Origin of the sequence: Paenibacillus antibioticophila, from assembly GCF_000455265.1 — a bacterium.
GTDB lineage: Bacteria > Bacillota > Bacilli > Paenibacillales > Paenibacillaceae > Fontibacillus > Fontibacillus antibioticophila.
In genome coordinates this window covers 446158-503828 of the sequence record NZ_HG005141.1, presented here as the reverse complement: position 1 = coordinate 503828, position 57671 = coordinate 446158, and the positions used below count along the sequence as shown (strand labels likewise).

Annotated in this window: 51 protein-coding genes and 1 pseudogene (2 of these 52 only partly in view); 38 read left to right on the top strand and 14 right to left on the bottom strand. The window is 50.3% G+C overall.

The window, feature by feature from the left end; all coding sequences use genetic code 11:
- The 3 genes in view from hepT to TX85_RS19310 are tightly spaced (at most 52 nt apart) and all read right to left on the bottom strand, a layout consistent with a single transcriptional unit that may run on beyond the window.
- On the bottom strand, nucleotides 1-74 hold the 5' end (the start) of the coding sequence (gene hepT, locus TX85_RS19320; protein ID WP_044481380.1) for a type VII toxin-antitoxin system HepT family RNase toxin. 358 nt of this gene lie to the left of the window's left edge; 74 of the gene's 432 nt are visible here — the first part of the coding sequence; the start codon lies at nucleotides 72-74; its stop codon lies off the left edge, out of view.
- Between the two features lie 4 nt (nucleotides 75-78).
- The gene (gene mntA, locus TX85_RS19315; RefSeq protein ID WP_148444388.1) at nucleotides 79-558 is read right to left on the bottom strand and encodes a type VII toxin-antitoxin system MntA family adenylyltransferase antitoxin; all 480 of its coding nucleotides are present in this window, start codon (nucleotides 556-558) and stop codon (nucleotides 79-81) included.
- A gap of 52 nt (nucleotides 559-610) precedes the next feature.
- Nucleotides 611-1222: a GbsR/MarR family transcriptional regulator gene (locus TX85_RS19310; protein ID WP_044481378.1), complete on the bottom strand. Its 612-nt coding sequence runs from the start codon at nucleotides 1220-1222 to the stop codon at nucleotides 611-613.
- 177 nt (nucleotides 1223-1399) lie between these two features.
- Between TX85_RS19310 and TX85_RS19305 the strand changes: the two genes are divergently transcribed.
- The 8 genes from TX85_RS19305 (at nucleotide 1400) to TX85_RS19270 (ending at nucleotide 10540) form a co-directional block, all read left to right on the top strand.
- Nucleotides 1400-2281, top strand: a complete 882-nt coding sequence (locus TX85_RS19305; RefSeq protein ID WP_044481377.1) for a carbohydrate ABC transporter permease — start codon at nucleotides 1400-1402, stop codon at nucleotides 2279-2281.
- A gap of 24 nt (nucleotides 2282-2305) precedes the next feature.
- Complete coding sequence (locus TX85_RS19300; RefSeq protein WP_044481375.1) at nucleotides 2306-3148, top strand: carbohydrate ABC transporter permease; 843 nt, start codon at nucleotides 2306-2308, stop codon at nucleotides 3146-3148.
- A 62-nt stretch (nucleotides 3149-3210) separates the two neighbouring features.
- A complete protein-coding gene (locus TX85_RS19295; protein ID WP_233500800.1) occupies nucleotides 3211-4566 on the top strand; it encodes an ABC transporter substrate-binding protein in 1356 nt (451 codons plus the stop codon).
- On the top strand, nucleotides 4541-5353 hold the full coding sequence (locus TX85_RS19290; RefSeq protein ID WP_233500799.1) for an HAD family hydrolase: 813 nt from the start codon (nucleotides 4541-4543) through the stop codon (nucleotides 5351-5353). The genes TX85_RS19295 and TX85_RS19290 overlap by 26 nt, the downstream gene beginning before the upstream one ends.
- 25 nt (nucleotides 5354-5378) lie before the next feature.
- Entirely contained in the window at nucleotides 5379-5702 is a 324-nt protein-coding gene (locus TX85_RS19285) for a DMT family transporter (RefSeq protein ID WP_044481373.1), read from the top strand.
- Nucleotides 5703-5708: 6 nt separating this feature from the next.
- Nucleotides 5709-6602, top strand: a complete 894-nt coding sequence (locus TX85_RS19280; protein ID WP_044481372.1) for a metallophosphoesterase family protein — start codon at nucleotides 5709-5711, stop codon at nucleotides 6600-6602.
- 264 nt (nucleotides 6603-6866) lie between these two features.
- Nucleotides 6867-9227 carry a glycoside hydrolase family 16 protein gene (locus TX85_RS19275; protein WP_044481371.1) on the top strand — a complete coding sequence of 787 codons (2361 nt, stop codon included), beginning with the start codon at nucleotides 6867-6869 and terminating at the stop codon, nucleotides 9225-9227.
- Between the two features lie 554 nt (nucleotides 9228-9781).
- Nucleotides 9782-10540, top strand: a complete 759-nt coding sequence (locus TX85_RS19270; RefSeq protein ID WP_044481369.1) for an AAC(3) family N-acetyltransferase — start codon at nucleotides 9782-9784, stop codon at nucleotides 10538-10540.
- 13 nt (nucleotides 10541-10553) lie between these two features.
- On the opposite strand, the gene TX85_RS19265 is transcribed toward TX85_RS19270, so the two are convergent.
- Genes TX85_RS19265 through TX85_RS19255 form a run of 3 tightly spaced genes read right to left on the bottom strand, consistent with a single transcriptional unit; the run spans nucleotide 10554 to nucleotide 14505 of the window.
- A complete protein-coding gene (locus TX85_RS19265; protein WP_044481367.1) occupies nucleotides 10554-11747 on the bottom strand; it encodes a Ger(x)C family spore germination protein in 1194 nt (397 codons plus the stop codon).
- Nucleotides 11740-12843 carry a GerAB/ArcD/ProY family transporter gene (locus TX85_RS19260; RefSeq protein WP_044481366.1) on the bottom strand — a complete coding sequence of 368 codons (1104 nt, stop codon included), beginning with the start codon at nucleotides 12841-12843 and terminating at the stop codon, nucleotides 11740-11742. The genes TX85_RS19265 and TX85_RS19260 overlap by 8 nt, the downstream gene beginning before the upstream one ends.
- Nucleotides 12844-12864: 21 nt before the next feature.
- Complete coding sequence (locus tag TX85_RS19255) at nucleotides 12865-14505, bottom strand: spore germination protein (RefSeq protein ID WP_081671810.1); 1641 nt, start codon at nucleotides 14503-14505, stop codon at nucleotides 12865-12867.
- Between the two features lie 93 nt (nucleotides 14506-14598).
- Here TX85_RS19255 and TX85_RS28090 point away from each other — a divergent pair.
- Nucleotides 14599-15006 (top strand): annotated as a pseudogene (locus tag TX85_RS28090) (helix-turn-helix transcriptional regulator); the annotation flags it as partial.
- A gap of 81 nt (nucleotides 15007-15087) precedes the next feature.
- Nucleotides 15088-15897: a class I SAM-dependent methyltransferase gene (locus tag TX85_RS19250; RefSeq protein ID WP_233500813.1), complete on the top strand. Its 810-nt coding sequence runs from the start codon at nucleotides 15088-15090 to the stop codon at nucleotides 15895-15897.
- A gap of 77 nt (nucleotides 15898-15974) precedes the next feature.
- On the opposite strand, the gene TX85_RS19245 is transcribed toward TX85_RS19250, so the two are convergent.
- On the bottom strand, nucleotides 15975-17744 hold the full coding sequence (locus TX85_RS19245) for a flavocytochrome c (protein WP_044481362.1): 1770 nt from the start codon (nucleotides 17742-17744) through the stop codon (nucleotides 15975-15977).
- Between the two features lie 326 nt (nucleotides 17745-18070).
- On the opposite strand from TX85_RS19245, the gene TX85_RS19240 reads away from it, so the two are divergent.
- Nucleotides 18071-18511: an Hsp20/alpha crystallin family protein gene (locus TX85_RS19240; protein WP_044481361.1), complete on the top strand. Its 441-nt coding sequence runs from the start codon at nucleotides 18071-18073 to the stop codon at nucleotides 18509-18511.
- Between the two features lie 113 nt (nucleotides 18512-18624).
- On the opposite strand, the gene TX85_RS19235 is transcribed toward TX85_RS19240, so the two are convergent.
- Nucleotides 18625-19599 carry an aldo/keto reductase gene (locus TX85_RS19235; RefSeq protein ID WP_044481360.1) on the bottom strand — a complete coding sequence of 325 codons (975 nt, stop codon included), beginning with the start codon at nucleotides 19597-19599 and terminating at the stop codon, nucleotides 18625-18627.
- Nucleotides 19600-19793: 194 nt separating this feature from the next.
- Here TX85_RS19235 and TX85_RS19230 point away from each other — a divergent pair, with 194 nt between their 5' ends.
- The 15 genes from TX85_RS19230 to TX85_RS19160 all read left to right on the top strand — a co-directional run bounded on the left by TX85_RS19230 (nucleotide 19794) and on the right by TX85_RS19160 (nucleotide 37417).
- Nucleotides 19794-20387: an RNA polymerase sigma factor gene (locus TX85_RS19230; RefSeq protein WP_049895082.1), complete on the top strand. Its 594-nt coding sequence runs from the start codon at nucleotides 19794-19796 to the stop codon at nucleotides 20385-20387.
- Nucleotides 20326-21135, top strand: coding sequence for a hypothetical protein (locus TX85_RS19225; RefSeq protein ID WP_044481358.1), 810 nt, complete (start codon nucleotides 20326-20328; stop codon nucleotides 21133-21135). The genes TX85_RS19230 and TX85_RS19225 overlap by 62 nt, the downstream gene beginning before the upstream one ends.
- A gap of 30 nt (nucleotides 21136-21165) precedes the next feature.
- A complete protein-coding gene (locus TX85_RS19220) occupies nucleotides 21166-22068 on the top strand; it encodes an ABC transporter ATP-binding protein (RefSeq protein WP_044481357.1) in 903 nt (300 codons plus the stop codon).
- Nucleotides 22065-23324, top strand: a complete 1260-nt coding sequence (locus tag TX85_RS19215; RefSeq protein WP_044481356.1) for an ABC transporter permease subunit — start codon at nucleotides 22065-22067, stop codon at nucleotides 23322-23324. The genes TX85_RS19220 and TX85_RS19215 overlap by 4 nt, the downstream gene beginning before the upstream one ends.
- A gap of 61 nt (nucleotides 23325-23385) precedes the next feature.
- A complete protein-coding gene (locus TX85_RS19210) occupies nucleotides 23386-24261 on the top strand; it encodes a MerR family transcriptional regulator (protein WP_044481355.1) in 876 nt (291 codons plus the stop codon).
- 403 nt (nucleotides 24262-24664) lie between these two features.
- Nucleotides 24665-25849, top strand: a complete 1185-nt coding sequence (locus TX85_RS19205) for a glycerate kinase (RefSeq protein WP_081671822.1) — start codon at nucleotides 24665-24667, stop codon at nucleotides 25847-25849.
- A 42-nt stretch (nucleotides 25850-25891) separates the two neighbouring features.
- Nucleotides 25892-27259 carry a glucarate dehydratase gene (gudD, locus tag TX85_RS19200; RefSeq protein ID WP_101781191.1) on the top strand — a complete coding sequence of 456 codons (1368 nt, stop codon included), beginning with the start codon at nucleotides 25892-25894 and terminating at the stop codon, nucleotides 27257-27259.
- A 42-nt stretch (nucleotides 27260-27301) separates the two neighbouring features.
- Entirely contained in the window at nucleotides 27302-28240 is a 939-nt protein-coding gene (garR, locus tag TX85_RS19195) for a 2-hydroxy-3-oxopropionate reductase (RefSeq protein ID WP_071784223.1), read from the top strand.
- 18 nt (nucleotides 28241-28258) lie between these two features.
- Complete coding sequence (locus TX85_RS19190) at nucleotides 28259-29149, top strand: dihydrodipicolinate synthase family protein (protein ID WP_044481353.1); 891 nt, start codon at nucleotides 28259-28261, stop codon at nucleotides 29147-29149.
- A 113-nt stretch (nucleotides 29150-29262) separates the two neighbouring features.
- Nucleotides 29263-30411 (top strand): CdaR family transcriptional regulator, encoded by a 1149-nt coding sequence (locus tag TX85_RS19185; RefSeq protein ID WP_044481351.1) that lies wholly within the window; start codon nucleotides 29263-29265, stop codon nucleotides 30409-30411.
- 310 nt (nucleotides 30412-30721) lie between these two features.
- Complete coding sequence (locus TX85_RS19180; protein ID WP_044481350.1) at nucleotides 30722-32149, top strand: extracellular solute-binding protein; 1428 nt, start codon at nucleotides 30722-30724, stop codon at nucleotides 32147-32149.
- A 19-nt stretch (nucleotides 32150-32168) separates the two neighbouring features.
- Nucleotides 32169-33086: a carbohydrate ABC transporter permease gene (locus TX85_RS19175; protein WP_044481349.1), complete on the top strand. Its 918-nt coding sequence runs from the start codon at nucleotides 32169-32171 to the stop codon at nucleotides 33084-33086.
- A gap of 70 nt (nucleotides 33087-33156) precedes the next feature.
- On the top strand, nucleotides 33157-33999 hold the full coding sequence (locus tag TX85_RS19170; protein WP_044481347.1) for a carbohydrate ABC transporter permease: 843 nt from the start codon (nucleotides 33157-33159) through the stop codon (nucleotides 33997-33999).
- A gap of 36 nt (nucleotides 34000-34035) precedes the next feature.
- Nucleotides 34036-34287: a NifU family protein gene (locus TX85_RS19165; protein ID WP_044481346.1), complete on the top strand. Its 252-nt coding sequence runs from the start codon at nucleotides 34036-34038 to the stop codon at nucleotides 34285-34287.
- 16 nt (nucleotides 34288-34303) lie between these two features.
- Nucleotides 34304-37417 carry an alpha-mannosidase gene (locus TX85_RS19160; protein WP_044481345.1) on the top strand — a complete coding sequence of 1038 codons (3114 nt, stop codon included), beginning with the start codon at nucleotides 34304-34306 and terminating at the stop codon, nucleotides 37415-37417.
- Nucleotides 37418-37516: 99 nt separating this feature from the next.
- Here the strand turns inward: TX85_RS19160 and TX85_RS19155 are convergent, their stop codons facing one another.
- Genes TX85_RS19155 through TX85_RS19145 form a run of 3 tightly spaced genes read right to left on the bottom strand, consistent with a single transcriptional unit; the run spans nucleotide 37517 to nucleotide 40640 of the window.
- Nucleotides 37517-38863, bottom strand: coding sequence for a glycoside hydrolase family 5 protein (locus TX85_RS19155; RefSeq protein WP_044481343.1), 1347 nt, complete (start codon nucleotides 38861-38863; stop codon nucleotides 37517-37519).
- Nucleotides 38864-38881: 18 nt separating this feature from the next.
- Nucleotides 38882-39727, bottom strand: a complete 846-nt coding sequence (locus TX85_RS19150; protein ID WP_049895080.1) for a carbohydrate ABC transporter permease — start codon at nucleotides 39725-39727, stop codon at nucleotides 38882-38884.
- 22 nt (nucleotides 39728-39749) lie between these two features.
- Nucleotides 39750-40640, bottom strand: coding sequence for a carbohydrate ABC transporter permease (locus TX85_RS19145; RefSeq protein ID WP_044481342.1), 891 nt, complete (start codon nucleotides 40638-40640; stop codon nucleotides 39750-39752).
- On the opposite strand from TX85_RS19145, the gene TX85_RS27995 reads away from it, so the two are divergent.
- Nucleotides 40618-40740, top strand: a complete 123-nt coding sequence (locus tag TX85_RS27995) for a hypothetical protein (RefSeq protein ID WP_262362696.1) — start codon at nucleotides 40618-40620, stop codon at nucleotides 40738-40740. The two genes, TX85_RS19145 and TX85_RS27995, sit on opposite strands and share 23 nt — an antisense overlap.
- Here the strand turns inward: TX85_RS27995 and TX85_RS19140 are convergent.
- Nucleotides 40730-42022, bottom strand: a complete 1293-nt coding sequence (locus TX85_RS19140) for an ABC transporter substrate-binding protein (RefSeq protein ID WP_044481341.1) — start codon at nucleotides 42020-42022, stop codon at nucleotides 40730-40732. The genes TX85_RS27995 and TX85_RS19140 overlap by 11 nt on opposite strands.
- A gap of 316 nt (nucleotides 42023-42338) precedes the next feature.
- On the opposite strand from TX85_RS19140, the gene TX85_RS19135 reads away from it, so the two are divergent.
- Nucleotides 42339-43865, top strand: coding sequence for a sensor histidine kinase (locus tag TX85_RS19135; RefSeq protein ID WP_044481339.1), 1527 nt, complete (start codon nucleotides 42339-42341; stop codon nucleotides 43863-43865).
- A gap of 136 nt (nucleotides 43866-44001) precedes the next feature.
- A complete protein-coding gene (locus tag TX85_RS19130; protein WP_044481337.1) occupies nucleotides 44002-44712 on the top strand; it encodes a response regulator transcription factor in 711 nt (236 codons plus the stop codon).
- Nucleotides 44713-44847: 135 nt separating this feature from the next.
- Here the strand turns inward: TX85_RS19130 and TX85_RS19125 are convergent, their stop codons facing one another.
- Entirely contained in the window at nucleotides 44848-48837 is a 3990-nt protein-coding gene (locus TX85_RS19125; protein ID WP_049895077.1) for a carbohydrate-binding protein, read from the bottom strand.
- A gap of 292 nt (nucleotides 48838-49129) precedes the next feature.
- Here TX85_RS19125 and hprK point away from each other — a divergent pair, with 292 nt between their 5' ends.
- From hprK to TX85_RS19100, 6 genes are all read left to right on the top strand, one after another.
- The gene (gene hprK / locus TX85_RS19120; RefSeq protein ID WP_044481336.1) at nucleotides 49130-50044 is read left to right on the top strand and encodes an HPr(Ser) kinase/phosphatase; all 915 of its coding nucleotides are present in this window, start codon (nucleotides 49130-49132) and stop codon (nucleotides 50042-50044) included.
- A gap of 135 nt (nucleotides 50045-50179) precedes the next feature.
- Nucleotides 50180-50791 carry a hypothetical protein gene (locus TX85_RS19115; protein WP_044481335.1) on the top strand — a complete coding sequence of 204 codons (612 nt, stop codon included), beginning with the start codon at nucleotides 50180-50182 and terminating at the stop codon, nucleotides 50789-50791.
- Between the two features lie 200 nt (nucleotides 50792-50991).
- A complete protein-coding gene (locus TX85_RS19110; RefSeq protein ID WP_044481334.1) occupies nucleotides 50992-52161 on the top strand; it encodes an oxalate decarboxylase family bicupin in 1170 nt (389 codons plus the stop codon).
- A 139-nt stretch (nucleotides 52162-52300) separates the two neighbouring features.
- Nucleotides 52301-53008 carry a DNA/RNA nuclease SfsA gene (gene sfsA / locus TX85_RS19105; protein ID WP_044481333.1) on the top strand — a complete coding sequence of 236 codons (708 nt, stop codon included), beginning with the start codon at nucleotides 52301-52303 and terminating at the stop codon, nucleotides 53006-53008.
- A complete protein-coding gene (locus tag TX85_RS26875) occupies nucleotides 53002-53175 on the top strand; it encodes a hypothetical protein (protein WP_158297356.1) in 174 nt (57 codons plus the stop codon). The genes sfsA and TX85_RS26875 overlap by 7 nt, the downstream gene beginning before the upstream one ends.
- Nucleotides 53176-53771: 596 nt before the next feature.
- Nucleotides 53772-53987 carry a hypothetical protein gene (locus TX85_RS19100; protein WP_044481332.1) on the top strand — a complete coding sequence of 72 codons (216 nt, stop codon included), beginning with the start codon at nucleotides 53772-53774 and terminating at the stop codon, nucleotides 53985-53987.
- A 273-nt stretch (nucleotides 53988-54260) separates the two neighbouring features.
- Here TX85_RS19100 and TX85_RS19095 read toward each other — a convergent pair whose 3' ends face one another.
- Complete coding sequence (locus TX85_RS19095; RefSeq protein WP_044481331.1) at nucleotides 54261-55133, bottom strand: alpha/beta fold hydrolase; 873 nt, start codon at nucleotides 55131-55133, stop codon at nucleotides 54261-54263.
- Nucleotides 55134-55285: 152 nt separating this feature from the next.
- On the opposite strand from TX85_RS19095, the gene TX85_RS19090 reads away from it, so the two are divergent.
- From TX85_RS19090 to TX85_RS19080, 3 genes are all read left to right on the top strand, one after another.
- Nucleotides 55286-56011, top strand: coding sequence for a MerR family DNA-binding transcriptional regulator (locus TX85_RS19090; protein WP_044481330.1), 726 nt, complete (start codon nucleotides 55286-55288; stop codon nucleotides 56009-56011).
- Between the two features lie 500 nt (nucleotides 56012-56511).
- The gene (locus TX85_RS19085; RefSeq protein WP_044481329.1) at nucleotides 56512-57399 is read left to right on the top strand and encodes a putative RNA methyltransferase; all 888 of its coding nucleotides are present in this window, start codon (nucleotides 56512-56514) and stop codon (nucleotides 57397-57399) included.
- Between the two features lie 172 nt (nucleotides 57400-57571).
- On the top strand, nucleotides 57572-57671 hold the 5' portion of the coding sequence (locus tag TX85_RS19080; protein WP_044481328.1) for an EAL domain-containing protein. The gene runs 758 nt beyond the window's last position; 100 of the gene's 858 nt are visible here — the first part of the coding sequence; its start codon is at nucleotides 57572-57574; the stop codon falls past the right edge of the window.

Below are 57671 nucleotides of genomic sequence, written 5' to 3'. Positions count from 1 at the left end.
TCATATTCCTCTTCTATTCGTTTTATACAACGGTTAATGGTTTCTGACTTGTTTGCCAGGATATCTTGGTTCATGTTCTCACCCTCTCCGGTAGCTCTCCATAATCTCATACCGTTCTTCATTAAGCAGAGCATACTCCTTCAAAGCGTACATAAATGCAGTTTGGCGGATCAAAGGTTCTGAATCAAGTAATACCTCTCCTGTGGCAATGATCTGAGCTTTGAATACGGGGCTGGCTTGAGGAAAATAAATCAGATCTACTTCTCGATGAACAAGATCAGCCAATTCGGATGAAGCCATAAAAAGCTCGTAAGCAGAAAGAGCAGAGACTTGTGATATGAATGCAATATCTACATCGCTATCTGGACGCATTTCTTCCTTCGCAGCCGATCCAAATAAGATCACTGTATGAGCCTGGAACCGCTCAATTAAATAATCACAGAGGGCTGATTTTTGCTGTGGTTTCAGTCTAGGATTAGGCATAGCACACCATCCATTCCCTTTCGATACGGCTCTTCTCAATGACACCTTATCATGAGCGTATCCAAAAACCTTCAAAAATACAAGTTCTTATCCAACCATCAATCCCATTACCAGGCTAATTCAAGACTTACCGAGAGGCACCCTGCTTCGAATCACCCTCCCCCGAGGGCACCTCCTTCGAAGCTCCTCCCTCACTTACCTCAAAAAAATCATGCTCCTCCATCCGATGGACGAATTGCTGGAGCCATTCATAGTAGCTGGCCGCATGCTTCAGCTTATGCAGATCCTCCAGGCATAGCCGCCGCTCTTCTTCCGACGTATCCTTATCCAGAATCATCTCCGACAGCATCGGGATAGCGACATCCAGCGCACTGCACATGACATCAATCTCCCGCTGCAGCTTGGTGGCGAAGAATGCCTGGAAGGCTTTGAAGAAATCAACCTCGGCGAGATACAGATCCTTGCGGGCATCCTTCTCCTCCAGCTTCGTGACCATCCGGGAGCCGATCAGGGAACGGACGGCGTAGCTCATGTTGCTCTTGCTCATATTCATCTTCTGCTGCATTTCCTCCAGCGTCATCGGCCGATCCTCAAAGAACATAATCCCGTACAGCTGCCCGTAGGAATAGTTCACACCGTACAAATCCATGGTCTGCGCAATCGCATCGATCACCCGCGCCCGCATTTCCTCCCGGAAATTAAGAGGAGCATTCATTTTACCCGAAGTTGGATGCTTCATCCTTTTACACCTGCCTTGAAAATTTTACACAGATTTAATCGTAGTTTCACGCAGAGATAACCCTTTATATCAAACTTGAACGTACAATAAAAATTGAACAAAGAGCAGAAAGGTATAGATATTAAGTAGATTATACCAAACATTCAAATATTGTTGAATGGAATATAAGGAGGATTTATGAAGCGTCTAAAATGGGGGGAAGATCTGCGGGCTCTGCTATTTACGCTCCCTGCGATGCTCCCGTTGTCATTATTCTGGTTCTATCCACTGGGCTACATTATTTACCTCAGCTTTGTGGAGTGGGACTTTATGAGCCCGGACAAGCTGTTTGTCGGACTGAGCAACTATCGCGCTCTTTTGGATAATCCGGCATTCTATCAATCTCTTCGGGTGTCGCTTCTATTTTGTCTCGGGAGTGTCATCCCTGTGATCGTTATCGGCTTGGCTTTCGCCTTACTGCTGAACCGGAACATGAAGGGCGGAGCAATTTACCGCTTGCTCATGTTCTCGCCATGGGTCACGCCAACTGTAGCGGTGTCCATTGTCTGGTCCTGGATTTACGAGCCGGAGGTAGGTTTGGCTAACACGCTGCTGAGAACCTTTGGTCTGGAAGGAGTCCGATGGCTGGAGGATCCGGCATGGGCACTTGTCGCTATCCTGATCGTGACGGTCTGGAAGTCGGCCGGCTGGGGGATGGTCTTCTATCTGGTGGCTTTGCGGAACGTGCCCTCCGAGCTGCTGGAGGCTGCCGAGCTGGATGGTGCCGGCTCCTGGCGTAAATTCACGAGTGTCACACTGCCGTTGATATCACCGACGACGTTCTTCCTGGTTATTGTTCAGGTGATTTCAGCACTGCAGGCTTACGATCAAATCAATGTGCTGACCCAGGGAGGCCCGGCAGGCTCTACGCGAACCTTGCTGTACCTGTATTATCAAGCGGCATTTGACTCGTTTCAGATCGGGGAAGCTTCCGCTGTAGCTATTACCCTTGTGATCTCTTGCATGGCGCTATCGCTGCTCTCCTTCGGGTTAGGACGCAAGACGGTCCATTATCATTGATGCTTTTAGACAGGAGGATAAATGATGCGCAGGATGAATGGTCTGGCTGCTGTATGCCGTCATGTACTGCTCGCGGCTGCGGCGCTGACGATGGCGTTTCCCTTCTACTGGATGGTGACTAACGCCCTGAAAAGCAATGACGAGATTTGGCAAACACCGCCCACCTTATGGGCTCAGAGCCCGAATTGGGGACAGTTTGCAGAGGCCTGGATGGCAGCTCCGTTCGGACGCTACATGTTCAATAGTATCTTCGTGGCTGCGTTCATTGTGCTGCTTCAATGTATTAATTCCGGCATGATGGCCTATGCCCTTACCCATATGAAGTTTCGCTTGAAGGGGGCATTCACGGGCTTGATTCTGCTGGGATACATGGTGCCCAGTACAGCCGTCTATTTGCCGGGGTACATTGTGTTAAGCCGGTTAGGGCTGCTCGATTCCTATGCGGGACTAATCATATCCAACTGTGTTAGCGTGTTTTCTATTTTCCTCGTCAGGCAGGCCTTTCTGCAGGTGTCCCATGAGATGGTGGAGGCCGGACAGATCGACGGAGCTTCCCACTTCCGGATTCTGTGGACGATTTTGCTGCCGCTGACGCGATCCTCATTCGCGGTATTAGGATTGATCACCTTTATTGATCACTACAATAACTACTTCTGGCCGATGCTGATCACGAAGAGCCAGCACTTGCAGCTGGTCTCTGCCGGGCTGCGCAGTTTCTTTGTGGAAGGAGGGGCTTATGGCTTGAAATGGCCGCTGATCATGGCTGCCAGTGCATTTACGATTGCACCGCTGCTGATTTTATTCGGACTGACACAGAAGACCATCATGAGAAGCTTCAATATGTATGCAGGGGCAAGCAAAGGATAGGAAGCTGAAGTACACCAATGAAGCTGAAGCACACCAATATAAAGACGATGGAGGGAAATTCAATGCCTAAAGTTAAAAAGAGATTTGTTGCCATGCTGATGACTTGCATATTCCTGCTTCTGAGCGGCTGCGGCGGGGCGAATACCGCTGGAGTGAATACATCCGATTCGGCTGCGGCCGCAGGGGATGTAGGCTCAAAGAATAACACGCAGTCAACAGAGCCGGTGACGATTGAATTCTGGTATGGCCTGGGCGGGAAGCTTGGGGAGAATATGCAGGCGTTGATCGACAAGTTCAATAGCTCCCAGAGCGAGGTTATTGTGAAGCCGATTGTGCAAGCCGATTACAGTGAGACCGAGAAGAAGCTTCAGGCGGCTATCGCAGCAGGTACGGTGCCGGGTGCCGTTCTGTCCTCCAATGTGGACTGGGCCCGCAAGGGATATTACGCATCCCTGGATGAGCTGATTGCAGCCACCCCGGATTTTAATCCGGAGGATGTGGTACAAACCTTCCTGGAGCAAGGCCAGGTGGATGGCAAGCAATACTTCCTCCCGATGTACGGCACGACACAAGTCATGTATTACCGCAAGGATGCGCTTGAACAGCATGGTCTCAAGGCAGAGGATCTGAACACTTGGGAAGCATTAGCTGCTGCAGCGGAGAAAATGACGGTCAAGGAAGGCGATAAGACGGTATTCTATGGCTGGGAGCCGATGTGGGGCTCCGGCAACATGATAGATGCGGTCTATGGGAAGGGCGGCAAAATCCTGAGTGAGGACGGCAAGACGGTGCTGATCGATTCGCCGGAATGGGTGGAAACCTGGGATCTGTTCCGCAAATGGATTCATGAAGACAAGATCATGCGCATTCATTCCGGCGGGCAGGGCTGGGAGTATTGGTACAAGACGATTGATGATGTCATGAAGGGACAAGCGGCAGGGTACACGGGCTCCAGCGGAGATCAGGGAGATCTGGATTTCGGCATCGTCGGCGCGATGGAGCAGCCGGGCTGGGAGGGCTATGGCGAAGGCAAGCCGGCCGCCGAAGCGATTATGGCGGGAATTCCGGCAGCAGCAAGTCCTGAGCAACAGCAGGCTGCGATGAAATGGTATGCCTTCTTTATGAGCGCGGAAAACACTGCCTTCTGGTCGATGAATACCGGTTATATCGCCGTGCGTCAGTCCGCGTTGGAGAATCCGGAGTTTATCGCGTTCAGCGAGCAGAATCCGCAGGCTACGGTTCCGCTGAAGCAGGCCACACACGGCTCCAAGCCGTTCCAGGATCCTACGGGCGGGAAGATCAGTGATGCGTTGAAGATCGCTGCGGATAAGGTTCAGATCAGTAATGTATCTGCTGCGGAGGCATTGAAAGAAGCGAAGGAGACAGCTCAACGTGAACTCGATCGCATCCAGAAGTAATCTATCCTCATTGCCTGTCGCGAAACTATGTGTACAGGACAAAGTCTATGCTGTGCAGGCAATCTTGTTCGACAAGGACGGCACGTTGCTGGACTTTACTTACACCTGGGGAAGCTGGGGCGAGCATCTGCTCGCTTCCTTCTCCGACGAATTAGCAAAGAAGGGTCTCCCGGTGCTAAGGCCGGAGCTGCTGAGCACTTGGGGGATGATTTATAACGAGAACGGCGAGGTCTCCGGCTATGACCGGAACAGCCCGATATCGATGGGAACCATCAGCGATTTAATGAGTCTTCTTGCCCAAGAGGGTTATCAAGCCGGATTGTCTTGGGCCGAGGCCAAGGTGTTGGCGGAGCAGTGCCGTCGATCGGCGGACGAGCAATTGGAAGCCTCCCGCACGGCGCGTCTATTGCCTGGTGCTCGAGCCTTTCTGGAGCAATGCCGTCGCTGCGGAATCCGTCTGGGCATTGTTACTTCTGACGAGACCGATGCGGCGCTTAAACATCTGGAGTGGCTGGGGATTCAAGCCTATTTTGACGTATGTGTAGGGGCTGACCTTGTAAATCAGGGCAAGCCGTATCCGGATATGGTTGAGCTGGCCTGCTTGCAATTAGGGGTAATGGCTGAGAGAACAGCCGTGATCGGAGATACCAATGGAGATATGCAAATGGCCCGGGCGGCAGGGACAGCAGCGGCTATAGGAATAGATGAGGGCGGCATGACCGGCAGGAGGGGATATCCGGCGGCAGACACGGTCATTGCGGGTTATCTTGAGCTGCGGATTAGCTAGCGAATTCGCATGGAAGGTGAAATAGATGGGATGGTTACTCCTGGTACTGGCGATCGTGCTGGAGCTGTCCGGCACGGTGTCGATGAAGCTGTCGGATAGCTTTTCCCGATTGGGTCCGTCAATTTTGATGTTTGTATTTTACGCGGCAAGCTTTACGTGTTTGAATTATACTTTAGGATATATGAAGGTAAGTACGGTATACGCGATCTGGTCGGGCGTCGGCATTGTTCTGATCTCATTGGCAGGCGGATTGATCTTTCAGGAGAAGTTGACCCTGACCTCCATTCTGTGGATCGGTATTATTGTGATTGGTGTGGTCGGTCTGAATATAAGCGGCAAGGAAGGGTGAGCGGAAATGGTTCAAGAGGATTGGACAGATCAGGAGGAGCAGGGAAGGGTGCTGCAGAAGCCTTTACTTTCCTTTCAAGTGATTACAGATACGCATATCAGAGCGGATGCCTCGCATGTCTATAACCTGAATCTGGTGCGGGCTTTGGAGGATATTGCTGCGAATGGCCGAGGAAGTGCCGGCATTATGCATATCGGCGACATTACGGATCATGGCCTTCCTGAGGAATATTCGGAGTGGAAGCGAATCTGGAACTCTGCTTCGGGTACGTTGCCGCCGCTGTATCTGACCATGGGGAACCATGATGTCGGCTTTGGCGAATGGGAAGCGAATCTGGGGCGCTATTTCGAGGAGACCGGGACAGCATCGACCTATCATGACCATTGGATCGATGGCTATCATTTTATCTTTATGGGTACCGAGGAAGGCATGGAAATCTTCTGCTCGCTGTCGGATGAACAGCTGAACTGGCTGGATGTCAAGCTGGGGGAAGATGCTTCTCCTGACCGTCCTGTCTTTCTATTCCTGCATCAACCCTTAAAGGACACAGTTGCCGGTTCGTTGGAGGAGCAAAGATGGTATGGTGTAGTCCAGGATACGGAGCTGAAGGCAATATTAGCACGACATCCGCAGGCCGTCCTGTTCACCGGTCATACCCATTGGGAGATGGAAGCGCCGCGCAATTATTTTGACGGCGAGAAGCGGCTTCCAGCCATGTTCAATGCGGCTTCTATTGCCTATCTGTGGACTGATGAGGATGAGGCAAAGGCGGGGAGTCAGGGCTATTATGTAGAGGTCTATCCGGACTATGTGCAGGTGCGAGGAAGAGACTTCACAAGCGGAAAATGGATTGACGCGGCCCGGTACAAGGTTTCGTATTCGAAGGAATCACAGGTATAAATAGAATTTTTGAGCGAGAAGGCTGCCCCTCCGAGGCAGTCTTTTATCATATTTCAGCTTAATCTTCTGCAAAACCCAAAAAAATGGGCTGTTATAAAAAACATTGTCCCTTTATCTGCATCTGGGGGTTGGTTAGAATGAAGGTGACTACAATTTAGGAATAAATTGGAGTAATAGAGAAAAAGAGGAGGTGAAATTTGTAAGCGTTATCAAGGGCGAGCGCGTTGCGATATTTCATTTGAGATTAACTAAGGGAGGGTAATTATGAGACGTTATCAACAAAGGATGCTGAGTTTGATTCTGGCAGTTGTCATGGTAGCCGGGATAGGCCTGCTGCCGGGTGGAAAAGCACAAGCAGCAGACGCGGGGACCATCACGTCAATGGCTTACTTTTCGGCGGCAGACGGCCCTGTGATCTCCAAGTCAGGCGTTGGACAAGCCAGTTACGGATTTGTCATGCCGGTGTTCAACGGCGGAGCGGCAACCTGGAATCAGGTGTCCGGCGATCTGGGCGTGAAGGTGAAGGTTGCGGGCAACTGGGTGGATATCGATAGTGCTGCAGGCTATGTGTATAACCAAAACTGGGGACACTGGAGCGACGGCGGTTTCAACGGCTTCTGGTTTACCCTTTCCGCTACGACCGAGATTCAGTTGTATTCCAAAGCAAATGGAGTAACGCTTGATTATACACTGGTGTTCCAGAACATGAATACCACGACGATCACTTCCATGACACCGACCCAAGGGCCTGGAATTACCGCAGGCTTCACCGGCGGCGCAGGATTCACTTATCCGATTTTCAATAACGATCCCGCTATCACTTACGAGGCTGTGGCTGACGATTTGAAGGTGTATGTGAAGCCGGTCAACAGCAATACATGGATTGATATCGACAATAATGCTGCCAGCGGCTGGATTTATGACAGTAATTTTGGTCAATTCACCGAAGGCGGAGGTGGCTACTGGTTTACGGTAACCGAATCGATTCATGTCAAGCTGGAGTCCAAGACATCTTCTGCAGATCTCATCTATACAATTACATTTAACGAGCCGGTCAGAAATTCTTATACCCTTACCCCATATGAAGGAACCACCTTCACGGCCAACGAAAGCGGATCCATCGGGTTGCCGCTGCCCAAGATAGACGGCAGTGCGCCGATTGCCTCTGAGCTGGGGAAATTCGTCTATGAAATCAATATCAATGGTCAATGGGTGGAGCTGAGCAATTCTGCCCTAAGCGGATTCATCTACTCAGGCAACGGCTACAACAACATGTCGGATGCCAACCAGTGGGGATATTGGGCGGATTATGTATACGGGCTGTGGTTCCAGCCGATTCAAGTGGATATGCAAATTCGGATCGGCTATCCTCAAAATGGACAAGCCGGAGGAAGTGTCGGCAATAACTTTGTCTACTATACATTCATCGGCAATCCTAACGCGCCTCGTCCGGATGTGACGGATCAGGAGGACATTGAAATTGGTACGCCAAGCAACCCGGCTATTGACGGCATGACGCTCGTCTGGCAGGATGAGTTCACTGGAACTCAGCTTGATACGAGCAAATGGAGCTATGAAACCGGCTATTATATCAGTGATGATCCGAATAGCTGGGGCTGGGGGAATGCGGAGCTGGAGCACTACACGAACAGCGAGCAGAACGTATTTGTCCAGAACGGGGTATTAAACATCCGCGCACTCAATGATCCGAAGTCCTTTCCGCAGGACCCAAGCCGGTATGCACAATACTCTTCGGGTAAAATCAACACGAAGGATCACTTTACCTTCCAATACGGCCGGGTAGACTTCCGGGCCAAGCTGCCCACGGGCAACGGCATTTGGCCGGCACTGTGGATGCTGCCGGAGAATTCGGTCTATGGCGCATGGGCGGCTTCCGGCGAGATCGACGTCATGGAAGCGAAGGGAAGACTGCCGGGAACGACTAGCGGCGCCGTTCATTTTGGCGGCCAATGGCCGGTGAACCGTTATCTGGCGGGAGAATACTACTTCCCGGAGGGACAGACGTTTGCGAATGATTACCATGTATACACGCTGATTTGGGAAGAGGATAATTTCAAATGGTACGTGGACGGCAAGTTCTTCTTCAAGGTGACTCGGGATCAATGGTATTCGGTAGCGGCTCCGAACAATCCGAATGCGCCGTTTGATCAGCCTTTCTATATCATTATGAATCTGGCGATCGGAGGGCACTTTGACGGCGGACTGGCGCCAAGCCCATCGGATATTCCAGCTACTATGCAGGTGGATTATGTTCGTGTATATAATGCGGGCAGCACGGGAGGCGGCGGAGAAAACCCCGGTCCGGGCCAAGGTTCGGTGATTATCGGCGATGCGGTGCGCGGTCTGAAGAAGACGGATGACGACCTGTTGTTCTATGTAAATGGGGCGACCTTCGCTGATTTGCATTACAAGATCAATAACGGCGGCCAGATGAATGTGGCCATGATTTCAGATGGCAACGGAAATTATACGTATCCGGTCAACAACCTGCAAGCCGGGGATACGGTGGAGTATTTCTTCACCTACAATCCGGGTCAAGGGGCGTTGGACACGCCTTGGCAGACCTATATTCACGGGGTTACCCAAGGGGTTCCTGCGGAATAAAGGGCCGAGGGTGGCATTCCTTCCGGCAATAGTCTAAGATCAATATAGGCGAGGGAGAAGGTGACGGACTTCTCTCCGCCTATTTACTATATGAATGTACTTAAAATGCGAGGTCAGAAAGTCAACTTTTCAGCACCGGGAAGGTTGTGAGAAGCCCAAGAAGGAGGAACAGAATGCAGGCGATTTTACGGACATTACGTCTTCTTAGAACTAATCTTTGAGGAGGATGGAAATGTAACGGACATTTCGTACACTTAGCTAGTAGATTTGAAGGGGAAAGAGTGGATTGAGCGTTCTAAGTGGCGAAAATGTCCGTTAGCGATCAAAATAGTCTGAAATGGCTTGCTAACAATCCAAAATGTCCGTTAGAGTACCGAAAGGCGATGTAAGCCGCTGAGACCTGCCAGCAACCGGTTCAACCTCCTAACCCCCTAACTTTGGACACTTTCGTCCGTTTCACGAGGGAGGTCCTTCGACGCGCTGAGGGTGTTAAGCAGGCGTTTCGTGATCAAAAGGTGACTTTTTGAACAACCTCTTAAAAAGGAGAGAAGGAATTGCACACCCAAGAAAGCTTGATGAAGCAATTAGAGCAGTCAGGTATCCAGTCCAATGGAACGTTGCTGGTTCATTCTTCTATGAAGAGTATCGGTGAGGTAGCTGGCGGCGCAGATACCGTACTAGATGCCCTTGCTTCCCATATGGCGGACGGCCTGCTTGTGCTGCCGACCCACACATGGTCTACGATTAATGCAGACAACCCGCGGTTTTATGTGGATCGTTCGCCATGCTGTGTCGGGATCTTGCCGGAGCTGTTCCGGCAGCGCCCGGGCGTAATTCGCTCATGGCATCCGACGCATTCTGTGGCAGCTTTAGGACGGGATGCCGAGGAATTCACCAGCGGAGACCACCGGTTCGATACCCCTTGTGCCCGGGGATCTGCATGGGGCAAGCTGTTGGACCGCAAGGCTGCCATTATGCTTGTCGGGGTTGATCTTAGGCGTAACACCTTTATTCATGGCGTGGAGGAATGGGTCGACATTCCCGGCAGAATGACGGATGATCATGAAATGCTGATCACGGTCTTGCCTGACGGAACAGAAATCTCGGTGCCTTCCCGCAGACATTCCGGACTGCCCTGGTCCGAGCATTTCTGGAAGGTGGAGGATGTTCTGCTGGAGCGCGGGGCCATGAAGATAGGACAGCTTGGTGATGCAGTCACGCGAATCTGCGATGCTGAAGCAGTGACCAAGGTAATTACCGAGATGCTTCTGGATAACCCGGATTTATTCTCCGACAACGAGCCATTAGCTTAAAGAATAACACAGGTTACTTTTTCTCGGAAAAAGACCCAAAGTCTGTAATGCTCAGTTTGTAGGATATCGAAATTTTGGACTGGCTGAATCTTTCATCCCAGTCGTCCTTTACCTTTTTCCAGACCGAGGGGTACTTGATGGCTAGCTGATCTCCAAAGCCCGCAACATCCGCAGCGTAAGTATCCTGCAGCTTGTGGATCAGCTGTGTCATCATTCGAATAAGCTCTTCCTCAAAAATTTTGCTTGCCTCGTCTGCGTACTCCTGGGTGGTTGAGGTATCCCCTTTGCTCCACGTCTCAATGATTCTTCCTGTCGTTGTAATTTTTACATCAAAGGATATTTCTTCCCCTTCTACATGGGGTGTAATTTTGCTCTTTAATGATTTCATTTCAAAGACCAGCGGCTCGCCCTTTGAGTCGTTCACTTTAATGACTCCTCTATCCCCTTCGCCTCGGAGCCAAGTCAGGCACATGGTATCATCTTCTCCCAATGACCCAATGGATTGTCCTATGGAGCCTTTAATGATTTCCGCACCGGAGAAGAGTGTCTCCTTGCCAGCTGTGATCAGCCTTTGCAGAACAAAGCTCTTTCTCGAATGAATCATCGCATCCAGCCTGGCCAGCGTAACAGGGCGCATGACTTTACTCGTTCGGGAACGGTTGCGCGACATGCCGATAAGAGAGACTGCAGGAATCTCTTTGTTTGGAGTGCCGACCAATACATCCATGGCCTCTCCTTCACTGACAAGTACAATGCAGCTGGGACGAATATCGTTGTCCCGAAGAAGGAAATCGGTCAATTGCTCGGCACTTTGCTTCTTCAAAAGATCCGCCGATATAACGATTACTTTGAGGTGATGCCCAATAATAGGGCGGTCCAGACGAATTGAGAACTGGCGGAATATTTGCAGAATCGAATCCCCGCTCCCGGAGATGTTGAAGAAGGGGGAACTCTTCTCCAGAGACTTGTCCTCATTAGAAGCTACGCCCACAGCAGGAACAACTTGAATCGTTACCAAGAGTTTATCCTGCTTGGGGTACCTGGCTCCTTTACGTTCCAAATCTTTTTCCTTAGGCGCCGGCTTACCCGCATCCAGTGATAATCCAAGATAAAGAGCCAGGTCCTCAATCTCCGTGCTGCTCCAGCAGCCTGACAGCAACAAGAGCACACAGAGAATACCTGTAAGCTTGCGGAGACTTTTAAGCATGACCTTTCGTTCCTTTCTTGCGTATCATCCAGATTAAAGTGAGCAGCAGCGGCAACAGGAAGAACATTCCCAGTCCGATATAGCCGATGCTATCTCCAAGTGTAAATACATCCTGCAAGCTTCTCGGGAGCATAGTAGCAATAAAGATAGCAGGGGCCAGTAAGAAAATGACAGGTTTCAACCGAACATTAAAAATCTGGGATATTCCGAGCGAGGCTTGAAAGAAAAAACTGCTAAAATTACAGAACATCTGCATCAGCCAGATAACCATGAAAGGGAATTCCAGCCGCTCGATGAAAAAACCGGTGATCTCAAAGCTGCGGACAAGATCAATGGTGGGCCAAGTGCTGGTTACCACGCTATCCACGCTGAGGCAGCCGATGACAAACACCACAGTCAGCAGATACAGGAAGATGGGAATAGCGATGCCCCCCAGCATAGCCTTGACCGCCTGCTTAGGCTCCTGAAGAAAAGCTGTCAGTGTCAAAATGACTTCACATCCGGCATAGATGAGAATGGCCGTCTTCATTCCGCGCAGAATAGGCAGAAATCCCGAACCGAGAACCGGGCGAAGATGGTTAATGTCAAACAGACGGAGACTCACACCAAATGACACGAGCAAGACAAGGATTGAGATCGGAAGAACAATCTGGAACACTCTTGCAATGGAATTGATCCCTCCCAATACGAGGTAAACCCCAGCCCAAATAAAGGGAAGCACAATGGCCTCAGAGGGGGTTCCCTCAAGGAGGAAGAACGTCGTCACCTCTGCCAGCGTCCGGATCTCAAACCCGGCAACGACGATGAAATACAGAATCAGGAGCATCCCCACCAGCTTGCCGGGAATCTTGCCAATGATTTTGCCAGCATATTGAAAGACCGTCTGCCCGGGGAAATGCAGGCATAGCTTCACCATAAGAAGAACAATGCCCAGCATTGCAGCTCCCCCCAGCAGAATGGTTAGCCAGGCATCCGGGGTTTCCATCGCCTGGGTGACATTTCGGGGAAGGGACAGAATCCCTGCCCCCAGGAGCGTATTGGTCAGGAATACAGCAGCTTGGGAAGACGTTATTTTATCGTCTGTGCGATTGAACACGTTAATGGCCTCCTGACACAATTAAGTTTGGCGACGCTCCTGCCGCGTTTTCATCATAGCGGGTCGTTTCTTCATTAAAGAGATCGGAGCACGAATAAACAGATCCTTCCAATCCTGCAGCCGGTAAGGAGAGACCGGGGTCAGATAGGAGACACCGAAGCTCTTGAGCCGAGAGAGATGACTGCACAACAGCAGAAAGAACAGGATGGTTCCGAACATGCCCAGGATGGCGGCGAAGACCATCCCGAAAAAGCGTAATAGCCGCAAGGTAATCCCGGCGCTGTAAGACGGCATCGAGAAGGAGGAGATTGCGGTCACTGCCACCACGATGACAAGGATCGGACTGACAATGCCAGCTTGGACGGCTGCGTCTCCAACAATAATACCTCCTACGATCCCCATCGCCGGTCCGATCGGCTTCGGCAGTCGAATCCCTGCTTCGCGCAGGATTTCGATAGACAGTTCCAGGACCAGCACTTCAATTAATGACGGAAAAGGCACTCCCTGCCTTGTCTCGATAATGGATAGCACCAGTTCTGTCGGAATTAGTCCGGGGTGGAAGGAGATAAATGAAATATAGATGGAAGGTGCCAATAGGGATAAAAAAGCAGCGAAAAAGCGGAGTATCCGCAGAAACGAACTTGGAATCCAACGCTCATAATAGTCCTCCGGGGATTGAAGCAGCATGCTGAAGGTGGCCGGAGCAATCAGCGCAAAGGGGCTTCCGTCCTGCAGAATCGCTACCCTTCCCTCCAAAAGCCCATTGATAACACGGTCAGGCCGTTCGGTATTTTGGAGCTGTTGAAAAGGGCTTAAGTAGTTATCCTCAATAAGCTGCTCAATGTATCCTGAATCTGCGAGAAAATCGATATTGATATTGCTTATACGTGCTTCGACCTCCTTCAGAAGATCAGCGTTTACAATGTCTTTAAAGTAGGCGATAACCACCTCCTTGGGCAACGTATTGCCGATGATGTAGCTCTTCATCTCCAGCTGATCGCTAAAGCCTTGGCGGCGAAGCATCGAAGTGTTTTCGCTGAGCACCTCCGTAAAACCAATACGCGGGCCGCGCAGCAGGGCCTCGGACAAAGGCTCGACGATAGCGCGATTACTCGTGTTGGGGCTCTGAATCAATAAGCCGCAGGGGACCCCTTCAATGATGAGTCCGGCATATCCGAACAGGACGAGCCGGCTGAACTCTCTTACATCCGCTGATTCTTTAAGGTTGTAGAAAGGGAGAAGTCCCTTGACATTGGGCGGACTGGCGAGCATTTCGCGCGTGGCTTCAAACATGAAGAACTCAAGGGTGCGCATATTGAGCTCCCTTTCCCGCTGCATCCCGTTTACATAGAACAGGGTGCCCTTGGCGTCAAACCTGGACAACGGAAATTCCCTGACAGTTAAGTCGCTATTCTTGCCTATGACATCCATAACGGAACGTACATCTGCGGCATAATCTCCGTCAAAAGGTGTTGCTGCAGCAGAAGACGAGTCAGGGGATAGAACGGAAGTGCGGGCCGAAGCAGACTTAAAAGTACCGCCGCTTTTAACATAGGCATGTACACGGGCAAATATTTTACTAAGAAGAAATGGGACCAGGAAGGCCACAACCGCAAGAACCCAGATATGCCAGCTGGGTATAAACGACTTCAGTGATGACATCAAGGAATATTCACCCCATAATGGAATTAAAAGTCTTGCAGTTAAGATTTCCTAAGCGGTCTGATTTTAGTCACCGTCAAAGTAGATGGGCGAATGAAGAAGGGGATATTGAGCTTCATTTTGCATTTAAATGCACCGAATGCAAAGCTTGTCCTCGGACGAGCAGATATAATTACAGCGAAGGTAACCGTAGGAGGTGACGTTATGGATTGGCAGAAGTGCATGAACCAGGCCGTTGAATATATAGAGAACAACCTGTCCTCCGAGATTGATTATTCTACTGCCGCACAATTTATGAACTGCTCTGACTGGGAGTTTCGGCGAGTTTTTTCTTTCATAGCCCAGATCCCTTTATCCGAATATATTCGTCGCAGGAGATTAACCATGGCAGCGGCAGATGTTCGAAGCGGCGACAAAATCATGGATATTGCTCTGCGTTACGGTTATGAATCGCAAGCTGCTTTTTCCAGGGCCTTTAGACAATTACACGGAATCTCGCCATCCTTGGCTCGTGACAAGAAGCTGATTCTTAAGTCGTTTCCGCGTCTAACCTTCAAGCTTATATTAATGGAGGGCTTAGGCATGGATAAAAAAACGGGGAATCGCACAAGCATTATCGGCGGCGGGGAGGTCGGCTTCGCCATTTCGGTGGATTTGGACCAGAAAGAAATTCATAAAGTCAACAGCTTCTTTTGGGACACAAAAGGGAATGAGGTTATAGGAACAACAGCACTACCGCTATATGGAGCTTATATTTCGGAAGAAAAATGTCAGCTATTCGGTGATATATCAGGAAAGCGGGTGCTGGAGATCGGCTGCGGGACAGGCCATTCCTTGCAGTATCTCGGTGATCGGAAGGCGGCGGAGCTGTGGGGGGTTGACATCTCGGAACAGCAACTACAAAAAGCTAGGCAGCATCTGGAGGCATCAGGTCACTCAGCGGCATTGTTCTGTGCGGCTATGGAAGAAGAATGCGGCATACCGACCGATTATTTCGATGTGGTGTATTCCGTATACGGCATAGGCTGGACCACCGACCTGGAGGGAACTTTTCGACGGATCGCTTCCTACCTTAAGGAGGGAGGAGCTTTCATCTTCAGCTGGTCTCATCCCATACACAAATGCGTTACTGCGGAGGACGACATCCTTGTCTTTAAAAAATGTTATTTCGATGAATCCTGGTATTCGGTATCGCTGGATGGAGGCTCACTGTCATTATCAGACCGAAAACTATCAACCTATGTAAATGCGTTGGCGAAAGCAGGCTTTGCTATTGAGGAAATGATCGAGGAATCGGATGAGGAAATCATACAGGCGCAAGGCGAGAACGAGTTCTCAAAAAAGGCGAAGATGCTTCCCGTCACATTTGTGATTAAGGCTAGAAAGTTATAAATGGAGGAGCGGAGAGGCCCGCCTCACAAAATGGAAGCAACCATTTTGTGAAGCGGGCCTCTGTTATATCCTCTGTGCTATTTCAATTCTGCCGCTGCAGTTTGACCTGCGATACGTCCGAAGACGATGATGTCGGCTACGGCATTACCACCGATGCGGTTGCCGCCATGGACGCCGCCAGCGATTTCACCGGCTGCATACAGTCCGGCGATCGTTTGTCCATCCGGTTTTAGGACGTGAGTTTTCGTATCGATCTTCACGCCACCCATCGTATGGTGAATGCCTGGGGTGACAGGGATGGCGTAGTAAGGGCCTGCTTCAAGAGATTGAGTCAAGTGGACACGCTCGAATTCGGTATCCTTCCCGTCTTTAACATATTGGGTGTAGGTCTTCAATGTGGCTTCCAGGGCAGCTGCATCGATTCCCAACTCGCTTGCCAGCAGGGAAAGGTCATCTCCCTTGGTTGCGTAGCCTTCTTTGATATATTTGGCCAAGGAAGCATTTTCGTCAACCATCTCCTGGTTTGTGATCAAGTAGGCCATTTTATCTGTCTGCTTCAGAATATTTTGCGATACAACGTCACGTGTGAGCAGTTCATTTGTAAATCGCTTGCCTTCTTTATTCACGAGGATAGCGCCATCGCCGCGAAGCCCTTCTGTGAACATATAGCCTGATTCAGGATCAGTGGTCGGGTGAATTTGAATTTGCTCGATTTGCATCAAATCTGCGCCAACCTCTTGAGCCATGACGATCCCTGAGCCGGTTGCTCCGGCATGGTTCGTTGTAGAGAAGCCTTCCAACTCAGGACGATATTGCACTACCATTTCACTGTTGGCTCCAAAGCCGCCCGTAGCGAGAATAACCGCTTTGGCATTTACCTTGAACGGATTTTCATTTTTATCGATAGCCTCAACGCCTACGACAGCGCCGTCTTGTTCAATAAGCTTCACAGCTTTCGAGTTGAGCAGAATATCAACCTCAAGCTCTTTTAATTTCTGTGACAGAACATTAACCACGACCGGACCAATCGCAGATCCGTCAGCCGGAGTATGAATTCTTGGATTCGTTGCCCCGCCTGATAAAGAAACTCTGGAAATGCCTGCGCCCATATCATTCAGCCAATAAATTGCATCAGGCGCATGATCGACCAGGGTGCGAAGCAATTCCGGATCATTAATGTCATGCCCGCCTTTCAATGTGTCTTCATAGAATGTCTGCTTAGAATCCTTAATGCCGTTCTCTTCCTGGATCGTTGTTTCGGCTGCGTTAAGACCGCCGGTAGCACGGTTGGTATTGCCTCCGGTGATCGGCATTTGTTCAAGGATAACGACCGATTTGCCCGCTTCCTTGGCTTCAATGGCAGCGGAGAGACCTGCTCCTCCCGAGCCAACAATGACGATATCGACATTAAGATCCTCTTGCTTCGTTTGCTCAACGATCAGCTTATTAGCCGGATCCTTCAGGTCGGCAATATTTGCGCCGGCTTTTTCCAAGGCAAGGGAGACTGCCTCAATAATACCGGCACTGGATTCGCTGGCTCCCGATACTGCATCGACGGCCAAGCTTTGGGTGTTGATAATGTCAGCCGTCAGCTGTGCAACGGCTCCGTCTCCGATGCTGCCGGTTTCGCCATCGGCTGTAATTTCAATGGATTCGATCTTGTCTGCGGATACGGTTACCGTAGCTTTAATCTCCCCGCCATGTCCCTTTGAGACGCCCTCGTAAGTACCAGGTGTAAATTTGCCGGCTGCTGCAGCCCCTTCTGTGTCCGGCTTCTCCTGGTTGCAACCGACGACGAGCAGCATGATAAGTCCAACCATTAGGATTGCGAATAATCTCTTTTTCACTAAATAACGCCCCCATTTGTGTTTTATTTCACAATGTTGTGCTGACTTATGTTAGCATGATTTATTGAATAGGCATTATAAGAATTGTCACAATGTCTATTAGAAAGGTCATAATATGGGGCGCTCACCTATTGAATATTCTCGCGTTCCCGATAAAAGGTCAGAAAAGGTCAAACAAACAGAAAAACCGTTCCCGATGAAGGAAAACCACCAAAGACGGCAGATAATGGCTTTATGCGGTCCTAGATGCTTTTTGTCAAGATTAATGGCAGAGTCCTATAATAAAAGCGTAAGGTCAAATAAGATCAAAGAAAGGGGAATGTGTGATGTTTGATTTGGTTCCATTCGGAAGACGCAGAGAGGATGCATGGGGTCCGTTGGCGAAGGCATTTAACGATGTCTTTAACGATGATTTCTTCACCTCGATGAGACCTCAGATGCTGTCCTTCAAGACGGATGTGCACGAGACGGATCAGGCCTATCTGCTGGAGGCCGAGCTGCCCGGTTTTCGGAAAGAGGATATCGATATCGACTATGCAGCTCCTTACTTGACAATTCGAGCGGTTCACCAGGAAGATGGCAGCGTAGAGGATAACCATCAACAATTGGTCCATAAGGAACGGCGCTATGGCGAGTATGTACGCAGATTCTACGTGCAGGACATCGATGAAGATAGCATTCGGGCGTCCCTGAAAGATGGATTGCTGAAGCTGGAGGTACCGAAGCGGCAGCCGACACAGTCGAAGCGTATTGAGATTCAGGATTAAAAATAAATATTTCATCAAGGGACTGTCCAGAAAGTCAGCGAAAAACAGACTTCTGGCAGTCCCTTCTTGTTAAATGCGAAAAATGTGGGCGGGATGAACGTTTTCGGTTGCCCTTAATTTAATCGAAAATAACCGAACGGCTCTCCATTGCGGAAGGCGCGGCTGGCTTCATCCAGCTGCTCCATTGTTGTACTATCCAGCTCAAGCTCCACGCTCTTGAGATTATCCTCCACCTGCTCCACGCGGGTAGCGCCCACGATTACACTGGACACAACGGGCTGCTCCATCAGCCATGCCAAGGATAAGGAGCTGGCTGAGCAACCGGCTTCGGCGGCAACCCGCCCGACTTCTCTGCCTAAGGTCAAGCTGTCCTCGCTGATGCGCTGGGCGAAGGAGGGGTTCTTCTCCAATCTGGAACCGGCCGGTCCCTCTGTTGCTGAGGTATATTTTCCCGTTAGAATCCCGCCAGCCAGTGGGAAGTAAGGAATGATCCCGAGGCCCTGATCGATACACAACGGGATCACCTCGCGCTCCGGCGTCCGATCCGCCAAGGAGTAGCTGGTCTGCATCGAGACAAAGCGGTTCAGCCCCAGGTGATCACTGATCCCGAGCGCCTTCATCAGCTCCCAGGCTGCATAATTCGATGCCCCGATATATCTTACTTTTCCCGAACGAATCATATCATCCAGCACACGCAGCGTTTCTTCCAATGGTGTATTTGGATCAAAGGTGTGGATCTGGTACAGGTCCACATAGTCTGTTCTGAGACGCTTCAAGCTCTTCTCCAGCTCAAGCATCAAGTGGCGGCGGGACGAGCCCAGCTCGTTAGGCCCTTTTCCTGTGGGCAGGCCGGCTTTGGTAGCCAGAATAACTTGATCGCGCCGGTTCTGGATGGCTTGTCCGATAATGCTCTCGCTGGCCGTGTCGGAGTAAATGTTGGCCGTGTCCAGAAAATTAATACCTCGATCCAGTGCCGCATGGATAATTTGCTCCGAAGTTTTAGCATCCGCACGCGAGCCGAAGGAATTTGTCCCGAGCCCCAGTGCCGATACCTCGAGTCCGCTGCGTCCCAATCGTTTATAGTTCATGATGAATCCTCCTATCCTATTGAGAATGTTACTTTTAGTATAGCTAATCCGGATCAACAAAAGCCATAGTGGTCACATAACAGGTATGTTCTTCAAAGCAGCACTCACCTGCTTATTTTTTCACAAATTCGCCACATTAGGTCTGCAAAATATCAGCATTTACCCTGTTAATCCATATGAAAGGAGAGGGAGCCGTGGACGACGCTGAACTGTTTGAACGAATCGCTCGCGGGGATGCAGAAGCATTGAACCGATTGATCGAGCGCCATTATGACTTCATCAAGCGCTACTGTTATTGGAAGACCGGACAAGCCGAATTGGCCGAGGATCTCACTCAAGATACGTTTTACCGCTTCTGCCGTTCACTTTCCAGTTATAAGGACAAGGGAAAATGCAGGGCCTACTTATATACAATTGCCCGCAGATTGTGTGCTGATGCCTTTCGTGAAAGGCCTCCCGAACCGATTGAACAGGTTCCGGAGGCCAAGCTTGGCTCCGCTCTCTCGGCAGAGGATGAAGCCGGGGCACATCTCCAATCGAAGGAACTGCTTGAGGTGCTCCAAGAGCTGCCGTCAGAGCTGCAGGAGGCAATCATTCTCCGCTACAGCTACGGGTTCCGATATCGGGAGATTGCCGCGATCACTTCCGTTCCTCTGTACAAGGCCCGCATCCGGGTTGAACGGGGACTTGCCGTCATGAAGAAGAGAATGAGAGAGGAGGACCTAAATGAAAAGGAAACTGGACGAGCTCATAACCATGCTGGAGCTTCCCCCTGTTCCGATGTCTGACGGGCAGAAGCAGCAGCAGACCTTCGAACACGCACTTCTTATTCTCGAAAGAACACGGAAGGAGGAGATGGTCAAACGCTCCCCGATGCTTAATTTCTTCTTTCGGCAGATGATGTACATCGGCTGGAAGGTATGGCTCTGCCATGCAGGACTTCTTCTTACGGCACTAATGTTTGCCCTGCAAATTCCGACGGATTCGTTCTTGGGGAATGGGCAGGTGCTTGCGGTCATTTCCACGGTCTCCCCGCTGCTTGTGCTAATCGGTATGCGGCTGCTTGCCCGTTCTTATGCTTATCGAATGGTTGAGCTGGAAATGAGTACTTATTATTCCCTGGAGCATCTTTTGCTTTCCCGGCTGTGCCTTTTCGCGATCACGGATTTTATGGGCCTTGCAGGCTTGGCAGGATGTCTGAGTCTGGCATGGGGAGAACAACTGGGCTACGTGCTGCTTTATCTCTTCACCCCGTTTACCGTCTCGGCAGCAGGCTGCTTATGGCTGTTTAACCAGCCCCGTGTTCGTGACAAATCGTCTGCCTGCTCCATCTTTACCCTGCTTCTGCTTGCAGTTCAAATGGCAGGTGTGTTCCGTACTCCGACAGGAGGGAGCCACCTTTATGAAATTCAGGATGAAGGGACGGCGTTTGCGGTACTGATGCTCATACTTGCATTGTCCCTGATCGCTGCCGTAGTCCAATTGCGACGCCTGCTCCGTACTTTCCGCCATCTGGGGAGTAGTGAGACTTTGTAACATGAAATACAGGAAGGAAGTGTCCTTACGATGGAACTGACTATCGAATCGATTAGTAAGCGTTATGGGAGATCGGTTGCCGTGGACAATGTAAACGTACGTCTTCAGCCGGGCGTTTATGGTCTGCTTGGCGCCAATGGAGCTGGCAAAACGACGTTGATGCGCATGATCTGCGGCATTCTTTCGCCCAGCTCCGGACATATTGCATTGGATGCGCAACCCATAGTGTCCATGGGGGAAGCATACCGGAATCTGCTCGGCTATTTGCCGCAGGATTTTGGCTATTATCCGGATTTCACAGCCCGTCAATTTATGCACTATACCGCTGCGTTAAAAGGCCTGAGTACAAGCGCCGCAAATCAACGTTCAGAAGAGTTGCTGGAGCTTGTCTCGCTTAAAGAAGCTGCGCGAAAAAAAATACGCACTTTTTCCGGCGGCATGAAGCAGCGGCTTGGTATTGCCCAGGCACTGCTGAATGATCCCGCTATTCTTGTCCTCGACGAGCCTACTGCCGGACTGGACCCGAAGGAACGAGTCCGGTTCCGCAATATGATTGCGGCGCTTGCCAAGAATAAAATCGTCTTGCTGTCCACTCATATTGTGCCTGATGTGGAGCATATCGCCCATCAAATCCTCATCATGAAGAAAGGTCAAATCATTATGAGCGGAACCGCTCAGGACCTTACCCGGGATATGGAGGGGCGGGTCTGGATGTGCCGAATTGCTGAACGGGAGGTGGAGGCCTTCAGTCAACTGTTCCTAATCAGCAATCTGAAGCACGGCTCGGATCAAGTGGAGCTGCGCGTCATCTCGGCTTCCCCGCCGTTACCTGGTGCCGTACAGGCGGCGCCGACTCTGGAGGATCTGTATCTGTATCACTTCCATGATGAATCCGATCCCAAGGCCTCAGACAGAAAGGAGAGAGTACTTTGAACACGTTAACCGGTTTCGAGCTGCGCAAGCTCATTAGCCGCAAATCCACTCTCATCGGGTTGATCGGCTTTCTCGTTGTATCGCTGCTAAGTACGGTAGTACCTGCATTTCAGGAGGACTCTTATGAAGCAAGCGGAACCGTAAAAGGGTTCGCAGCGATTGCCCTCGAGAAGAGCTATGCCCGCAGCTTTCAGGGCGAACTGACACCGGCTGTCTTTTCTCAAACCGCGTCAACATATCAGAAGATATTGAATGAATTGGTTAATCCGAACGAAGAGACTGGGATGGGAGCCGGCTCCGGGATTTCGAATGAAGACTTCTATAAGGTCTATTCCCTCTCTCCGGTCCTGAACTACCTCCGCAAAGGCTTTTCACCTGCGGGAGAATATAATTATGATGTAGTTGATACGCTTACTCCCGAGAAAGCGGCCACTTTCTATGATCAGCGAACGGGGACTATTCAACAGGTTCTGAATCATCCCCCTGACGGCGTTTCGTATTCGGAGGACGCAAAGGCAACCTTCCTGCGGATGAACGATCAAATTACCATTCCTATGAAATTCGATTATTCAAGAGGTTGGAGCTTGCTTCTCCAAAATTCAGGATTCTTTTTTCTCACGGTCTGCTTTATTCTCAGTGTCTGCACAGCCCCGGTCTTCTCCGGTGAATACCAGAGTGGAGCGGACGCCATCATCCTGGCGACCCGATATGGAAGAAGCAAGCTGATCCGGGCAAAAATCAAAGCATCACTCCTGTTCACAAGCGGCATGTTCCTGCTGGCCTGGCTTATGGCCCTCGCTTTGTCTATGATCGTCTATGGAGCTTCGGGGTGGAATTCGCCTCTTCAAACGATAGACACGCGATATTTATTCTCGCCTTATCCTGTTACGGTGCTCGGAGCCTTCCTTCTGACCACGTTGATCGGCTGGCTTGCATGTCTTGCTATTGTAAGTTTTACTTTGCTGCTCTCCTCCCGAATGCGTACTCCATTTTCGGTTATGATATGGAGCATCGTGCTTCTCTTTGTCCCTCTTTTCATTCCGGAGAGCAGAGAGAATCGTCTGTTCAATCATCTGCTGGCTCTCCTGCCTGGCCGACAGACTGAAGTTTACAGCAGGTTCCGCGGATATGATTTAATCGAGGTTGCCGGCTTGAACGTACCGCTGCCCTATGCAATTGGGTGGACTGCTTTTCTTATCGCCATCGTGCTTCTTCCCTTTGCATGGCGGGGCTTCCGGAAGCATGAGGTAGCCTAAGCGATGAATGATTTGACTATCCCCTTGGGTCCTGGCTTATGATGGTCATGAGGTGATCTTCATGTTGATCCATGAGGTATGCGAGAGATGCTTCATTACTAAAAAGGCGGTTGAGTACTATATAAGGCAAGGTCTGGTCCATCCGGAGATTGACGCTAACGGGTATAGGAACTTTAGCGGGCAGGATCTATCCCGTTTAAAGGAGATAGCGGTGCTAAGAGGCCTGGGCTTGGGCATTCCGGAGATCAGAAATGTACTTGCAAGCAAGAATAAGTCCGCCGCGGTATCCAAATACAGCTATTTGGCTCATCTCAAGCATCAGCAACAGCTCGAACGAGAGAAGCGTCTTGAACGATTGGCGGAAGACTATGATATTGATCGGGAACTGCAAGAGATGCATGATCATCGGAACCGGATATTTTCCCTTCGGGAGAGATTAGTCCTGTCTTTTCCCGGCGCCTTCGGGATGTATTTGTCGATTCATTTCAGTCCCTTTTTAGATATAGCTGTAGACAGCGATGAAAAAGAGCAAGCCTGCATGAACATCATCCATTTTCTAGACCGCCTAGAGATCCCGGAAGAGATGGATGCATTACTGGAACAGCATTTTCCACTCATGCGAATGGAAGACATGGCCGAAGTCAGCGGTTCGCTGCAACAGATCATCCTTCATGACCCGGAGGCTTACATAGAGGAGCATCGGGAGAAGATTCAGGCCTATAACGAGTATCGCAACTCGGAGCATTACAAGACGACATCCGCCTATAAGCTGCAGCAAGCTCTGTTGGAATTTCAGCGGGATAGCGGCTACGCCGACATCTTCATCCCTAATATGAAAATCCTAAGTTCTGCTTACCGGGATTATGCTGACAAGCTGCAAGCGGCGAATCGAATCTTTGTGGAGAAATTCCCGATTTCCGTGAAAAGAAAGGAATAAATCACGATTTGAGAAAGGGGCGCATACGCGCTCTTTTCTCTTTTTTTGCGTGCCAAGAGTTTGACCGGCGCCTGGAACTGGACGTTGTGCCACCGTCCAATTTTTGAACGTAAAATGCTCCCAACATTGTGGATGGGTAACAATGTCCGGCAGCAGCCGGAAGTGTATAGTTAAGCCATAGAGGTTATTCAAATCGTCATCTTTTGATTACGAAGCTTGTGCAGGAGTGAGAATTCGACGTTCTTCTTGTCGGGTTCCGGCGGCGGTTACCATTAGCTTCAGTGCCTAACAAGAAGAGGCCGTTATGTCTGCACTATATATGAAAGCGCAATCAGAAAATTTCACGTCAAGAAAATAGTGCAGGCTGTTTTTCAGGTAAAGAGGATCGGTGGGAGTGATAGAATTGAAGATTTTAGTCGTGCCCGACTCTTATAAAGGGAGTCTCAGCTCCAAAGAAGTGGCTGAGTGCATGGAGCAAGGCATATTGGAGGTGCTGCCCGAAGCACAGGTGTGCAAAATTCCAATCGCCGATGGTGGGGAAGGAACTGTCGATGCCATCCTTAGCGTAACTCGCGGGGAGGCAAGACAATTAGAGGTGGTTGGTCCGCAAGGCGGGACCGTGACCGCTGTATACGGCATTTTTGATGAAGGACGCTCCGCTGTGATCGAAATGGCCTCGGCCTCGGGCCTAATGCTGGTGCCGCCGGATCAGCTGAATCCGATGACAGCCACGACCTATGGAACGGGACAGGTGATTAAGGAGGTGCTGGAGTCAGGCGTTCGAAAGCTTGTGGTCGGTATAGGTGGAAGTGCTACGAACGATGGCGGTGTGGGCATGGCTCAAGCATTGGGCGTACGGTTCCTCGATGCTTTGGGAGAAGAGATCGGCTATGGCGGCAGAGAACTCCATCGGATTTGCACGATTGACACAAGCAGGCTTCATCCTGCCATTGCAGAATGTGAAATCACGATTGCCAGTGATGTCACAAATCCACTGTGCGGGCCTGACGGGGCTTCCCATATTTTTGGCCCGCAAAAAGGGGCGACACCCGAGATGATCCTTAAGCTGGATGAGGGACTCAAGCATCTTGCAGCGGTGATTCAGGAGCAGCTTGGCATCGACATTGCAAATGCGGCAGGCGCCGGGGCTGCCGGGGGGCTCGGGGCAGGCTTGATGGCTTTCTTGAATGCCAAGATGGCCCGAGGGATCGATATTGTGCTGGAAGCAGCCCGCTTTGATGAAGAGGTTCGCGATGCGGACCTGGTCTTTACGGGAGAAGGCCGGACAGATGCCCAGACCGTATTCGGCAAGACACCGGCCGGAGTGGCGAAGATTTCGAAGAAATACAACAAGCCGGTCGTCTGTATCTCCGGGGGGGTTACCGCAGATGCTTTCGAGATTTACAGCATTGGCATTGATGTCATTGTCGGTGCGACACAGGTGCCGATGTCACTGGAGGAAGCGATCGGGAAGGCACCGGCCAACATCCGTCACGCCGCCTCGTCCGTATTGCGGTCCATTCTGATTCCTGAGAAGTATGGATTCGGAAGCCATTCGAAGCTGCACAATGTCGAAGCGAACGGCTAAGGTCCATTTATTTTACGAACATAAATTACGGAGGCTCTAACCATGATGAATCAGACAACATTACAGGACCCGTCGGCATACACCGGGACACCTGTTATTACGAATATGAAGGTGATCCCGGTAGCCGGTCGGGATAGCATGCTTCTGAATCTCAGCGGTGCGCATGGTCCTTATTTCACACGCAATATCGTGATTCTGGAGGACAGCTCAGGCAGAACCGGCGTTGGCGAGGTGCCGGGCGGAGAGAATATCCGCAAGACGCTTGAGGATGCCCGCACCTTGGTGATCGGACAATCCATCGGGATGTACAACGGCATTCTGAACCGGATGCGCATTGCCTTTGCGGATCGTGATTCGGGTGGACGCGGACTGCAAACCTTTGATCTGCGTATTGCCATTCATGCTGTCACCGCGGTGGAAGCAGCGTTGCTGGATCTGCTCGGACAATATCTGGGCGTTCCTGTAGCTGCATTGCTGGGCGAAGGCCAGCAACGTAAAAAAGTAGAAATGCTAGGCTATCTGTTCTATATCGGGGATCGCAACAAGACGGATCTCCCGTACACCCCTGCGCCGGATTCGGACGATGCCTGGTACCGCATCCGCCGTGAGGAAGCGATGACCCCGGAAGCTATTGTGCGTCTGGCGGAAGCGGCTTATGAGAAATACGGCTTCAATGACTTCAAGCTTAAAGGCGGCGTGCTTCGCGGAGAAGAGGAGATCGAGGCCGTAACCGCGCTTGCCGAGCGCTTCCCGCAAGCACGAATCACGCTGGATCCTAACGGGGGATGGCTCTTGAAGGATGCAGTACGTCTGTGCCGGGACAAGCATCATGTTCTGGCCTATGCCGAAGACCCTTGCGGAGCGGAGGACGGATTTTCCGGGCGCGAGATTATGGCGGAGTTCAAGAAACAAACAGGCTTGCCGACCGCTACGAACATGATCGCTACCGATTGGCGGCAAATGGGGCATACAATCGCGTTGCAATCGGTGGATATTCCGCTGGCAGACCCGCACTTCTGGACGATGCAAGGCTCTGTTCGTGTAGCGCAGCTCTGTCATGAGTGGGGATTAACCTGGGGGTCGCATTCCAATAACCATTTTGATATTTCGTTGGCGATGTTTACACATGTTGCTGCTGCGGCGCCCGGTAATATTACAGCGATCGATACTCACTGGATCTGGCAGGAAGGTGAAGACCGGCTAACGAAAGAACCGCTGCAAATTGTCGAAGGCATGGTAGAGGTTCCTGAAAAGCCGGGCTTGGGGATTGAGCTGGATATGGAACAGGTGATGAAAGCCCACCAACTGTATCTGAACATGGGACTGGGTTCCCGTGACGATGCGGTGGGAATGCAATATCTGATTCCGGGCTGGGCATTCGATAACAAGCGCCCTTGCATGGTGCGTTAAGAGCTGAAGAAAGCCGGCTTTTTGGACACGCACGTTAAGAGAATGTCTTCGTACTCTAAGCTGCTTCAAACCAAAATAGAGGAGGAAATATACATGAAAAAGGTTGGATTTATTGGTCTGGGAATTATGGGAAAGCCGATGAGCTTGAACTTGATCAAAGCGGGCTACAGCTTGGTGGTGATGGATCAGAATCCGGTGGTTCTGGAGGAGCTTCAAAAAGCGGGAGCTGCTGTCGCTAACACACCTGCAGAGGTGGCAAGACAGGCAGAGGTTATTATTACGATGCTGCCGAACTCCCCTCATGTGCAAGAGGTTGTGCTCGGTGAGAACGGGGTAGCGGAAGGCGCAAAAGCCGGAACGGTAGTTATTGATATGAGCTCGATCGCTCCGCTAGTGAGCCGGGAGATCGCTGTTGCGCTGGAACAACGCGGGATTGCTTTCCTTGACGCTCCGGTCAGCGGCGGAGAACCAAAGGCGATTGACGGCACTATGTCCGTCATGGTCGGTGGAGACAAGCAGCTGTTCGACGAGCATTATCATCTTCTGAAAGCTATGGCGGGCTCGGTTGTTCATACCGGAGACGTTGGCGCAGGGAATATTACCAAGTTGGCGAATCAGGTCGTCGTAGCCTTGAATATTGCGGCCTTGTCCGAAGCTCTGGTGTTGGCTAACAAAGCTGGTGTACAGCCTGAACTGGTATTTGAAGCCATCCGCGGCGGCCTGGCGGGTAGTACGGTAATGGAAGCTAAAGCACCTATGATGCTGGACCGTAAGATTGATCCGGGCTTCCGTATTGACTTGCATATCAAGGATTTGACCAATGCGCTGGATACTTCACACGGCATTGGCGTACCGCTTCCGCTTACTGCGGCTGTCCTGGAAATGATGCATGCCCTAAAAGTGGATGGCTTGGGAACCGCGGACCACAGCGCGCTTATTCGCTATTATGAGAAGCTGGCACAGACAGAAGTCCAGCGTTAATCGGTAAGGAGAGACCTGATGGATACTACATTTATTCGAGGCGTCGTTCCCCCGATTGTAACCCCGGTTGATGAGAACGAACGGCTGGACGAACAAAGCTCCCGTCGCATTGTGGATCATGTCATTGATGGCGGGGTTCATGGCATCCTGGCGTTGGGCAGTAACGGAGAATTCTTCGGACTGGATCCGGAGGATCTCGGGCGGGTCGTTGCCGTCGCGGTAGAGCAAAGTGCGGGGAGAGTGCCGGTCTATGCAGGCATCGCCTCGATTACGACCAGAGAAGGGATCAAGCAAGCCCGTCTTTATGAGGAACTGGGGGCACAAGCCATTTCTATCCTGCCGCCGATGTTTCTGACACCTACTGAGAATGAGCTGTATCACCATTTCAAGAAAATTGCGGAATCAACCCGTCTGCCGGTTCTGCTCTATAACAATCCCGACAAGGTCGGCAATAACATCTCGGCAGGGCTGCTTGAGCGACTGACTGAAATCCCGAATATCGTCGGTATGAAGGATAGCAGCGGCGATCAGACCTTAACGGCTGAATTCATCCGGCGTACGAGACACCAGGATTTCAAGGTGCTTGCGGGTAGAGATATTATGATCCTGAGCACACTGGTCTACGGTGGCGCAGGCTGTGTAGCTTCTACGGCCAATGTCGTGCCGCGGCTGGTTGTAGAAATTTACGATAAATTCATGGCCGGAGATATTCCGGGCGCGTTGGAGGCACAGTACAAGCTGGCCCCGCTGCGAACGGCATGGAATTTGGGAAGCTTCCCGGTAGCGACGAAGGATGCTGTGAACCTCATTGGTCTGCAGGCTGGAAAGCCCATTCTTCCCAATACCTGTTGCTCTGAAGAAAACCTGGAAAAGCTCAAGAAAATACTTCAGGATATGGGAGAAATTTAAGCTGAATTGTAAACTGAAAATCTGGTATCCTTGTATAAAATTCTGCGCTATGATAAGCGAAGGCGACCGGCTATGTGATCTGTAGCCGGTTATTTTGTCAGGGGGATTGCTCGATGAAAATTACTGCCGAGCTGGCATTGCCGATTGCAAGTCAACTGATGTCTGTTATGGATTTCAACATTAACATCATGGATGAGCAGGGAATCATTGTTGCCAGTGGTCAAGCAGGACGGATAGGACAACAGCATGAAGGCGCACTGCAGGTGCTTGCATCGCGGACGCAGCAGATTATTCGTGAAGAGGACAGCCACAACTTGCCGGGCTCCAAGCCTGGGGTCAACCTGCCCATTGAATTTCAGGACAATATCGTGGGTGTAGTAGGGATCACAGGGGATCCGGCGGAGGTTTACAAATTCGGCACCATCATCAAAATGAACGTAGAAATTTTGCTGGAGCAAATTCATATGAACAAGCAGCTTCATTTTCGCAAAATGGCGTTGGAAGGCTTCATTATGGAGCTGATCGCTCCGCATGAGCTGAGGGAGAAGAAGCTGAAGATGACGGCGCGTTCGCTTCAAATTGATCTTAGCGTAGAACGGATCATCATGGTCGTGGAGATCGAGGAGATGAAGTGGTCGGAGGAGCTGTCAGGAGGAGATTCACTGCAGCGAATCAATGATCGGAAAGAACAATTTTCAAATGGGTTGAAAACGCTTATAAGCTTTCATTCCTTCTATGCCTATATTGAGGACGGTTCATTTTTCATCGCATTACCTGTGGAGGAGCAGCTGCATAAGCCAGTCTATGCCAAGGTAGAGCAATACCTGAAGAAGTATGGCTACCATTACTACATCGGCGTTGGACAAGCACGCTCAGGGCTTGCTGGGTATAAGGCCTCCTACAATGAAGCGCGCAACTGTATCCGCTTGAGCAAACGGTTCGAACGGGAGCCTCGGGCTAGCAGTATTGAGGAGTGGGGAATCGTCCCTTATCTGGATACAATCCCGCAGCATATGCAGAAGGAATTTATGCAGCAGTACAAATGGTCGGGCCAACTGAACGAGGACTACAAGCAGACACTGCGAACCTTCATGGATTGCGATCTCGACGTGAAGGAGACAGCAGCGATCCTTCATGTGCATCGAAACACGCTATTTTACAGGCTGGACAAGATTTCTCAGCTGCTGCAAATGGATTACCGGAAATTTAATGATCTGATCAAAATCAAACTGCTGCTGACCTTCGAGCAATTACAGAAATAGAAACAATAATCAGGCTTGTGCTGCAGTACAATTTTCCCGCTAAAAATGCCCTTGATTTTGGATGGGCAAACGATGTGGGGGCAAGAGCCCGGTGATATATTTGAACTATCGGGGGGCACGCTTATCAACCGAGGCACTCGATGGCACTCTCACCAAGGCACATGAAGGCGTTAAGGAGAATGCGCACCAGGACACAGCCAACTTGAGCCTCCTTTTTGCCAGTGCTTATAGATAAGCTTGAAAGTGCTTTCACTCCGGCGGGGGTTATGCTAGCGTCCCATATTATTACAACGAAAACGGAGGGACTACTTTGAAAAAGACATTCTCATACGCACTTGCAGCAGTGATGACACTAACCTTGCTGCTGAGCGGATGCGGGTCCAGCAACAAGGACAACGCGGCTCAAAACAATACGCCGGCCAACACTTCGGGCAGCGGAGCGAATGCAAGCAACGAAGACATTATCAAGAAGCATCCTGGCGGACAAATGATCATCAGCCCGCAATTGATCGGTTATCAGGAGGCCGAAATCGAAATTACCTGGCAGCCGAACCCGAGCCAATCCTTGGAAGCGACTTCACCGGCACGGGTAGACTACTTGACGAAGAAAATGAAGGCTTGGATCGAAGAGCATCCAAACGTAAAAATCAAGCCGATCAGCACAAGCAATAATTCGACAGATAACATGGCGAAGCTGCAGCTCAAGCTTGCAGAAGGGACCGCTCCGGATGTGGCTGCAGTCGACTCCTTCATGATGCCGTCCGTTGCCGAATATGCACAGCCTTTGAACGATGCGATGGCTGCTAAAGGCATCTCGATCGACGACTACTTCCCGTTCATGCTCAGCACCATGCAGCCTGACGGAGAAGGCGGAGACATCCTAAGTGACTGGTACACAACTGATGTCCGGGCTCTTTATTACAGAAAAGACCTGATTTCTGCGCCTCCAGCAACGGTGGACGAATTGATCAGCACTGCGAAGAAACTGCAAGAAGATAATCCTGGCATGACCGGACTTATTTATGTCGCTGGGCGCAACGAGGGCGCTGTCAACAATCACCTCGGCATTTACTGGAGCCAAGGCTTCCCGTTGTTGAATGATGATAACAGCATTGCATTCCAGGATGGAGAAGCCAAGACAGCCATGCTCAACTTCCTCTCCTTCTTCGAGAACACCGTGAAGGAAGGCGTAACACCGCAACGCGTAGTAGAGTTCGACAAGGAATCCAATATGTTCGGTGACTTGACTACCGACAAGTATGGCATGTTTATTGCTTCCAGCTCCGCAGTTCCTCAAATCAAGGAGATTGTCGGTGCGGATACCTTCGAACAGAAGTGGGGCATTGCTGAATTGCCAGTCATTCATGCCGGAGATGCCGCCAGCTCTTCCGCAGGCGGATGGACAAACGTCGTGTTCGCAACGGACAAGCAAAAGGCTGAACTGGCTGCAGACTTCGTACTTAGTCTGTATTCCGATGATGCGGCTGCAGGCGAATGGTGTGAGATCGGAGGCTTCCTCCCGACCAGACGTTCTGTTTATGACAACACTCCTGCGTTTGCAGAAGATGCCTATGCCAAGCAATTTGCATCCTACCTGGATCAGGCGCAAAGCCGTCCGCCAGTATCTGAATATACTGCGCTCTCCAGTGAGCTGCAAGTCGCTATCGGAGAAATTGTTACGGGTGCTTCAACTGCCGAGAAAGCTTTAGAGAATATTATAAAAAAAGTAGGCAAGTAATTTTCAGGGAGTGAAACGCATGCTTCAAACCGCACCGAATCCTAAAAAGGGAGTTGTAAGCCGTCTGGCGCAGGGGCCGGTCTACTGGATTGCTCCACTGATCCTTGTCCTGTTGGTCACCTTCGTGTATCCGACCTTTGAAGTCATACGCTACAGCTTCACCGATGCATCGCTGACAGGAAAGGATTATTCCTATACGTTCAGCTCATTTATCAATATTCTCAGTGACAGCCAAGTCTATCAAACGTTGTGGACAACCTTTGTCTTCGTCTTCTTCAGCGTCGTCGGTCAGACGGTTTTGGGGCTTGCGATTGCACTTGCTATCGTGAAGGGGGAGGAGCTCAAGCTTCGCGGAACTGTCTTCGTACGGGTAGTTACGCTGCTTGCTTGGGCCATCCCGGGCGTTATTATCGGGGTCATCTGGAAGATCTTCTTGAATGAATCCGAATCAGGTATTCTGACCTCGATGCTGCATGCCGTTGGCATCACCAATGTTACTTTCTTGACCTCTGCTGGTTCGGCGCTGGTCTGCACGATCATCGCCAACATCTGGAGAGGTACTGCCCAGAGTATGATTTTGTCTTACTCCGGTTTAAAGACGATCTCCAGAGATGTTCTGGAAGCAGCGGATATCGATGGGGCCTCTTCCTGGCAGCGTCTGATTCATGTTACGCTCCCATCGATCAGTTCGGTCCTTTCCATCAATGTCATTCTCAACATCATCAACACCTTCAATACCTTTGATATGGTGATGTCGCTGACTTCCGGCGGTCCCGGCAACTCTACAGAGGTTCTGGCGCTCACTGCCTACAACCAAATATTCGTTCATATGAATTTGGGCTCGGGCTCGGCATACGCTACGATTCTTCTGTTGATCAACGGATTGATGGCGGCTCTCTACTTCTGGTTCCTGAGACGCAGCGGCGAGGACGCATAATAATTATCCGTGACGCATGTATCCGGGAGGTCCTCCCGGATACATGCGGTCTATGTTAGGAGACTGCATAATGATAAGCAAAAGCGCAAAAATAAGAGCCTCCATTGGCTTATACCTGGTGTATATTTTGATTTCTTTGTTCTTTCTACTGCCCTTTTTGTGGCTGGTATCCCTGTCCTTCAAGACGGTGCCGGAGCTATTCCAGTCTCCGCCGAAGCTGTTGCCGAATCAATTCAATTTCGACAACTACAGATATGTTCTATGGAAGACAGATATTTTCGGTTACTTGAAAAACTCGCTAATTATTGTTCTGGTAACGGTCATCGGCAGCTTGATCTTCTGTCTGCCTGCAGCCTATGCCTTCTCCAGATTTAACTTTAAAGGCAAAAAAATGACGATGCTGGCCATCTTGTTCTTCCAGATGATCTCACCTCTGATCGTCGTAATTCCGCTCTACAAATACTTGAGTCGTCTCGGTATGCTGAACAATTACGGCAGCTTGATCTTCGTCTACATTGCTGTTGTGCTTCCTTTTGCGGTATGGTCCATCAAAGGATATATCGACACGGTACCTAAAGAACTGGATGAAGCCGCGGCAATCGATGGCTGTAACAAGTTCCAGACGATGTGTATGGCCGTTCTTCCTCTGGTCGTTCCAGGGATCGTCTCGGTCGTCATTCTGGTGGTAGTCAAGAGCTGGGCCCAATTTATCGTGCCGTTCATCTTGTTGAACGACTCTGCATTGTACCCGATTTCGGTAGGTCTGGTTAACCTTCAATCCACAGCGGATTCCATTACTACGCACTACTTGGCGGCCGCTGCTGTCATCGGTATTTTCCCGACCTTGCTTATTTTCGTCATTCTGCAAAGATTCATCGTGTCCGCTATGACAGCAGGTGCGGTCAAGGGTTAACGAATACAGGTTTCAACATCATGAGGAGGGTTGGATATGGAGCTTGCTAGACAGATAGAAGACATTATTATGAATGAAATCCGTCCTATGACCCGTGTGGACGGCGGAGATATTGTATTTGAAGGATTCGAAGATAACACGATTATTCTGGGTGCTCACGGGGATTGCGCAGCATGCCAATGCTGTGATCCTGAGTTGAACCATTGGATCAAGGAACGGGTATCCAAGCGTTTTGGCACAGAATTCAAAGTAAAGATCAACAAACATATTCCTTACTACGCAAGATAGAACGGAGGATACGAGAGTGGCACACATCGCGGTAGAACGCAGAAGCGTCAGCATGCAAAAATGGTCCAAGCTTGTATTTGAGCAGATCGACCAACGTATTTTTAAAGAAATGTACCCTTTGGATAACTGGCTGGTGCGCAACGGTCGTTATGAACCGGATGCTTATGTATGGGAGGATGACTTCCATCCGATTCAGGAAGGGGATAAGTGGGGCGGACCGGATATCACTTGTATGTTCAAGTGTGATTTCACGATTCCCAAGGAGCTGGAAGGTAAGAAGGTCTACCTTTATATGTACACAGCAACAGAGGTGATTATCTCTGATAACGGCCGCTATGTAGATGGATTGGACCCGAACCGCAGCTGGTGTGCCTTTATAGACAATGCCAAGGCCGGGGAGCAGCATCAGATGATTCTGGAATGCTACACCCGCTCCAAACCGGATGATGACCGAGGTACCGCCCGCAACCTGAAGGGCTGTGTTCAGACGTTCAAGCGTCCCTGCCTGGTTGTCATTGACGATGTCATGCTTGGCTTGAAATATGACCTGGATATGCTGTATCAAAGTGCTTATGCGGATTATATGGAAGAGGGCGCGAAAGCGTACTATACGAGCCATGTAGAAAAGATCCTCAAGCTGTTCCCGTTCTTCGAAAGCGACGATGATGAGGAGTTCAGACAAGCAGCTCCGGCGATTCGGGAATACATTCAGCAAAATGTATTTGAACCGAGCGGCCGCTTCGGCAAGAACGGCAAGCTGGCTTGTGTGGCCCATTCCCACCTGGATCTGGCTTACCATTGGACGATGGGACAGACGATTCAGAAGAACGCCCGGACGGTTCTGATTCAGCTTCGCCTGATGGACCGTTATCCGGAGTTCAAATACTCCCATACTCAGGCCTGGGCCTATGAGATGCTGCAAAAGTATTATCCGCCGCTATTTGAAGAGGTGAAACGCCGTGTAGCGGAAGGACGCTGGGAGATCGTCGGCGCCATGTATGTGGAGCCGGATTGCAACTTGGTCAACGCGGAGAGCCTGGCACGGCAAATCATGTATGGCAAGCAGTACTTCTTGAAGGAGTTCGGCGTGGATGTCGATATCGCCTGGCTTCCGGATGTATTCGGCAACAGCCCCATTATGCCGCAAATTTTGAAGCAGGGCGGCGTTGATTACTTTGTCTCCAACAAAATGTCTACCTGGAACGATACGAATACCTTCCCGCATAACAACTTCCTCTGGAAGGGGCTGGACGGTTCCATCGTCAATGCTTGCGTACCTCCCGTGCATTTCAATAGCTGGATGGACCCCAATCAGTTGATCGGCAGTTGGGAAGCGTTCCAGGACAAGTCGTACTGCGATGAGTCCTTGCAAATGTTCGGCTACGGTGACGGCGGCAGCGGGATCACCAATGAAATGATGGAATACTACTATCGTGAGCAGCAAATGGGCGGTATTCCGCAAATGCGTCTGACCACCGGCAAGGAATATCTGCATGGTGTGTTCGCGGATACCTCCGAGTTCCCGGAATGGGACGGAGATTTATATCTGGAGATGCACCGCGGAACCTTTACGACCAAGGGGGAACTGAAACGCTTCAACCGCAAGGGTGAGTTCCTGGCCCAGCAGACAGAGGCGACCGCGGCGATTGCGGCGCTGTTGGCTAACCGCATCATCGTGACCCAAGAAGAAATCTCGGTACCTTGGAAGAAGCTGTTGTTCAACCAGTTCCACGACATTCTTCCAGGCAGCCATACCCATCCGGTAGGCATCGATGCCGTTCGTACTTATGAAGAGATGAATGCCGAGTTCCATAATCTGAATGTCAAAGCAATGGATACCTTTACGGTAGCCCAGGAAGGCAGCTTCGTCGCGGTAAATGCCTTCTCCGGCAAGCAAACCTTGTCTGTCTTCAACGAGCCGGTAACCGCACCGTCCATCGTGGACAAGAACAACCGGATCTATCCGGTTCAGAAGCAAGTGACGCCTGAAGGCGATGAAAGATATTGCACCGAGCTGGAGCTGGATGGATTCAGTCTGGGCGAGTTCAGAGCCTCCAATGTTGTTATGGAGAAGCCGGCAGGCCTTCGAGTGTCAACCTCGAGCCTGGAGAATGCATTCGTATCCGTTCATCTGGATGCGGAAGGCAACATCGTGCAGATGATCGATAAGGTTCGCAGACAGCAGGTCAATGCTCCTGGAGAGCTGCTTAACCAGTGGCAATTGTTCGAGGATTGCCCGGGGATTTACAACGCTTGGGACATCGTAAAAACCTACAAAAATCATCAGCTTAACTTTGACGGATGGACCAATATTACTGTCGTGGAGGATGGCCCGATTTCCGTAGCGATTCGCATGGAGAAATCCTTCAGCAACAGCCGTGCGGTTCAGGTTGTCCGCCTGCATGCCAACAGCCCTCGCGTCGATTTCGAGACCTGGGTCGACTGGCATGAGAAGGAGAGACTGCTGAAGGTAGCCTTCCCGGTTAATGTCAAAGCCAGAACGTACACCACCGATACTTCGGCAGGGGTCATGGAGCGCATGAATAATAAGAACACCACCTGGGAGCAGGCGCGCTTTGAAGTGCCTTGTCATAAGTGGGTCGATCTGTCCGAGGGCATGTTCGGGGTGTCCATCCTGAATGATTGCAAATACGGCTGCGACGTTGAAGAGAACGTGATTCGGCTCAGTTTGCTAAAAGCTCCGATTCGTCCTGACCGGACAAGCGATCAGGGAACGCACTACTTCACGTACTCCATCTATCCGCACGGACCAAGCGGTATCGCGGAAGGCTTGGTAGAAAGTGCATACCAACAGAACCAGCCTGCACCGGTATATGTCGGACGGAAGTTGGCTGTGGAGGAACGGGCGGTGCTGAAGAACTCCTCCTCCGCCCTGAAGGTACAAGCCTTCAAGCTCGCAGAGGATGGCAGCAATGATGTGGTTCTTCGCTTGACCGAAGTTTACGGCTCACACGGAACCGCCAAGATTCAACTGCCGTTTGCAATTAAATCGGCCACGGCGTGTGATTTGATGGAGAGCCCGGGAGAAGCGGTGCCTTTCGCACTGGATACCCTTGAGCTGGCCTATGCGCCGAATCAGATTATCAGTGTGCGGATAAAGCGGAAGTAGTAAAAGTAAAAGCTTGTATTAACTGAATAGGATCATCAGCTTGGAACAAATAGAAGAAGCACCAAGGAGACCCTGGTATCAGCAAGGTCTCCTTGGTGTTTATGCCTTCGTATACTTCTCAATCAATTCCTCAAGCTTGCTCCAATGCTCGCAGTTCTCCCAACGGAAGGATTCAGGCAGCTTGGACATTTCCTCCCAGGAGCGTTTTTGCAGATAGGGCTTCAGGTTCTGTTCGACACAGATCGCCTGCATAATCGTTCTCATGCGGAATTGCAGCGGATACCGTTCTTCCTTGGAGATCGGCTGGAAGTAGGTCTCGGCCATGTAGTCGACCAAGGCTTCGCCCTTCTCCTGCTCCTTGTGCTGGTTCCAGACCTGTTTGATTTCTTCCGTCAACTGGCGCCAAGGGGTCTCGATCTTAGGGTAGACGATGCCCATCACGTTAGCGTCTTTATAGAGCCACAGTGCCCAAGACACATTGTTTTGCTCGCACAGATCGAGCATATCCTCAATGATCTCCATTTGGAAATGAATATCTTCCTTCTCGAACACCAAGCCGAGCTCGCCGCACCAGAGCGGACGCTTATATTTCTCGCGGATCTTCAGAAGTTGATGGAATTCCTCCGCAAAAATCTCCTTCCTGCGTTCGCGGCTCATGTCATGCGTAAGCACGGCAGGATCTTTGACGAACGGATAGAAGTGAAATTCGTAAGCCACCTGCGGGTCATCCACAGGGTCCAGCATGGAAAAGTCCGTCGTAAACGCGTTCCCTTCAATGAAAATAATATGCTCCCGGTCATATTTGCGGATTTCCGCAAGCACTTTGCGGTAGAAATCATTGAATACTTCCGCATTTGTCACCAGGGAGGGCTCGTTCACGATATCGTAAGCGGCGATCCAAGGCTGGTCCTTGTAATGCTGCGCGATGTGGCCCCAGAGACCGATAACCGTATCCCGCAGCGCACCGTACTCCCAGAATAACGGCAGGCCGGAGTAGGTATCGCAGTGCCAGTCGGGGTTTTGTCCGCCGGGAACGGAGTGAAGCTCCAAAATGGCGTAGATCTCATATTTTGCACAAAGGGCAACAATATGATCCAGGTATTTAAAGCCGTCGTTCTTATATACGCCCGGATTTTGATCGTCGATAAAGTATTTATAGTTAAACGGAAGCCGCAGATGATTAACGCCGATTTTTTTCAAAAACTCAAAGTCCTTTTCGCCCATATACTCCATCAAGAAACGGTCGAAGAAATCAGCGGTGCGCTCCTTGCCGTATACTTCCTCAAACGTCTTTTTAATCAAAGTATCGGTGCCGGGAAGGCCGATCAAAAAATGCTCCAGATTCATCCATGTGCCTAAGTTGAAACCGCGGAGCAGGATTTTTTCGCCGTTTACGGTGAAATTTTCACCAGTAACCTGAACAAAATGCCGATTTGAAGCTGTCATATTCAACACCTCTATTTATTAGTTTTTCATTCCTGTGGTAGCCACGCTTTGCATAAAGAAGCGTTCGCCCATGAGGAACACGGCGACCATCGGAATGGTCGCGATCACGGTGCCGGCCATCAGCAGGCCGTAATCCATCGTATGCTCGGTTTGGAAGGCCTTCATGCCCAACTGCAATGTCTTCAACGCATCGTCGTTCAAATAAATGAGCGGGGCAAGGTAATCATTCCACATGAACGTAAATGTGAAAATCGTTAAGGTCGACAGGCTTGCCGCCGACAGCGGCATCATGATTCTCCAGAATATGTTCCACTCATTGTAACCATCCATCCTTGCAGCCTCATTCAGCTCGTTCGGTAAGCTCATGAAGAATTGGCGCATCAGGAAGATGCCGAAGCCGCTAAACAATTGGATCAGAATGTATCCGGTGTGGCTGTTATATAACCCCAAGCTGCTGACGACCGAGAACTGCGGCACCATGATGGAATGCCATGGCATCATCAGGTTGGTCATGAACAGAATGAAAACGAGGTTCTTGAACGGCACCTTCAGCTTGGCAAAAGCGTAGGCCGCCATAGAGCAAATCACGACTTGCAATACGGTAATGATCACGGATAGCTTGACGGTATTCAAAAAATATTGCGCAAAAGGAATGGCGGTCCAGACTTCTTTATAATTGTTCAAATATAAGGACTGAGGAATCCAGTTCATCGGATTTTTGAACAGATCGACATCTGTCCGCAAAGAGGCCGATACCATCCATAGGAACGGGAAAAGGGTGGCAAGCGAAAAGATGACCAAAACCGCGAGCAGCAGCCAGTAGAGGGGCTTGGTACTTTTCAGTTTAGCAATCGCATCCTGCATAGGGTTCTCGCTCTCCTTTCCTTTAGTAGGTGACCCATTTTTTCTCGAGCCGGAATTGAATCAGGGAGATGACCATGATGATCAGGAACAGGATAGTCGACATGGCTGCTGCGTATCCCATCCGGTAGTTGATAAAGGCCTCCTGATAAATCCGGAACACAAGCACGTTGGTGGAGCGGCCCGGACCGCCGTCGGTCATGACGGATACCAGATCGAACACCTGGAACGAGTTAATGATCGTAAGAATCAGTACCATAAACAGCGTTGGCGACAGGCTTGGCAAAGTCACGTACAAAAACTGCTTGAACTTGCTGGCGCCGTCAAGCTCGGCGGCCTCGTACAGATGCTCGGGAATGCCTTGAATACCAGCCAGCAGAATAATCATGTAGTAGCCGAAGCTCTTCCATACGGCGACCAGAATGATCGCGAGCAGCGCCCACTGGGAGGACATCAGCCATTCCGGCGGATTCGCAATCCCGATAGCCTTCAGCATGTAATTGATCGGACCGGAAACGGGATTGAACAAGAGCCCCCAGGCAATGGCAATGGATACCATGGAAGTGATGTACGGGAAGTAAAAGGCCATCCGCAAATATTTGCGGAGATTGAGCACATGGTTCAGGGCGATTGCCGAAAACAAGGCGAGAACCATCGTTAGCGGTACAAAGAGGGCCGTATAGACCAAATTATTTTTTAGCGAAACAAGGAAATAATCGTCCTTAAACAAATGGGTATAGTTATTGAAGCCGATGAAATTGGGTGTAACGTTAAAGCCGCCGTAATCGGTAAAGCTCATGACGAAGCCGTAAATTAACGGGACAAAAATGAATACCGCAAACAAGACGAAGGCCGGAAGAATGAATAACGTCCCCGGAAGGTATGACTTGTAGTTGGCCAGACGTTTACTTGTCATCAATGCAACCTCCTTTGTGAATTACTACCGGAAGATCAGCTCGGCCTCCGCCAACAACGATGCGGAGGCCGATTTGCTTGGCTTAAAAATTACTTATTAAGCACGGATTGGCGATTTTTGATAAAGTTTTGAATGGCTGTGGCCGAATCCTGCTCCTGGAACAGGAAGAGATCCCGTTGTTCGTTAAATACGCGGTTCACTTCATCGATATTTGGGACCGGCTGGTTTTCCACGACGGTGTTCGCTTCAAAGAAGAAGCCGCTGCCTTGCAGACCCGTTGCCGTCAGGAAAGATTCCTGGGTCTTCTCGCTGGCGTACGCCGGCAACACGCTTGATTCGGCAATGATCGATTCGCCTTGTTCACCGGTTACAAATTGCACGAATTTAAAGGCGGCGTCGGCATTTTTACTTTGCGGGTTGATGCCGATAAAGGTACTTACGCCTCCGACTGTGATCGGATCGTTCATTCCCTCCGGCAATGGCATTGGAGCCATGTCGAATTCTATATCGGTCTTGCCGGCGGCGATATCCGCCTTCAGCATATTGATCGTCCATTCGCCGTTAATCATCATGGCGACATTGCCGCTTTCAAATTGCTTGATCCAGTCGATGCTTTCTGCCTTCATTTGCTTGTAGCTCATATGGGAGCCGTCCTTATAGTACAAGCGGTCCAGATAGTCCAGCCAATTGGCTAACGGGTCCAAGCTGTCGTCAAGAACCGTGGAGCCTTCTTGCAAAGCGCCCAGCGGAGCGATAATCCAGTCGGCGTAGTAACCGCCCCATTGCTTGTCCGCGCCTTCGCCTTTGGTCAAGCTCTTGGCGAGATCGGCATATTCGTTCCAGGTCATTTGCGCCGGATATTCGATGCCCGCTTCTTCAAACAGCGTTTTGTTATAGAACAATGCATATTGTGAGGTGCGGTAAGGGAGCGCGTAATATTTGCCTTCCGTCAGCACGCTCGTAATATCCTGAAAGCTGGGGCCATAAGCGCTGACATCCATGTTGGCCTCCTTGATGCGGTCGGTCAGTTCTACGAGCTGGCCTTTTGATGAATACAAGCCAAGGCTGGATGTTCCGTTTATGCTGTACACGTCCATCGTGGAGCCGCCGGACAGATTATTCATGATTTTTGTGTTGTATTCGTCGGCATTGTTGCTGATGGTGTTCATATGGACTTCAATGTCGCTGTTCTGTGAGTTGAACACCTCTACGACCTTGGTCATATAATCCTCTTCATCCGTCCAAGTGTAGTATTCCAAGACGGTTTTTCCGCCGGCGCCCTCATTTCCTGAACTATTGTTATTGGCCTGGCCGCAGCCAACCAAAGCTAAGATAAAGGCCAGCGATAAAGATAAAGCGGCTAAGCTTTTCTTTTTAGTCATGAAGAACCCCTCCTGTATCTGGTTTATATTTTTAGTCTAAATGTATCGACGATCTCTGATAAGGTGGAACTTTTATCATCGATTTCTGCGGATAAATTGGCCGGAAAGCGGGAATATTGGCGCATGAATAAGGAGGATGCTTTGCCTGCATGTCTATCGCATCATGATGGTTGTAGAAAATTTCAACCTCCAGCGGTGGTATAACTATAGTAAATTTTATTTATAGGCGAGTTCTGAGAGCTGGCTTTTCAGCATCAGGAAGGCCGCGAGGTTGAACGCAAGGTTCGATGTAGAATCAACAGGAGGGATGGCTGATATGTTTATATTCTTAGTGCTGATCTTGTTCATAGCCATATCCATATTTCTTTTTTTTCAGCGAAAATATACCAAAGCCACTCTTTTTATGCTGCTGATGGGCTTTTCCTATTTAGTTGTGGTGTCCTGCATTATTATCTACATGTCAAAGGATGCGTACTATTACTACAGTCTTGAAGCTTACTTCGGAATCAGGAAGGACTTACAGAACCGGCTTATGTTTCTGCCCATCACCCGTGAGAGTCTGATTCGGCTTTTGAATTTGTTCTCGATGACCTTCTTGTACGCGGGGCTGTGCTCGGGGATTTATTTCGCTTTTAATATGCAATTCAAGCGCAGGTTTATATTGCTCGCCTTGCTTGGGGTTCCTTGCCTCCTGCAGATGATTATGTATGATCCGGACTTTTACACGTACCTGTACTACAATCTGTATCCCGACTATATAAGCTCGCAAGCCTTTGCCTCTGCATATGAGACTTTGCACAGGATTACTTTGACGGTGAATACTTTGTATATTGCGGCAGGAACCGTCTTACTGGTTTACGCCCTGGTAAATGCGCCGAAGGTTCGACAGATCCGCAGTAATATTCTGATGATTCTGATTTCTTATATTTCGGTGCAAATCACCTATTATTACATGAATTATTGGGCGCCCGACGTACTGATTAAAGTATCGAAGGCGGCTCATTTCACCAGGTATTTGCCGATTAATTTGGTTGGGAACCCTTCAATTTATGTCTTGCTGCCTTATATCTCGGGATTATGCCTGTTAGTCAGTCTATATAGTATTTATAAATACACGCGAATTCAGAACAGCATCAAGAATCAGGAGTCGGTTATTTCTGAAAATATCGATTCAGCACTGTTCACCTCTCGCGTTTTTAGCCATTATATTAAGAACGAGCTGTTGGGCATCATGGCGCAAACCGAGTTTCTCGAGCATATGTGCGAGCGTTCGCCGGAGGTCGTGGAGGAGATCCGCGTGATTGAGCAGCGCTGCCGTAAGGTATATGATCGCTTGGACGCGGTGCACCAGAAGACCTTAAAGTCCAAGATCGAGCTAAAACCGGTTATGTTGAACGGACTACTGGACAATCTGATGAAAGATATGCATTCTGAATACAAGCAGCTTCAAATCGAATATACGCCGTCGGGGCGGCAGGCCGTCATTATGGCCGATCCTTACTACTTCCCGCAAGCTATTGAGAATATTGTGTCTAACGCGGTGGAAGCCCTTGAATCCATACCTGAGAAATCAAGAAGGATCGAGATTGAGACTACGGTGAGAAATAAATGGGTTGAGCTGGTGGTTACGGACAATGGTCCGGGGATCGCGGAGGAAGAGCTTAAACATATTTTTCAGCCCTTCTATTCTTCCAAACCAACAGCTACGAATTGGGGGATGGGCCTGTCCATATGCCATACTATTATTACAGCCCATGGCGGTAAAATTAATGTAGAGAGCACACTGGGCGAGGGCAGCGCGTTTCATATCGTTATGCCTTTGCTGTCTATTGCCAATACTTAAAAGCCAGGAGTTTAGGAGGTTCACTGGCCAGACGGACTGCGGCTTAATGTTCGTGTTCGAAAATGTTGGCATTTCAGAAACCCTTCGTGATCAAAAGATGACTTTTTGAGCAACTGCTTAAAGGAGATGGAGCAGCATGTCAAACGCATCAAGTACGCCGACGATCAAAGTACTTATTGTGGAAGACGACCCGCTAATTAGTAAGCGTTATCAAATGATCTTGTCAAAGGATGAGCAGATCGAATGCGTCGGCAGAGCCTCCAGCGGCTACGAGGGGACGATGCTTGCTGCGCTTCATAAACCGGATATCGTCTTGATGGATATCGAGCTTGAAGATAAGCAGGCGGGCCTCCGGGCGACCGAAGAAATTCTGAACTATCTGCCGGGGGTCAAGGTGGTGATCCTGACAGTCTGCGAAACGGACGATACCGTGTTCCGGGCCTTTGAGCTGGGAGCTACCAATTATTTGCTGAAAAATATGCCCGCTGACGCCATTCTGCAAGCCATCAAGGATGCTTATTATGACCTTCCCGCATTGCATTCGAATATTGCAGGTAAAATTACCCGCGAATTCAAAAGAATCAAGACCACCGAAGACAGCCTGATGCATAACTTCTATATCTTGACGACGCTTACCCCGACGGAGCTTGAGGTATTGGAACTGCTCATGCAGGATTATTCCCGTCAGGAAATCTGCAAGCTGCGGCATGTGGAGCCTTCGACCCTGAAATCGCAAATCAACAGCATTCTGAAGAAGTTCAACAAAAGCAGCGTTCAGGAGACTCTGCCCGTGCTCCGGGAATTGCACATTCCGGAGATCTTGGCGCAGCGGAAAGGGAAGCTGTAGGAAAGGGAAAAGGTGGCGCTATCCTTCTGGCTGCTTACCTACAAAGCGCAACGAATAAAAAGCTGGGCGAAGACTTTATTCGCCCAGCTTCCTTTATAGGAGCTTTTTTGAGAACTTATAGCGCAGTTCCAGCCGTCACCAGTTATTGCCCGATCCTCGAATTACGGTGAAGCCGGGGCTTTTGTTCTCCCCGTAGATGGCGGCTACGCCAGGATTATGAATGATTACATTCGAAAAGCTTGCCGATCCGACAACCGGACCTTGTCCGTCCTCTGCTTTGGCAACCAGCTTGATGCCGTAACGGGAAGGATTATTGATCGTGATATTCTCCAGGCGAATGTTCTGCATCTGTACATTTTCCGGAGATTTGGATTGGAACATAATTCCGAAGTAAACCGGCTGATTAATATCTACGTTTTTGATCAGGATATTTTTGAAATCCCGGTCTCCACCATGCAGCCAGATGGCGCCGAAGTTTTGATATTCATTGATCTTGTCATCGGCTCCGACACTGGTCCAGAAGTCTCCTCCGGTTCTATCCAGAGTTACGCCGTCGATAACCGTATCCTGATCGCCGAAGCCCAGCGTGTTATAGCCGAAGCTCAAGCTGCTGACCGTCAAGCCCGGATAGGTGAGGGTATCGGCGCCATATAGATTCTGAAACAGATTGTCCTTCCCGCCATAGATGGCGAAGGCGGCAGCCCGACGGACATTGGTAGCGGTCAGGTTGGTGTATTTGTTACCCACATTGTAGGATCCGCCTGCATCAATTGCGCTGAACAGGGCAAAGGCATCATCGCCTGTCCCGCGGGCATAGTTGTTATCGATAATATTATAGGAAGAACCGTTAGTCATATTGATTCCGTCGGCAAATACGTTCTTGATCCGGTTATTCTTGAATGTATTGTGGGAGGAGTTCACACCCCAATACAGACAGATGAAGTGCTCCGCCCAAATATTCTCAATGGTGACGTTTTGCATTCCGTTGCCATCTATGAATTTTCCGGGGCCATCCTGGCGATATACGTAATTGCCCCAGGCGGACAAGTCTTTAATCGTGGAGCCATTAGCCTGAGAGCTGATATTGAAGCCGATATCCGTGTTGGTCTGATTCTGGGGAGCGACCAGCTTGGTATGCCATGGGCCAGCTCCAATGATCTCGGTTGCCCGCCCGTACAGATAGATTTTGGACGTCAAAGTCCACTCTCCGGCAGGAATGAAGATCCCCTTCTTGGAAGGATCCTGCCGGAACTCATTAAGAGCCTGTTCAATCGATTTGGTACTGGAAACCTCAACATACTTGCTCGGATCAGGATTAGAGGCGGGAGGAGCCACGTTCTCCGTCTCAATCATGTCCACATAGATCCAAGGCACATCTCCGGCATCCTTTTGAATCTTGATTTTGGTGCCGGCGGGATAGACCTGATCCAGCATCAGCTGAGCATCTTCATAGAGCCAGTATGCCTTGGAGCCGGAATTGTCGTATCCCAGACGCCCTAAGGTCGAAGGTGTTGCATACACATAAGAGAATTTAGAGGTCACGGTAAAATTGCCCTTATCCACGCCATCGGCATAAATACTGATCGTTCCTGTCGTATTTTCATCGACCGCATTCCGCAGGACGAAGGCATTCGCCGGCGAGGTTAACGTGAATTCCACATATTCTCCGGTTGCATCCAGGTAGACAGCAGAACGGCCGGAGGCTTCACCGGCAAAATCGCCCGGCGTAAAGTTCGGAGCCAGCTTTGTCCCATAGGTGCTGTTCCCCGGGGCTTCGGCTTCCAGGATCGTAAACGGCATATTTGCTCCCCGGCCGGAATACAGGCTGGATGTGCTGACATTGTTGGCTTGCTTGGCAGGCACCTCATTCGCGTCTGTTGCGACGGTGACCATCACCGTGTAGCTGCCGTTGACAGCCGTCCATGTTCCTAGCGTTAAGTTCGCCGATGCTCCTGCAGCGAGTGAACCGCTGTAGGAATCGTTGAGGGTCTGGACGGTGGAGCCTGCAGCGTTTTTCAACACGACTGTAACCCCATGAGCGCCGCCTGCCGAGGCAATCGTTCCCTGGTTCTTGAGATTGACGGTGAAGGTTACCGTGTTGCCCGCGCTAGGGTTGCTTGGCGTCCAGGATACCGTGCCGATGAGGTCGGAGCTTTGCACCTGACCTACTACCAATTGGGCAGGATGCGTGTAGTTGTTGTTTGCATTATTCGTTTCAATGACCGTATTGCTCTCGTCCACCTTGGCGGTGACGCTGTAAGAGCCAGCCTCCTTGACCCCGATATTTGCGGAGACATTGGCTGAAGCACCCGGCGCAAGCGCACCGACAGGAGCTGTTCCGGCTAACGTGCTGCCGAGGTAGAAGTTTACGCTCGTTGCGGGAGAAGCTACCTCTCCGATATTTTGTACGGTTGCGTCAAGAGTAATATTCTGACTCTCGTTCGGAGATCCGGGCGACCAGGTCATGCCTGTTACCGTCAGGTCCGGATTCGGGGCGGGCGTACCGAGGATTTGGAACTCGGCGATTTGCCCACCCGGCGCTCCAGAGTTCGCCGTAATGCGCAGCTGCAAGCTGCTTGCGGTTGCATCAACGGGAATCGTTACCGTATTTTGCGAAGCCGGGTTAAACGTATATGAAGCTGCGGTGACCAGGTTGGTGAAGGTTGCGGAATTCTGATCGTGTCCCAGCACTTGAATCGTCTGCGTACGCGTTGCCCATGCGCTGGCAGGGTTCAGCTTGAGTACGACCGATGTGACGTTGGCGTTAGCGCCAAGGTCTACAGTGAGCGTACTCGGATGGGTGCCGCCCTCCCAATACGTATTCACATCGTTATCGTTGGCATTGGCGGCTGCAAAGGTGAAGGTCGAAGAGGAGGCCGAGATCGCCTTGCCGATGGCCAGGTTTGTCTCATTGCCGCCGCTCGAGCCGTTCCGTGTCACGGAATTGCTTGGGGCGGATGTGTTGCCCGCGGCATCCTTGGCGATGACGTGATATGTCACGGTCAAGCTTGCGGGCTGGCTGTCTGTATAGGTCAGAGTCGATCCGTTGACACTGCCCCGAAGCTGGTTGTTGGCGTAAATGTCGTATCCGATCACGCCAACATTGTCGGTGGAGGCATTCCAGGTGAGCCTGATCGTACCTGAACTAGGTTGCGTAAGGGCCAAATTGGCCGGCGCTGTAGGGGCTTGGGTATCGGATGCGTTGCCCGGTGCAAATTGGAGCCAGTTCAAATTGAAATCATATCCGCTGGCGAAGACGCGCAGCGTCTGCGATCCTGCGTTGAGCGTTACGGTTGCAGATACGGTCTGCCAATTCTGCCATCCGCCGGTGTTCGGTACCGCTGTGGTAGCCAATGTGGTTCCGCCGGACTGAAGCTGGATTTCACCGGTGGCAGAGTTGCTGGCTACCCGGTATTCTAAGGTATAGGTACCAGCGCTTTGCACGTTCACGCTATAGTCCAGCCAGTCGCCTGCGTGAATCCACCCTACGTTCAGACCGCCTCCGGTGTCCGATGTAGGTTCAGTTTGAATCCCGTTCATCCCGCTGTAGCTCTCCGCTTCAATTTTCCCCGGAATCGGAGAAGGCTCGGGTTGAGCGGCAGCGCCGTAGATTTCCACTTCGGACAACTGAGCTGCCGGCCAGCCGGTATTGGCGGTGACATGGATTCGCACATAACGTGCGGCGGTTGCCGGGAAGTCAACCGTCACTGTGTTTCCAAGGCTTGGATCAAAGGTATAGTTGGCTGAAGCCTTGAGATCAGAGAAGCCGGTTCCCGTTGTGCTTCCCTGCACGGATAGGGTTTGTGTACGGCTCTCCCATCCTTCAGGCAGCTTCAGGACAACCTGATCGACAGAAGCTGTGTTGCCGAGGTCAACCTGTACCCATTGCGGGAAGACGTTGTTGGTGCTCTCCCAATACGTGCCTGCATTTCCGTCCGCTGCATTCGTTGCGACATACACATCGGCATGCCCGGATGCGGATACGGCTTTGCCTGCGGCCAGATTGGGTCCTCCCGCCGCACGGGCGGGGTCCGGCCAGCCAATAGAGGTCAGGAATGTTCCGGCGAATAAGGCTACAATGCACACCCAAGCGACAAATCGTTTTTGGCTGTTCACGAATTCGATTCTCCCTTCAGAGTTTAATTCCTTCGAGACTCTGCCATCCTGTGCATTTAATTAAAATGTAAGCGGTACCAAAAGAGAAGTGAACGCCTCCTTCCACCATTTATATAATAAGGAGATTACAAGAAGATCATAAATTAGGATCGATTTACAAATAAAGGAGTGATTCTATCGAAGTTATGCGCAGGACTATGAAATGAAGGAAAATCCCTCTCGTTCGTGGAATATATCGAAAACTGCCGATTTGCATATCGGAGCGTATTTAAAGTACGCTTAGTTTCAGGAGGGGAGCCCAATGAAGTCGATTACGGTTCAAAAACTTAAGGATACTTTTCAATTGGAAGTGCTAGCGGGAGCGGACCGCATGGACCGCATGATTACCCGTCCTCGGACGCATAGACCGGGCTTGGAGTTCGTCGGGTATTTTGATTTCTTCCCGATGGAACGCATCCAGATTCTCGGTCGCAAGGAAATTAACTACTTACTGACATTAAGCGTGGAAGAACGCAAGCTGCATATCGGTAACATCGTTAAGTACCATCCGCCGTGCTTCATCGTGACGTCAGGCCAACAGGAGATTCCGTACTTGACCCTGTTCTGCGATCAAGAGGGAATCCCGCTGCTTAGAACGCAGGAGACGACCAACGAATTCATCGCCAAGCTGGATCGCTTCTTGCTAAAGACGCTGGCTCCGGAAATTTCAATTCACGGCGTATGCGTGAATGTATCGGGCATCGGCGTCCTGCTTCGGGGCAAGTCAGGCATCGGCAAGAGCGAGACGGCCCATACGCTGATCCGGCGGGGGCACCGGTTCGTGGCCGATGATATCGTAGTCCTGAAGAAGCTGGGTCCGGCGACGCTGCTTGGAACCCATAACGAGACCACGCGCGAATTTCTGGCGCTGCGCAGCATCGGGCTGATCAATGTGGTCCGCCAATACGGGCGCAAGGCCTTTCAGGACGAGACGCGCATCGTGCTCGACATTGAACTGGCTCCTTGGCAGGAGAACTCCCTGAACAATGAACTGGAAGTCGTTCCACAGTTCACGGAATATCTCGGCGTGAAGATCCCGCACATTGAAGTCCAGCTTCAGCCGGGGCGAGATGTGGCGGGACTGATCGAGGCCGCCGCCAATAACTGGTACCTCAAGCAATTGGGCTATAGCGCTGCGGAAGAGTTCATGCAGCGTATCGAGAACGAAATGCAGTGATGAAATCCCTAATGCCCTGCTGGGGCAGATCCCTTATCGTAGACATCGAAGATGGATGAGACGATAGGGGATTTCTTACATAGGGCGATGTGACGATTGCATATTTGGAGCGAATGCTCGGGAGGTTGAGTAAGTATGATTAAATCTAAAGCGCTGGTTTTCTTCATGATTTCGCTTCTAAGTGTACTGCTTATTTCGAGCGGTTGTAGTTCTAATAAGCAGCCTGCTCAAGAAAGTTCCTCCTTTGAAGGAGACCTGGGCCAACTTTTAGAAAAGACGAGTAAGGATGGGGCATTCATTTTCGAAGGACTGCCTTGGTTAGTAGCCAAGCAGGAAATCATCGGCCAACAGAAAGAGGATGCTATTCAGTCTGAGGAGACGGATAGAATTCTTGTTGAAGGCGGCCTCTCCTTGGATACCAAGGTAAAGCAAACGGTCATTTATAATTTTCAAGACGATCAATTAGTGTCAGGCGAGTATCTGTTTATTACCTCCGACGATCAATATTTTGCTGAAATGGGCAAAGAACTAAAGGCTCTTTTTACTGACGGGTTTTCTGAGCCTCTAACAATGAACTTAGCGGTATTGGATCAAGCTGATGCTTCCTCACGGCAGGAAGAACATATTATCTGGGAAGGTTCGGACCGCAGCAGCCTGCGTTTGAACCTGTTAACGACTGAACAAGGCGATTATTTGCTGCAAATTCATGTAACATCGCCTCAGCCTGAGCGGGAAGGATTACAGTAAAAGGACGCCGCTAGGAACGTATAACAAGACCGCGCGCGAATTTCTGGCACTGCGCAGCATCGGGCTGATCAATCTGGTCCGCCAACCGGATACTACTCTCAAGAGGGACAAAATTCCAAATCCTGAGTCTGTTCATAACTTATATTAGGCATTTACCTAGTGACGAGTATAAAGTGGATAGAACGAGGGGTGTATATAATTTGGAAAATGAAACCCGGAATGGAGATATACCACAACCGATCAGAAATGATGGTGCCGGTTGGTGGGATTTGGGACCGCGGGATGTCATGCGAGACCTTGAGAACCCTGATATGCTGGTTCCGCCTGTCACCGACGCAGGATCACTACCTAACCTGAAGTTTTCTTTCTCCGATACCCATATGCAGTTGAATCACGGTGGCTGGTCGCGGGAAGTGACAGTTAGACAGCTTCCGATCGCGACCACGATTGCCGGGGTGAATATGGCTCTGACTCCAGGCGGTGTGCGAGAGTTACATTGGCATCAGCAAGCGGAATGGGCGATTATGCTTGTGGGGCGAGCACGCATTACATCAGTTGATCAGAACGGGAGGAACTTCATTGCTGACGTAGGCGTGGGCGACCTTTGGTACTTTCCTCCGGGAATTCCACATTCCATTCAAGGGTTGGAGGGAGGCTGCGAGTTTTTGCTTGTCTTTCCTGACGGCAGCTTCTCTGACCTCAATACTTTAGCTATCTCTGATTGGTTCGCACATACGCCAAAGGACGTACTGGCGGTGAACTTTGGTGTCCCAACAAGCGCCTTTGCCCATATCCCGAACCACCAGTTATATATTTTTCAATCCCATGTTCCCGGTCCGCTTGAAAGTCAGCAGGTGCCTGATCCATACGGTTTCGTACCGAAAACCTTCACACATCGACTGCTCGCCCAAGAGCCGATTGTAACTCCGGGAGGGAGTACGGTGCGTATAGTGGATTCTGCCAACTTTCCTATTTCCACTCAAATTGCCGCATCGTTGTTGGAAATTAAACCAGGCGCAATGAGAGAGATGCATTGGCATCCTAACCAAGACGAATGGCAATATTATATCTCCGGTACAGCGCGCATGACGGTTATGGCACCTAATGGTACGGCTCGTACCTTCGATTATCGTGCTGGGGATGTAGGATATGTGCCGCGGGCCTTCGGACACTACATCCAAAACACCGGTAATCAAAGCGTGTGGGCTTTGGAGATGTTTGCGAGTGACCGTTTTGAGGACATTTCACTGAATCAGTGGATGGCGCTCACACCTCACCAACTAGTACAACAGAACCTAAATGCAGGACCAGAACTAATGAACGCATTGCGAAAGGAAAAGCAATTTATAGTACAGGGTTCGATAGGTTAACCATGCAAAATGCTGTCACTACCTAAGGGGCAGCATTTCTTATTTGCTCTTGTTAGTAACAATAGGAAACCGATCACTATACGGAAAGTGCGGGACACCGACCGTCTCGGCTGTATCGGAGAAATTGGGAGGGAATCCGTTGAAGTACAGGAATTTGGTGCACGGCCTTTTGGAGCGAAAAGTGAACCGCTTCATCGCAGAGGTCTTTGTCCATGGGGTCAAGGAACAGGTGCATATTAAAAATACCGGCAGACTGACCGAGCTGCTGCAGCCAGGTGCGGAGGTTCTGTTGGAGCCCGGTGATCAGCCGGGAAGGAAGACCCGCTTCTCGCTTGTAGCGGCAGCCAAGAGAGGGGAATGGGTGAATATCGACTCCCAGGCACCGAATAAGCTTGTTTATGAGGCAATTGCCGCAGGACGGCTGAAAGAATTCGGGGCGGTCTCTGCCCTGAAGCGAGAGGTTACCTTTGGCGGCTCGCGGTTTGATCTCTATGTGGAGGCTGATGGACAAGCGGGGTTCATCGAAGTGAAGGGGGTCACGTTGGAGAAGGATGGGGTGGCCCTATTCCCGGACGCGCCAACCGCGCGGGGAACGAAGCATGTACTGGAGATGATTCAGGCTGTGCAGGCGGGATATCTTGGCGCAATTCTGTTTGTGGTACAGATGACGGGCTGCCGCGGATTTGCCCCGTATCGGGAAATGGATCCAGCCTTTTCCGAGGCGCTGGAGCGGGCAGCGCTTAAAGGAGTGCAAATTCTAGCTTATGACTCGTATATGGAAGGCGAGCATTTCATACTCGGCCATCCGGTCCCGGTGCAGCTGTATCCCTTGTCATCGGATTGCTGAACTGCTTAATGTTTGGGCTGCAGCACCTTGGCAATGCCGCCAATCAGCAGCCCCCATACCGCATTGGTGGTGAAGACGCTGACCAAGGCGAGCGGATTCGTCAGGGGACCTTGCAGTTTTCCGTCGAGCAGAGGAGATACGATATCGCTAAGCAGTATGGCGAATAAGGCATAGCATAGACCGGCGCTGACCAGAACGGTGACCGGCGAGGATACTTTTTACTTATGATGATCTCTTGAAGAAGCGATGAAATCGATTTTCAGCAGTTGTCCAACTGTATATAGACATGAGAGGATCGCATGAGGAGCTTTTGCAGCAGAACGGAGTTTACGCTGGAATGTATCAGAATCAGTTCGTACAGGGCAATCCTGCATGATCTGTAACAAGAAAAAGGCGCTTCTACAGTCTTTACGCTGTAGAAGTGCCTTTTTTTCATGGCTATGTATTGCCTTCATCACTAGGCTAAAATAGCTCTGACGTAGGTTACTACCGTCCTATAAAAGTCTGAATCCGGATCAACTTGACCTATTACACTAGCGTTTCGTGCGTTTAGATCCAATGATTTCGCATGATCGGTTAAAGCTACACCCTCTAACACGGTATAACTATAGTTTACTTTTGATCCATCAATATCAATTCCAACTGGGACAGGCACCTCGAATGCATATCCTTTTACCTGACTGGTGATCGGAACAATAAAGGCCAAGTCTGATATTAATGGATAGAAAGGAGACGGACCGTAAATTTGTTTAGGAGGTTTTTTATGAAGAACACAAAATACATGATTGCGGCGGTAGTTATCATTTTATTAGGCATCTCATTATTCTTCGTTTATGAAGGTTCAAAGAAAACCACATTTAATAAAGCTGTTCTCAAGAATCTAAATGTAGAAGAAATAAGCTCACTACAAATAACTAGATCAAATAATGAAAATGAATATGAAATATCCAGTACACAGATTCATACTGGATCACGATAAGGGATGATAGCCAAGGACGGCGATTTGGAATCACTCTCTACGATAATAGCTATATAAGTATTTTTAAATATGCTGACAACCAATCAAACTCAACATCTTCATATAAGATAACTAATGAGAATGAAATTGATTTAATGGCAATTCAAGCATTGATAAAATAACAGATAACTTTTAAGTTAGCTGTACACATATGCATGGATCTACAACGCGAACAAGGCACTTCCGCAGCCAAAACACGCTGTGGAGGCGCCTTGTTTTATACGGCCAAATGGGTCAACCCGAAAGCTTGGCCGTCAGCCAAGGCTTAATTAAAGGCAGCACAACATCCGGTTGCATGGCTCGGGTGTGATCCATAACCTCACCTTGCACGAGCTGCACGTCCCAACCGAGCTGCCGTAAAGTTTCCTCGTGTTTGCCCAACCGCCCGGAGATATCGACGGTGACCCCGCCGAAGTTCTCGCCGTACACAATCGTATCCTTCTCCCCGGCAAAGGCCAGCTTGGGAAAGCAGAGCTTACCCTGAATCGCTGTATCCTCAAAGTCTGTCAAGTGGTTATATAGGGTGAGAAATTGCTTGGTTCGATCCGGATCGATCGTGACCTCAAGATGATCCCAATCTACCTCGTCCACAGGAACCGGATCTTTAGAAGCAACTTTTGGTTTCTCGGTATTTTGGATAGCCTGCTCATGCGTTTTGGCAGTGACGGTTCTCATTTCAGCATAAGGCCCATCATAAGGAGGAAATCCGCCCATGAGGAGCGCCTCCAAGCGATCGGTTCTTATAGCGAGCTGTAAGCCGGCGAGTGCCAGCCAGGAGTATCCATAATAGCAGAAGGTGTTGACACCCATCTCATCGGCGATCTGTAGGAAATCTCTGGCGATAGCTTCCGGCGTAAGCGAATCCGGGCGTGGATGCTGAAACAAATGACCTTCATAGTCAAAATGGATAACCCCGAACTCATCGGCAAGCCCGTTCACCAGCTTCTTTCCCAGCTCGGGGTCTACGCCCCATAGCTTTAGTGCTTCCGCCTCTTTTCCCGTCACACTTTCTTTTGTCCCCGGGAGCATAATAAACCTGCCGTTACGGTTACCCTCAAGTCTCACCTCCAGCGCAGAGCCATCGTTCAAAGTGATCGTTCTCTTCATGTTCATCCCTCCAAACCTGATATACTACAAACATACAACATAGATGCAATCTTCAGGTTTGTGTACATAAAGCATAGATAGATCGGCAATCTCCTCGATCAATACTTAACGCAGCACTTTAAGGTATTACTTTAATATAGGAGTGGGCAAAAATGGGACGCTTTTATACACCGGCGGAGTTAGCCTTGGAATTCAACGTGAGTACAACGACCCTGAGGAGGTATGAAGAGCAGGGGCTGCTTCCTCATGTAGCTAGATCGACAGGGGGACACCGCCAGTATACTTTCATACACCGTCTGGCCTTTGCCGCGATCCGATCTATGCTGGCCGGCTTTGATATTCCTGTCGTCTATGAGGTCATGCGCAGCATAAAGGATGGAGCAGTGACGGAGGCGCTTTGGCAGATTAACCAGCAGCTCCACCGGACCCAGGAGGAAAAAATCCGAGTCGGAAATGTGCTCGGAATGATCCAGCAGGCACAGCTCGGTTCTAATCAGAAGATGAAGACACCCGGCGGGCCGCTGCCGATTGGCAAGGCCGCAGAATTAGCAGGCGTGAATACGTCTGCTATCAGGCATTGGGAGAAGGAGGGACTGATCGCTTCAATCCGGGATAAGGAGAATGGATATCGGCTGTACGATTTGACCGAGTTGCGTAAAATATTGGTCATCAGCAGTCTGCGGCGGACAGTGTATTATGTAGATCATTTGAGGGAGCTTCTAAGAGAACTGGAGGCCCATCAATTTGAACGGATTGATAGGTCATTCCAGCTTGCTCTTGCGAAGTTAAGTGAACGGCTGCAGGCCCAACTCGAAGGCGTCAGGCATCTGATGGTCTACATCGAGGCTTACAGGGAGCACATATACAAAGAACATTAACGTTTTACGTAGTTACCAAAAATAAATCTTACAAGGGGTCCCATCACGATCATCTGCAAAGGCAGACTCGGCATATTATAGCGGCCTGCCGTTGGGACACATAAGTGGACATTGTGTGAACAATATAAGAAAAAATAGAGGAGCTACGTCTGCTTTACATCCCCCGACGCATGTTTTATACTGGACACAATTGTTGAGACAGGAGGATAGACGATGATCCACTATATCAGATTGCGCTCCCTGACTTTGAACCCGTAATTAAATACGTTCAAAGGCTCTGCTTGCATTAGGCAGGGTACACGGGATCAGTCTGCCCTTTTGGGGTCATCTCATCTTCATATAGAGGTTGTTTAAATCGTGAAGAGAGGCGGATTTGTCGCGCCTTTCTTTTTTGTTGTTTTCCCGGCCATTGCCTTTTGGTCGTGAATCGTGGAATCCCGTTACCTTGCCGTGCAGGCCGAATGCCTGTGATTTTCTATGGCAAAGGAAGGGATATTTTTATGAGCAGAAAAATGCATAGCGCAAATCTGATAGATACATGGTCATCCTGCTTCAAATGTCCGCTCTGCGGAAGTCCGGTGAGGGTTGATGGGCACGCCAGCCTGGTCTGCTCGAAGCATCACGCGTTTGACTTTTCCAAGCACGGTTATCTGAACCTGTTAACCCGGCCTGTGGTCGGCAAATACGGCAAATCCTTATTTGAAGCAAGGCACCATCTGATTACGGAAAGCTCTCTGTATAGGCCCTTGCACAAGGCTCTTCGAGATGTCATCCTCAAGGATGCTCCCGAACCGGCAAGCCCATGGATGATGGCCGACCTGGGCTGTGGTGAAGGCTCCCACCTGCAGAGCGTGCTGAAGGCATGCGATTTGCCCCAGGTGACCGGGCTTGGCCTCGATATCTCAAAGGAAGGCATCACCCTGGCCGCGAAAAGATACGAGGGCTCCATTTGGCTGGTGGGCGACCTGGCCGGCTTGCCGCTTGCGGATCAGTCTTGCCGGGTGCTGCTCAACATACTATCACCGGCTAACTATAAGGAATTCACGCGGATCTTGAAGCAGGACGGCAGCATCGTGAAGGTCGTACCTGGTCCTGGCTACCTGAAGGAATTGAGACAAGCACTCTATGGGGATAACGAAAAAAGAAGCTATAGCAACAAGCATACATTAGACCTATTTTGCCGACATTTTGATCGATTGGACACGATTCAGCTGAACTACAGACAACGTCTGAGCGGTGCGGAGCTGCAGCTTCTGGCGAGCATGACACCGCTGGCCTGGTCTTCGGATCCTGAGCGTGTGCAGGACTATGTTCGGCAGGAGTCGGCATGGGTGACCGTGGAGTTGGATATTTTAGTGGGGAAAAGCCGGAGGACCGGCAGGAAATAGCAGGACTTGCAGGAATTTTCGACAGAATTCGGCGCTCGGATGGGTGCATTTTACCTCTCGTTAACACTAAGTTGATGCTCTCTGGGGATCGGAGGCGTACAATAGCACTATAGAGACGGGCATTTCATTTTTCCAGTCTCGATTTTATAGGCACAAAGGATGAGATGGGAAAATGAAAACACCGCTCGCTCCCTCTGGAGATAGAAGCGGTCTGTTAAACCACATGACCTACTTCTATCAAGCAACCCGAACGTACTATCAATCCTGCAGAA

What these genes read in the sequence shown, in the direction of transcription:
- TX85_RS19220 (WP_044481357.1), top strand. Translation starts at nt 21,166, where the DNA reads ATGGAACTGACTATCGAATCGATTAGTAAGCGTTATGGGAGATCGGTT.
- TX85_RS19100 (WP_044481332.1), top strand. Translation starts at nt 53,772, where the DNA reads ATGAAGAACACAAAATACATGATTGCGGCGGTAGTTATCATTTTATTA.
- TX85_RS19240 (WP_044481361.1), top strand. Translation starts at nt 18,071, where the DNA reads ATGTTTGATTTGGTTCCATTCGGAAGACGCAGAGAGGATGCATGGGGT.
- TX85_RS19235 (WP_044481360.1), bottom strand. Translation starts at nt 19,599, where the DNA reads ATGAACTATAAACGATTGGGACGCAGCGGACTCGAGGTATCGGCACTG.
- TX85_RS19255 (WP_081671810.1), bottom strand. Translation starts at nt 14,505, where the DNA reads ATGTCATCACTGAAGTCGTTTATACCCAGCTGGCATATCTGGGTTCTT.
- TX85_RS19165 (WP_044481346.1), top strand. Translation starts at nt 34,036, where the DNA reads ATGGAGCTTGCTAGACAGATAGAAGACATTATTATGAATGAAATCCGT.
- TX85_RS19135 (WP_044481339.1), top strand. Translation starts at nt 42,339, where the DNA reads ATGTTTATATTCTTAGTGCTGATCTTGTTCATAGCCATATCCATATTT.
- TX85_RS19155 (WP_044481343.1), bottom strand. Translation starts at nt 38,863, where the DNA reads ATGACAGCTTCAAATCGGCATTTTGTTCAGGTTACTGGTGAAAATTTC.
- TX85_RS19275 (WP_044481371.1), top strand. Translation starts at nt 6,867, where the DNA reads ATGAGACGTTATCAACAAAGGATGCTGAGTTTGATTCTGGCAGTTGTC.
- TX85_RS19250 (WP_233500813.1), top strand. Translation starts at nt 15,088, where the DNA reads ATGGATAAAAAAACGGGGAATCGCACAAGCATTATCGGCGGCGGGGAG.
- TX85_RS19310 (WP_044481378.1), bottom strand. Translation starts at nt 1,222, where the DNA reads ATGAAGCATCCAACTTCGGGTAAAATGAATGCTCCTCTTAATTTCCGG.
- TX85_RS19265 (WP_044481367.1), bottom strand. Translation starts at nt 11,747, where the DNA reads ATGCTTAAAAGTCTCCGCAAGCTTACAGGTATTCTCTGTGTGCTCTTG.
- TX85_RS19280 (WP_044481372.1), top strand. Translation starts at nt 5,709, where the DNA reads ATGGTTCAAGAGGATTGGACAGATCAGGAGGAGCAGGGAAGGGTGCTG.
- garR (WP_071784223.1), top strand. Translation starts at nt 27,302, where the DNA reads ATGTCTTCGTACTCTAAGCTGCTTCAAACCAAAATAGAGGAGGAAATA.
- TX85_RS19145 (WP_044481342.1), bottom strand. Translation starts at nt 40,640, where the DNA reads ATGACAAGTAAACGTCTGGCCAACTACAAGTCATACCTTCCGGGGACG.
- TX85_RS19115 (WP_044481335.1), top strand. Translation starts at nt 50,180, where the DNA reads ATGATTAAATCTAAAGCGCTGGTTTTCTTCATGATTTCGCTTCTAAGT.
- TX85_RS19295 (WP_233500800.1), top strand. Translation starts at nt 3,211, where the DNA reads ATGCCTAAAGTTAAAAAGAGATTTGTTGCCATGCTGATGACTTGCATA.
- TX85_RS19170 (WP_044481347.1), top strand. Translation starts at nt 33,157, where the DNA reads ATGATAAGCAAAAGCGCAAAAATAAGAGCCTCCATTGGCTTATACCTG.
- TX85_RS19190 (WP_044481353.1), top strand. Translation starts at nt 28,259, where the DNA reads ATGGATACTACATTTATTCGAGGCGTCGTTCCCCCGATTGTAACCCCG.
- TX85_RS19225 (WP_044481358.1), top strand. Translation starts at nt 20,326, where the DNA reads ATGAAAAGGAAACTGGACGAGCTCATAACCATGCTGGAGCTTCCCCCT.
- TX85_RS19090 (WP_044481330.1), top strand. Translation starts at nt 55,286, where the DNA reads ATGGGACGCTTTTATACACCGGCGGAGTTAGCCTTGGAATTCAACGTG.
- TX85_RS19185 (WP_044481351.1), top strand. Translation starts at nt 29,263, where the DNA reads ATGAAAATTACTGCCGAGCTGGCATTGCCGATTGCAAGTCAACTGATG.
- gudD (WP_101781191.1), top strand. Translation starts at nt 25,892, where the DNA reads ATGATGAATCAGACAACATTACAGGACCCGTCGGCATACACCGGGACA.
- TX85_RS19130 (WP_044481337.1), top strand. Translation starts at nt 44,002, where the DNA reads ATGTCAAACGCATCAAGTACGCCGACGATCAAAGTACTTATTGTGGAA.
- TX85_RS19305 (WP_044481377.1), top strand. Translation starts at nt 1,400, where the DNA reads ATGAAGCGTCTAAAATGGGGGGAAGATCTGCGGGCTCTGCTATTTACG.
- TX85_RS19300 (WP_044481375.1), top strand. Translation starts at nt 2,306, where the DNA reads ATGCGCAGGATGAATGGTCTGGCTGCTGTATGCCGTCATGTACTGCTC.
- TX85_RS19095 (WP_044481331.1), bottom strand. Translation starts at nt 55,133, where the DNA reads ATGAAGAGAACGATCACTTTGAACGATGGCTCTGCGCTGGAGGTGAGA.
- TX85_RS19085 (WP_044481329.1), top strand. Translation starts at nt 56,512, where the DNA reads ATGAGCAGAAAAATGCATAGCGCAAATCTGATAGATACATGGTCATCC.
- TX85_RS19140 (WP_044481341.1), bottom strand. Translation starts at nt 42,022, where the DNA reads ATGACTAAAAAGAAAAGCTTAGCCGCTTTATCTTTATCGCTGGCCTTT.
- TX85_RS19175 (WP_044481349.1), top strand. Translation starts at nt 32,169, where the DNA reads ATGCTTCAAACCGCACCGAATCCTAAAAAGGGAGTTGTAAGCCGTCTG.
- TX85_RS19285 (WP_044481373.1), top strand. Translation starts at nt 5,379, where the DNA reads ATGGGATGGTTACTCCTGGTACTGGCGATCGTGCTGGAGCTGTCCGGC.
- hprK (WP_044481336.1), top strand. Translation starts at nt 49,130, where the DNA reads ATGAAGTCGATTACGGTTCAAAAACTTAAGGATACTTTTCAATTGGAA.
- TX85_RS19150 (WP_049895080.1), bottom strand. Translation starts at nt 39,727, where the DNA reads ATGCAGGATGCGATTGCTAAACTGAAAAGTACCAAGCCCCTCTACTGG.
- TX85_RS19210 (WP_044481355.1), top strand. Translation starts at nt 23,386, where the DNA reads ATGTTGATCCATGAGGTATGCGAGAGATGCTTCATTACTAAAAAGGCG.